This window comes from Arthrobacter sp. Y3225209, from assembly GCF_059090685.1.
The window spans coordinates 1-57,450 of the sequence record NZ_JBNHFW010000009.1 but is presented as its reverse complement, the minus strand read 5'-3'; the positions used below and the strand labels follow the sequence as shown (position 1 = coordinate 57,450).

At 66.5% G+C, this 57,450-nt stretch carries 53 protein-coding genes and 1 pseudogene (1 of these 54 only partly in view); 42 read left to right on the top strand and 12 right to left on the bottom strand.

What is annotated here, in order from left to right:
* The 4 genes in view from AC5RVB_RS07145 to AC5RVB_RS07130 are tightly spaced (at most 32 nt apart) and all read right to left on the bottom strand, a layout consistent with a single transcriptional unit that may run on beyond the window.
* Positions 1–928, bottom strand: the 5' portion of a protein-coding gene (locus AC5RVB_RS07145; RefSeq protein WP_494142335.1) for a sodium/solute symporter. The gene continues 584 nt to the left of window position 1, outside the view; the window shows 928 of its 1,512 coding nt (coding positions 1–928); the start codon lies at positions 926–928; the stop codon falls past the left edge of the window.
* Positions 929–960: 32 nt separating this feature from the next.
* Positions 961–1,350 carry a DUF485 domain-containing protein gene (locus AC5RVB_RS07140; RefSeq protein WP_494142314.1) on the bottom strand — a complete coding sequence of 130 codons (390 nt, stop codon included), beginning with the start codon at positions 1,348–1,350 and terminating at the stop codon, positions 961–963.
* Entirely contained in the window at positions 1,347–2,087 is a 741-nt protein-coding gene (locus AC5RVB_RS07135) for a LytR/AlgR family response regulator transcription factor (protein ID WP_227904375.1), read from the bottom strand. The genes AC5RVB_RS07140 and AC5RVB_RS07135 overlap by 4 nt, the downstream gene beginning before the upstream one ends.
* 10 nt (positions 2,088–2,097) lie before the next feature.
* Positions 2,098–3,309: a sensor histidine kinase gene (locus tag AC5RVB_RS07130; protein ID WP_227904376.1), complete on the bottom strand. Its 1,212-nt coding sequence runs from the start codon at positions 3,307–3,309 to the stop codon at positions 2,098–2,100.
* Between the two features lie 210 nt (positions 3,310–3,519).
* Between AC5RVB_RS07130 and AC5RVB_RS07125 the strand changes: the two genes are divergently transcribed.
* The 6 genes from AC5RVB_RS07125 (at position 3,520) to AC5RVB_RS07100 (ending at position 12,694) form a co-directional block, all read left to right on the top strand.
* Positions 3,520–3,891 (top strand): DUF485 domain-containing protein, encoded by a 372-nt coding sequence (locus AC5RVB_RS07125; protein WP_227904377.1) that lies wholly within the window; start codon positions 3,520–3,522, stop codon positions 3,889–3,891.
* Positions 3,892–3,956: 65 nt separating this feature from the next.
* A complete protein-coding gene (locus tag AC5RVB_RS07120) occupies positions 3,957–5,513 on the top strand; it encodes a monocarboxylic acid transporter (protein WP_231710030.1) in 1,557 nt (518 codons plus the stop codon).
* Positions 5,514–5,775: 262 nt separating this feature from the next.
* On the top strand, positions 5,776–6,057 hold the full coding sequence (locus tag AC5RVB_RS07115) for a pyrophosphorylase (protein WP_146363391.1): 282 nt from the start codon (positions 5,776–5,778) through the stop codon (positions 6,055–6,057).
* Positions 6,058–6,305: 248 nt separating this feature from the next.
* Complete coding sequence (locus tag AC5RVB_RS07110; RefSeq protein WP_494142313.1) at positions 6,306–11,825, top strand: DUF6531 domain-containing protein; 5,520 nt, start codon at positions 6,306–6,308, stop codon at positions 11,823–11,825.
* Positions 11,822–12,235 (top strand): hypothetical protein, encoded by a 414-nt coding sequence (locus tag AC5RVB_RS07105; protein WP_494142312.1) that lies wholly within the window; start codon positions 11,822–11,824, stop codon positions 12,233–12,235. Before AC5RVB_RS07110 ends, AC5RVB_RS07105 begins: the two co-directional genes overlap by 4 nt.
* A gap of 39 nt (positions 12,236–12,274) precedes the next feature.
* Complete coding sequence (locus AC5RVB_RS07100) at positions 12,275–12,694, top strand: hypothetical protein (RefSeq protein ID WP_494142311.1); 420 nt, start codon at positions 12,275–12,277, stop codon at positions 12,692–12,694.
* Between the two features lie 68 nt (positions 12,695–12,762).
* On the opposite strand, the gene AC5RVB_RS07095 is transcribed toward AC5RVB_RS07100, so the two are convergent.
* Positions 12,763–13,230, bottom strand: coding sequence for an Lrp/AsnC family transcriptional regulator (locus tag AC5RVB_RS07095; RefSeq protein ID WP_227904382.1), 468 nt, complete (start codon positions 13,228–13,230; stop codon positions 12,763–12,765).
* A gap of 182 nt (positions 13,231–13,412) precedes the next feature.
* On the opposite strand from AC5RVB_RS07095, the gene pdhA reads away from it, so the two are divergent.
* Genes pdhA through AC5RVB_RS07080 form a run of 3 tightly spaced genes read left to right on the top strand, consistent with a single transcriptional unit; the run spans position 13,413 to position 16,986 of the window.
* Positions 13,413–14,540, top strand: coding sequence for a pyruvate dehydrogenase (acetyl-transferring) E1 component subunit alpha (gene pdhA, locus AC5RVB_RS07090; RefSeq protein WP_494142334.1), 1,128 nt, complete (start codon positions 13,413–13,415; stop codon positions 14,538–14,540).
* The gene (locus AC5RVB_RS07085; RefSeq protein WP_227928980.1) at positions 14,537–15,562 is read left to right on the top strand and encodes an alpha-ketoacid dehydrogenase subunit beta; all 1,026 of its coding nucleotides are present in this window, start codon (positions 14,537–14,539) and stop codon (positions 15,560–15,562) included. The genes pdhA and AC5RVB_RS07085 overlap by 4 nt, the downstream gene beginning before the upstream one ends.
* The gene (locus AC5RVB_RS07080; RefSeq protein ID WP_494142310.1) at positions 15,562–16,986 is read left to right on the top strand and encodes a dihydrolipoamide acetyltransferase family protein; all 1,425 of its coding nucleotides are present in this window, start codon (positions 15,562–15,564) and stop codon (positions 16,984–16,986) included. The genes AC5RVB_RS07085 and AC5RVB_RS07080 overlap by 1 nt, the downstream gene beginning before the upstream one ends.
* An 87-nt stretch (positions 16,987–17,073) precedes the next feature.
* Here AC5RVB_RS07080 and AC5RVB_RS07075 read toward each other — a convergent pair whose 3' ends face one another.
* Together AC5RVB_RS07075 and AC5RVB_RS07070 are read right to left on the bottom strand one after the other, a co-directional pair.
* Complete coding sequence (locus tag AC5RVB_RS07075) at positions 17,074–17,541, bottom strand: GNAT family N-acetyltransferase (protein ID WP_494142309.1); 468 nt, start codon at positions 17,539–17,541, stop codon at positions 17,074–17,076.
* 72 nt (positions 17,542–17,613) lie between these two features.
* The gene (locus AC5RVB_RS07070) at positions 17,614–18,243 is read right to left on the bottom strand and encodes a TetR/AcrR family transcriptional regulator (protein WP_231709982.1); all 630 of its coding nucleotides are present in this window, start codon (positions 18,241–18,243) and stop codon (positions 17,614–17,616) included.
* Between the two features lie 142 nt (positions 18,244–18,385).
* Between AC5RVB_RS07070 and AC5RVB_RS07065 the strand changes: the two genes are divergently transcribed.
* From AC5RVB_RS07065 to AC5RVB_RS06985, 17 genes are all read left to right on the top strand, one after another.
* Complete coding sequence (locus AC5RVB_RS07065; RefSeq protein ID WP_227904386.1) at positions 18,386–19,990, top strand: carboxyl transferase domain-containing protein; 1,605 nt, start codon at positions 18,386–18,388, stop codon at positions 19,988–19,990.
* Positions 19,991–19,995: 5 nt separating this feature from the next.
* Positions 19,996–22,137: an acetyl/propionyl/methylcrotonyl-CoA carboxylase subunit alpha gene (locus AC5RVB_RS07060; RefSeq protein WP_494142308.1), complete on the top strand. Its 2,142-nt coding sequence runs from the start codon at positions 19,996–19,998 to the stop codon at positions 22,135–22,137.
* Positions 22,124–23,287: an acyl-CoA dehydrogenase family protein gene (locus AC5RVB_RS07055; protein ID WP_227904388.1), complete on the top strand. Its 1,164-nt coding sequence runs from the start codon at positions 22,124–22,126 to the stop codon at positions 23,285–23,287. The genes AC5RVB_RS07060 and AC5RVB_RS07055 overlap by 14 nt, the downstream gene beginning before the upstream one ends.
* A gap of 28 nt (positions 23,288–23,315) precedes the next feature.
* A complete protein-coding gene (locus AC5RVB_RS07050) occupies positions 23,316–24,083 on the top strand; it encodes a CoA transferase subunit A (protein ID WP_494142307.1) in 768 nt (255 codons plus the stop codon).
* A 1-nt stretch (position 24,084) separates the two neighbouring features.
* Entirely contained in the window at positions 24,085–24,726 is a 642-nt protein-coding gene (locus AC5RVB_RS07045) for a CoA transferase subunit B (protein ID WP_290245348.1), read from the top strand.
* Positions 24,716–25,264: a MaoC family dehydratase gene (locus AC5RVB_RS07040; RefSeq protein WP_227904391.1), complete on the top strand. Its 549-nt coding sequence runs from the start codon at positions 24,716–24,718 to the stop codon at positions 25,262–25,264. Before AC5RVB_RS07045 ends, AC5RVB_RS07040 begins: the two co-directional genes overlap by 11 nt.
* 76 nt (positions 25,265–25,340) lie before the next feature.
* The gene (locus AC5RVB_RS07035) at positions 25,341–26,153 is read left to right on the top strand and encodes an HpcH/HpaI aldolase/citrate lyase family protein (protein WP_227904392.1); all 813 of its coding nucleotides are present in this window, start codon (positions 25,341–25,343) and stop codon (positions 26,151–26,153) included.
* A 51-nt stretch (positions 26,154–26,204) separates the two neighbouring features.
* Positions 26,205–26,882, top strand: coding sequence for an SDR family oxidoreductase (locus AC5RVB_RS07030; protein WP_494142306.1), 678 nt, complete (start codon positions 26,205–26,207; stop codon positions 26,880–26,882).
* 80 nt (positions 26,883–26,962) lie between these two features.
* Complete coding sequence (gene dxr, locus AC5RVB_RS07025) at positions 26,963–28,243, top strand: 1-deoxy-D-xylulose-5-phosphate reductoisomerase (RefSeq protein WP_494142305.1); 1,281 nt, start codon at positions 26,963–26,965, stop codon at positions 28,241–28,243.
* Between the two features lie 60 nt (positions 28,244–28,303).
* The gene (locus AC5RVB_RS07020; protein WP_494142304.1) at positions 28,304–29,653 is read left to right on the top strand and encodes a M50 family metallopeptidase; all 1,350 of its coding nucleotides are present in this window, start codon (positions 28,304–28,306) and stop codon (positions 29,651–29,653) included.
* A 511-nt stretch (positions 29,654–30,164) separates the two neighbouring features.
* Complete coding sequence (locus tag AC5RVB_RS07015) at positions 30,165–30,827, top strand: MarR family transcriptional regulator (protein ID WP_227928989.1); 663 nt, start codon at positions 30,165–30,167, stop codon at positions 30,825–30,827.
* On the top strand, positions 30,824–31,183 hold the full coding sequence (locus AC5RVB_RS07010) for a hypothetical protein (protein WP_227904397.1): 360 nt from the start codon (positions 30,824–30,826) through the stop codon (positions 31,181–31,183). The genes AC5RVB_RS07015 and AC5RVB_RS07010 overlap by 4 nt, the downstream gene beginning before the upstream one ends.
* 36 nt (positions 31,184–31,219) lie before the next feature.
* Positions 31,220–31,510, top strand: a complete 291-nt coding sequence (locus AC5RVB_RS07005; protein WP_227904398.1) for a YciI family protein — start codon at positions 31,220–31,222, stop codon at positions 31,508–31,510.
* 137 nt (positions 31,511–31,647) lie between these two features.
* Positions 31,648–32,814, top strand: coding sequence for a flavodoxin-dependent (E)-4-hydroxy-3-methylbut-2-enyl-diphosphate synthase (gene ispG / locus AC5RVB_RS07000; RefSeq protein WP_227904399.1), 1,167 nt, complete (start codon positions 31,648–31,650; stop codon positions 32,812–32,814).
* Entirely contained in the window at positions 32,789–33,679 is an 891-nt protein-coding gene (locus tag AC5RVB_RS06995) for a GNAT family N-acetyltransferase (RefSeq protein ID WP_341482041.1), read from the top strand. Before ispG ends, AC5RVB_RS06995 begins: the two co-directional genes overlap by 26 nt.
* A gap of 157 nt (positions 33,680–33,836) precedes the next feature.
* The gene (locus AC5RVB_RS06990) at positions 33,837–35,636 is read left to right on the top strand and encodes a proline--tRNA ligase (protein WP_290245342.1); all 1,800 of its coding nucleotides are present in this window, start codon (positions 33,837–33,839) and stop codon (positions 35,634–35,636) included.
* Between the two features lie 6 nt (positions 35,637–35,642).
* Positions 35,643–36,440 carry a sulfite exporter TauE/SafE family protein gene (locus tag AC5RVB_RS06985; protein ID WP_494142303.1) on the top strand — a complete coding sequence of 266 codons (798 nt, stop codon included), beginning with the start codon at positions 35,643–35,645 and terminating at the stop codon, positions 36,438–36,440.
* A 44-nt stretch (positions 36,441–36,484) separates the two neighbouring features.
* Here AC5RVB_RS06985 and AC5RVB_RS06980 read toward each other — a convergent pair whose 3' ends face one another.
* The gene (locus AC5RVB_RS06980; RefSeq protein ID WP_494142302.1) at positions 36,485–37,474 is read right to left on the bottom strand and encodes an aminoglycoside phosphotransferase family protein; all 990 of its coding nucleotides are present in this window, start codon (positions 37,472–37,474) and stop codon (positions 36,485–36,487) included.
* A gap of 30 nt (positions 37,475–37,504) precedes the next feature.
* Positions 37,505–38,698, bottom strand: coding sequence for a DUF4439 domain-containing protein (locus AC5RVB_RS06975; protein ID WP_494142301.1), 1,194 nt, complete (start codon positions 38,696–38,698; stop codon positions 37,505–37,507).
* Positions 38,699–38,803: 105 nt separating this feature from the next.
* On the opposite strand from AC5RVB_RS06975, the gene rimP reads away from it, so the two are divergent.
* From rimP to rbfA, 5 genes are all read left to right on the top strand, one after another.
* A complete protein-coding gene (gene rimP, locus AC5RVB_RS06970; protein ID WP_423724618.1) occupies positions 38,804–39,427 on the top strand; it encodes a ribosome maturation factor RimP in 624 nt (207 codons plus the stop codon).
* Positions 39,428–40,399, top strand: a complete 972-nt coding sequence (gene nusA / locus AC5RVB_RS06965) for a transcription termination factor NusA (RefSeq protein WP_290245339.1) — start codon at positions 39,428–39,430, stop codon at positions 40,397–40,399.
* 49 nt (positions 40,400–40,448) lie between these two features.
* A complete protein-coding gene (locus tag AC5RVB_RS06960) occupies positions 40,449–40,850 on the top strand; it encodes a YlxR family protein (protein WP_227904406.1) in 402 nt (133 codons plus the stop codon).
* A gap of 132 nt (positions 40,851–40,982) precedes the next feature.
* Positions 40,983–43,901: a translation initiation factor IF-2 gene (infB, locus tag AC5RVB_RS06955; protein ID WP_494142300.1), complete on the top strand. Its 2,919-nt coding sequence runs from the start codon at positions 40,983–40,985 to the stop codon at positions 43,899–43,901.
* A 144-nt stretch (positions 43,902–44,045) separates the two neighbouring features.
* Entirely contained in the window at positions 44,046–44,519 is a 474-nt protein-coding gene (rbfA, locus tag AC5RVB_RS06950; RefSeq protein ID WP_227904408.1) for a 30S ribosome-binding factor RbfA, read from the top strand.
* Positions 44,520–44,599: 80 nt separating this feature from the next.
* On the opposite strand, the gene AC5RVB_RS06945 is transcribed toward rbfA, so the two are convergent.
* Positions 44,600–45,784 (bottom strand): pyridoxal phosphate-dependent aminotransferase, encoded by a 1,185-nt coding sequence (locus tag AC5RVB_RS06945; RefSeq protein ID WP_494142299.1) that lies wholly within the window; start codon positions 45,782–45,784, stop codon positions 44,600–44,602.
* Between the two features lie 74 nt (positions 45,785–45,858).
* Between AC5RVB_RS06945 and truB the strand changes: the two genes are divergently transcribed.
* The 8 genes from truB (at position 45,859) to AC5RVB_RS06905 (ending at position 53,850) form a co-directional block, all read left to right on the top strand.
* The gene (truB, locus tag AC5RVB_RS06940; protein ID WP_494142298.1) at positions 45,859–46,767 is read left to right on the top strand and encodes a tRNA pseudouridine(55) synthase TruB; all 909 of its coding nucleotides are present in this window, start codon (positions 45,859–45,861) and stop codon (positions 46,765–46,767) included.
* Positions 46,768–47,142 carry a hypothetical protein gene (locus AC5RVB_RS06935; RefSeq protein ID WP_227904411.1) on the top strand — a complete coding sequence of 125 codons (375 nt, stop codon included), beginning with the start codon at positions 46,768–46,770 and terminating at the stop codon, positions 47,140–47,142.
* Entirely contained in the window at positions 47,139–47,597 is a 459-nt protein-coding gene (locus AC5RVB_RS06930; protein ID WP_494142297.1) for a hypothetical protein, read from the top strand. The genes AC5RVB_RS06935 and AC5RVB_RS06930 overlap by 4 nt, the downstream gene beginning before the upstream one ends.
* Before the next feature lie 84 nt (positions 47,598–47,681).
* Entirely contained in the window at positions 47,682–48,386 is a 705-nt protein-coding gene (locus tag AC5RVB_RS06925; RefSeq protein WP_227904413.1) for a DUF4345 domain-containing protein, read from the top strand.
* Positions 48,387–48,487: 101 nt separating this feature from the next.
* Positions 48,488–49,471, top strand: a complete 984-nt coding sequence (locus tag AC5RVB_RS06920) for a bifunctional riboflavin kinase/FAD synthetase (protein ID WP_494142296.1) — start codon at positions 48,488–48,490, stop codon at positions 49,469–49,471.
* Positions 49,472–49,604: 133 nt separating this feature from the next.
* The gene (rpsO, locus tag AC5RVB_RS06915; RefSeq protein WP_227904415.1) at positions 49,605–49,874 is read left to right on the top strand and encodes a 30S ribosomal protein S15; all 270 of its coding nucleotides are present in this window, start codon (positions 49,605–49,607) and stop codon (positions 49,872–49,874) included.
* A gap of 352 nt (positions 49,875–50,226) precedes the next feature.
* Entirely contained in the window at positions 50,227–52,452 is a 2,226-nt protein-coding gene (locus AC5RVB_RS06910; protein ID WP_227904416.1) for a polyribonucleotide nucleotidyltransferase, read from the top strand.
* Positions 52,453–53,850 (top strand): M16 family metallopeptidase, encoded by a 1,398-nt coding sequence (locus AC5RVB_RS06905; protein WP_423723769.1) that lies wholly within the window; start codon positions 52,453–52,455, stop codon positions 53,848–53,850.
* 72 nt (positions 53,851–53,922) lie between these two features.
* Here the strand turns inward: AC5RVB_RS06905 and AC5RVB_RS06900 are convergent, their stop codons facing one another.
* A complete protein-coding gene (locus tag AC5RVB_RS06900) occupies positions 53,923–54,183 on the bottom strand; it encodes a MoaD/ThiS family protein (RefSeq protein WP_227904417.1) in 261 nt (86 codons plus the stop codon).
* A complete protein-coding gene (gene moaA / locus AC5RVB_RS06895) occupies positions 54,184–55,338 on the bottom strand; it encodes a GTP 3',8-cyclase MoaA (protein WP_494142295.1) in 1,155 nt (384 codons plus the stop codon).
* Positions 55,339–55,376: 38 nt separating this feature from the next.
* Between moaA and modA the strand changes: the two genes are divergently transcribed.
* From modA to AC5RVB_RS06880, 3 genes and pseudogenes are all read left to right on the top strand, one after another.
* Positions 55,377–56,150: a molybdate ABC transporter substrate-binding protein gene (gene modA, locus AC5RVB_RS06890; RefSeq protein ID WP_494142294.1), complete on the top strand. Its 774-nt coding sequence runs from the start codon at positions 55,377–55,379 to the stop codon at positions 56,148–56,150.
* Positions 56,150–57,028 (top strand): molybdate ABC transporter permease subunit, encoded by an 879-nt coding sequence (modB, locus tag AC5RVB_RS06885; RefSeq protein ID WP_227929004.1) that lies wholly within the window; start codon positions 56,150–56,152, stop codon positions 57,026–57,028. Before modA ends, modB begins: the two co-directional genes overlap by 1 nt.
* Positions 57,029–57,104: 76 nt before the next feature.
* Positions 57,105–57,450: pseudogene (locus AC5RVB_RS06880) on the top strand (molybdopterin-dependent oxidoreductase); the annotation flags it as partial.

The window sequence follows — 57,450 nt, the reverse complement described above, 5'->3', positions numbered from 1 at the left end:
ACACGCGCCCGGGAAGCAGCAGCACCGTGGCATCCGTGTTTCCGTCGGCTGCCAGGTCCGGTGCATAAATCCGGCCCAGAACCCCGTACGTGATGGGGAAAATGTAAAACAGGGACAGCAGTCCGAGCACAATCAGTGTGGTCCGCCGGGCCGAGGCGCCGTCCGGATTCGTGTAGAACCGCACCAGCACATGCGGCAGGCCCAAGGTGCCGCAGAGCAGGGCAATGCTGAGGGAGATGTTGCGGTAGAGCGGTGCATGGGTGTGCGGGTCCAGGGCTTCGGCCAGGAGCTGCGCTCCGCCCGGACCGGGCGGACCGTCACCGGCCAGGCGGAAAAGGATGAACAGCACGGGAACGCCGATGGCCACCAGTTTCAGCCAGTATTGGAACGCCTGCACAAACGTAATGGACCGCATCCCGCCGGTCACCACGCTGAGGCAGACGACGCCGGTTACCACCAGGCAGCCGATCCAGGCCGGCAGGCCGGTGGTGATGCGCATGGTCAAAGCGGCACCGTGCATCTGGGGGACGATGTACAGCCAGCCGACGGCGATCACCAGGAGGCTGGTGAGCCGCCGGACAGGAAGGGATTCGAGCCGGGCGTGGGCAAAGTCCGGCACGGTGTAGGCGCCCGAACGCCGCAGCGGTGCGGCCACAAACAGCAGCAGCATCAGATAGCCGCCGGTATAGCCGATCGGGAACCAGAGGGCATCCACACCGGAGGCAACGATGAGCCCGGCGACGCCGAGGAAACTTGCGGCAGAAAGGTATTCCCCGCCGATAGCCGAGGCATTCCACCACGGCTTAACCGTGCGTGAGGCGACGTAGAAGTCGCTGGTGGTCCGGGAAATACGCAGGCCGTAGAACCCGATCAGCAGGGTGGCGGCAGCCACGAAAGCCAGGGCGGCATAACCGATGCCCGGACTCATGCCGGGGTCCAAGGAAAGATCCACGCCGGCGCCTACCGTCCGTCCACCAGATCGCGGTACCGGTTTTCGTTGCGCTGGGCACTGAGGACGTAGAGCATCCCGCAGCCGATCACCAGCGGGTACACCCCCACACCCAGAAGGATCCACGGTGCAGGAACCCCGAATATGCTCAGGTCCGCAATCACGGGAAGGAAGGCCAGCAGTACCGGGACGCTGAGCAGGATCAGGAGAAACCCGCCGCCGACCACCAGTGCCAGCCGCAGCTGGCTGCGGATCAGGGAGCCGATCACGAGCTCTCCAACCTCGGACTGTTCATCCAGCTCCCGCGACACCGGGAACGGGGCCGCTCCGCCGGAGATGCCGGTGGCTGTCACCCGGACGCGGCGCGGTGCCCGCGCTGCGGGGGCCTCGCCGTTCTTCATGATGTGGGCCGGACCCGTCCGGCCTCCAGGGTGTTGCGGACAGCGGGCAGGTGGCGCCGGCTGACCGGCAGATCAACGTCGCCCAGACGCACGCTGGCCCGGCCGGCGGTCAGCCGCACCTGGCGCAGATGGTTCCTGGCCACCAGATAGGACCGGTGGATGCGCACGAAACCTGCCTCGGCCCACTGCTCTTCCAGATCCGCCAGCGGCACCCGGATGAGGTAGGAGGCCTCGGCGGTGTGCAGCCGGGCGTAGTCACCCTGCGCCTGAACGTAGCGGATGTCCGCGCGGGGAATGATTTTCGTCGTCGCTCCCTGCACCACGGTGACGACGTCGGCGTCCGCGGCATCGCTCTCGGCACCCAACTCGCAGATCCGGCGCACCGACTCCGAGAGGCGCTCCGGACGCACCGGTTTGAGCAGATAGTCCAAGGCGGCAAGGTCGAAGGCGCGCAGCGCCTGGTCCTCGTCCGCGGTCACGAACACCACGGCCGGCGGACGTTCCCGGCGCGCCAGGGCCTTGGCGATGTCCAGGCCGGAGAGCGCAGGCATGTGGATGTCCAGGAACACGGCGTCGACGTCGCGTGACTCGATCTCCTGCAGGGCCTGGGCTCCGCTGCCGGCCCGGTGCACGGTACCGATCCGTGCGTCCAGGCCGAGCAGGTAGGCAAGTTCCTCAACGGCGGGCGCTTCGTCGTCGGCCACCACAACGGTCAGGGGGCGGGCAGGTTTACGCATGTGAGACAGATTACGCGTTTGTTGGCCGGTTCTCCGGCTGCGACTTGGGCACCCGCATGGTGATCAGGGTTCCGGCACCCGGCGCGGTGTCGATCACCAGACCGTGCGAGTCCCCGTACACCTGGCGCAGCCGCACGTCCACGTTGCGCAGTCCCACGTGGTCGCCCTCGGCATGTCCGGCCAGGACAGACCGGAGATAACCGGGGTCCATGCCAACGCCGTTGTCCTCGATGGTGATCACCGCTTCGGCCCCGGCATCCACGGCGGCAATGGTGATCCGGCCCTGTCCGTCCTTTGCCTCCAGGCCGTGGCGGACGGAATTTTCCACCAGCGGCTGCAGGGATAGGAACGGGATAACGGTCGGCAGCACTTCGGGGGCAATCTGCAGGCTGACCTTCAGCCGTTCCCCGAAACGGGCCCGCTCCAGCAGCAGGTACCGGTCCACCGACTGCAGTTCCTCGGCGATGGTGGTGAAGTTGCCGTGCCGGCGGAAGGAGTAACGGGTGAAGTCGGCAAACTCGACGACCAGCTCCCGGGCACGTGCCGGATCGGTGTTGATGTAGGAAGCAATCGCGTTCAGCGAGTTGTAAATAAAATGCGGACTGATCTGGGCCCGCAGCGCCCGGACCTCGGCCTCCATCAGCTGGGCGCGGGAGGTGTCCAGCTCCGCCAGCTCCACCTGGGTGGCAAGCCATCCGGCCACTTCGTTTGCGGCACGGACCAGCCCGGCCCGCACCGTCGGCGCGAAAACGGCCACGGTGCCCACCGTCTGCCCGTTGACCGGGAGCGGGGCCACCAGCAGTTCCCGTCCGGAGTGCTCCAGCCCCAGCGCCCGGAGCGCAGCGCCGCGGAACACCCGGGTGCGGCCGGACTCCAGGACCAGTGCCGCCGCTGACTGCAGCCTCTCCCGCCGTACGGCCGTGTCCGGCACGGTGCCCTCCCAGGCGAGCACCGTGGAGGCATCGGTGATCACCAGGGTGTCGCAGTCCAGCAGGTCGCGCAGGTGCCGGCTGGCCTTGCGCGCCCCGGCCGGCGTCAGGCCGGCGCGCAGGTGCGCCGAGGCCAGGGACGCGGTATGCAGCGTGGCATAGGTGGCCCGTTCGGCGTCGGAACCCAGATCCCGCTGCGAGCGGGTCAGCCGGAAGCCGAGCGCGCCCACCACCGCGATGGTCAGGACCGCAATGGCGCAGACCAGGGCAATATCAACGGCGGGACTGAGCATGGCACCACCCTAGCCTCACACCGGAGCGGGAACCGGCGGGGATGCCGTTCACCGCACGGAACTGACCGTTCACCGACGCTGCGGGGCGTCGGGCGGACACGGCCGCCGGGGTATAGGAAAGTGATGAGCGTCACAGCTTGCACGGCGTCGTGTCCTGACCTTTTCGAGGTGGGCGCAGCGCGCAGGGCGGGCCCCAACAGAGGAGGAACAATGGCTGAAGAGCAGCCGGTTTCACACGCTGCGCACCCTGACCAGGTGGACTTCCGGGAAGTTCAGAGCTCACCCGAGTTCCAGGAACTACGCAAGCGCCAGCGCAGCTTTATTTTCCCCATGGCCGTGGTTTTCCTGGTCTGGTACTTCGCATACGTCCTGCTGGCCGACTACGCGCATGACTTCATGTCCACTCCGGTGATTGGCAACATCAACATCGGACTGATTCTGGGTCTCCTGCAGTTTGTCAGCACCTTTGGCATCACCATGTGGTACGTCAGTTACGCCAACCGCCGGTTGGACCCCATATCCGCGGAGATCCGCGCCGAACTTGAGGCCAAGGGCGTCAGCCGTCCGGAGGAGAACAAGTGAACACTGTGCAGATAGCTGCAGCCGACATTACGGCCGACTCCATCAAGGACACCGGCCTGCTGAACATGATTATCTTCGGCCTGTTCGTGGCCGTGACCCTGGTAGTGGTGCTGCGGGCCAGCCGCAACAATAAAACCGCCGCTGACTACTACGCCGCCGGCCGCTCGTTCACCGGACCGCAGAACGGCACGGCCATTGCCGGGGACTACCTCTCCGCGGCGTCCTTCCTCGGCATTGTCGGCGCCATTGCCATCAACGGCTATGACGGCTTCCTCTACTCCATCGGCTTCCTCGTCGCCTGGCTGGTAGCCCTGCTGCTGGTCGCTGAAATGCTGCGCAACACCGGCAAGTTCACCATGGCCGATGTGCTCTCCTTCCGCCTCAAGCAGCGTCCGGTCCGCATTGCCGCGGCCATCACCACCCTGGCGGTCTGCTTCTTCTACCTCCTGGCACAGATGGCCGGTGCCGGCGGACTGGTGTCCCTGCTCATGGGTATCGACGGCAAGGTGGGCCAGTCACTGGTGATCACCGTCGTCGGCGGCCTGATGATCATTTACGTACTGATCGGCGGCATGAAGGGCACCACCTGGGTGCAGATCATCAAGGCCTGCCTGCTGATTGCCGGCGCCGCCATCATGACCGTCTGGGTCCTGGCACTGCACGGCTTCAACCTCTCCGAACTGCTGGGTGCTGCCGTGGAAACCTCCGGTAATGCCGCCATCCTGGATCCGGGACTGCAGTACGGCAAGTCTGAAACCTCCAAGCTCGACTTCGTCTCCCTGGGCCTGGCGCTGGTGCTGGGCACTGCGGCACTGCCACACGTGCTGATGCGCTTCTACACCGTCCCCACGGCCAAGGAAGCCCGCCGGTCCGTGGTCTGGGCCATCTGGCTGATCGGCCTGTTCTACCTCTTCACCCTGGTGCTGGGCTACGGTGCAGCAGCACTTATCGGCGCAGACGCGATCAAGTCGGCTCCCGGCGGGGTGAACTCGGCAGCCCCGCTGCTGGCCTTCGCCCTCGGCGGGCCGGTACTCCTGGGCCTGATCTCCGCCGTCGCCTTCGCCACCATCCTTGCGGTGGTGGCCGGCCTGACCATCACCGCAGCGGCGTCCTTCGCCCATGACATCTACGCCAGCGTGATCCGCAAGGACCAGGTCGACGCCGACGGTGAAGTCAAGGTGGCCCGCACCACGGTGGTGGTGATCGGCATCGTCTCCATCCTCGGCGGCATCGGCGCACAGGGACAGAACGTGGCCTTCCTGGTGGCTCTGGCCTTCGCCGTTGCAGCCAGCGCGAACCTGCCGACCATCATCTATTCGCTGTACTGGCGGAAATTCTCCACCCAGGGCGCGGTCTGGAGCATGTACGGCGGCCTTGGCTCGGCGATCCTGCTCATCGCTTTCTCGCCCGTAGTCTCGGGTGCCGAAACCTCGATGATTGCCGGGGCGGACTTCGCCTGGTTCCCGCTGAACAACCCGGGTCTGGTATCCATCCCGCTGGCCTTCTTCCTGGGCTGGCTGGGCACTGTCCTGGATAAGAACACCGAATCCGCCACCAAGCAGGCGGAAATGGAAGTGCGTTCGCTCACCGGTGTCGGCGCTGAAAAGGCGGTTGACCACTAAGGCAGCTGCCCCAGGCATAAAGGCAGGGCCCGCTTCGGCGGGTCCTGCCTTTTGTGTGCCGCTTAAAAGCATGCACCGGTAAAACCGGCGAAAGGTGCACGCAAAAAACGGGAATCAGCGTCCCGTATTGGTATTGTGTGTGTCTGTTACCACTGTCTTCATCGCCCCGTTGCCCGAAAGGTTAGCGGAATCCGTGTCAACGGAAATGTTCAGCGGATTTCATCGGGCGGCGGAGCCATTGTCTCTAGAGGGGGAAATCCATATGTCACGCGTGTTGTCCACCGAGCAGGCGAAGTCTGCCATCAACCAGGTGCAGTCCATCATCAACGGCGGGTTCACCGACCAGATTCAGGCGCTGGACGCGCAGGGCAAGATCCTGTCAGACCCGAACGTATGGGACGGCCCGCTGGCCGCCCAGTTCCGCGGTTCAACGTGGCCGGAAACCAAGGCAGCGCTGGATAAGGCCCGCCAGGAGCTCGAAGAGCTGCGTACGCAGCTGCAGAAGATTTCGCAGGACATCTTCTCCGCAGGCGGCGGCGCGTAAGCGAGCCGTTCCCGTCCGCGTTGTAAGGGCCGGATAGCTGTTCCGCTGCCGCGGACGGCTATCCGGCCGGCACGCGCTTTGGACCGGCCGGGCAATCCATTCGCCCCGGCTGTTCGGCCGGTGGTCGCTTCCGGCCGGTTTTGACCGGTTTTCCCTTGACGTTCCGGCGCCGGTGTTTCGTCCCCGCAGGTACGCCCAAGGTTGTTTGATTCTTCTTTTCCAGTTCTTGCAGTGGGGGACCCTGATTTATGTCTGAGTCTAAGTTTGTCGAAGTTCCGTTGTTGCCCGAGGATGCGCAGGGACGGTTTGTCTACTCCGTAGCTGAAGAGATGAAGCAGGCATTTGAGAACGCGGCGGCACGCCTCGAGGGGCAGGCCGGCTCCCGGGCATCATTCGTGTCCACCGGTATCGAGGATTTCAAGGGCGCGTTCGCGGACATCTTCCAGGAGAACGCCGCTACTGCAGCCGTTGACGCGGCGAACCTGGCAACGGCCCTTCGCACTGTGGCCAAATATGCCGGGCAGATGATTCCGCTGGCACGCGAAGAAGATGCCAGGCGCAGGGAAAACAATGAATGGGTGTGGCGGCACAACAACCGCAGCTGGCTGGAGGAAGTCGGAGACTGGATCTGGGGCGAGGGGGAGCGGCCCAACCAGGAACGGGGACCGGCCCCGACGTTCGCACCCGCCACCGCGGTCACCGGCAGCCGGAGAACCCCGCCGTCCGGGAACGCCGGAGGTAACGGAGGCGGGACGTCCTCGGCGCGGCCGTCGAACCTGCGCAGTTTCGCGGTGGGTGCCAGGGGACTGGACGCTGAGCTGGTCGGTGCTCCCGGCAGCCTGGAAAGCCACCTGTCCACGTTTGCTGCCCAGTGCAACTGGGGCACCATCGAGGCCTCGGGGGTCCTGAGGGCCTACCGTGCGTACCTGACCGCCAACGAAAACGACGCCCGATGGGCCATCACAGTGGCGGATGCCTTTGCCGCAGCCGGAGGAGACGGGAACGTTTCCACCCTTTCGGATGCAGCTCTTGCCGCAGCCCTGGCCGCAGCCGGTGTGGACACCAGCCGGAGCGCCCTCGCCATCGACCCGCCGACCGCGGCCGGGGCCATCCCTACCACCGGTTACGCCAATGACCCGGTGAACACGGCCACGGGTAACTTCATTGAACCGGAAACGGACCTGGCCTTCGCCGGCAGGGCTTCCAGCCTGGCGCTGACCCGGATGTATAACTCTCTGCCTTCGGGCCTGGAATCTCCCGGCGTGTTCGGCCCGGGGTGGGCGTCCGTCCTGGACCAGCACCTGGTGCTGTCGGATGAGGGCTGCCGCTGGGTCCTGGCTGACGGCCGTGCCGTGGACTTTCCCCGCGAAGGCGAGGGCTGGGGCCGCGCCGTGGGAGAGAACTTCTGGGTTGCCCGCGAACCGGCAACCACTACGCCCCTGACGGACCTGGCCCTGCCCGAGGGCAGTACCGAACTGCTGGTGGTGCGCGACAACCAGGGCGCCTGGTGGGCCTACAGCATTACCGGCGTGTGGCTTGGCGCCGGCGCCGGTCCGGGCCGCACCATCTCCGTCCACCACGAATCTGCAGCCGACGGCGCCAACGACGCCGGTGCCTCCGCCCGGGTGTCCAGGCTTGCCCACGCCTGCGGCCGTTTCCTCGACGTGGACTACAGCGACGGCCGCGCCGCCGTCGTACGGACCTCAGACGGCCGGCGGGTGGAGTACGGCTACGACGACGCCGGCCGTCTCGTCACCGTCACTACGGAAACCGGCACCCGGACGTACCGGTGGAACGAGGCCGGCCTGATTGACGCGGTGTACTCCGCTGCCGGCGTGCTCGAAGCGGAGAACACCTACGACGAGCAGGGCCGGGTGATCCTGCAGCTGACCCAGCATGGCCGCCGCACCCGCTTCGCGTACCTGCCCGGACGGGTCACGGTTGTCTCGGATGAGGACGGCACACGCTCCAACTCCTGGATCGCCGATAGCAAGGGCCGGCTGGTCGGGGTGCTGGACTCCCACGATCAGCGCCAGTCCATGGCCTATGACCGGCATGGCAATCTGGTCTCCCTGACCGAACGCGACGGATCCGTCACCGTCCACGCCTATGACCTGCGCGGCCGCCGCATCCGTACCGTGACGCCCGAGGGTGCGGACCTGACCTACGGGTGGGACGAGCAGGACCGGATCACCACACTGGTCACCGAATCAGGGTCCGTCGTTACCTATGAATATGCCGATGACCTTTCCCGGGATCCGTCGGTGATCCTCGATCCGCTGGGCGGTCGGACCGAGCTGACCTGGGACCGGGGGCTGCTGACCCGGGTGACCGACCCGGCCGGGGTAACCGTCGAGTTCGACTACGACAACTACGGCGACCTGATTGCCACCCGCAACGCAGTCGGGGACACGGCAAGGGTCCTCCGCGACGCAGCCGGCCGCCCGGTGGCAGCCATTACCCCCTCGGGTGCTGCCACCCGCTTCACGTACAACGCTGTCGGGCTGCTCATCCGGCGCGAAGAAGCCGACGGTGCAGTCTGGTCCTTTGAGCATGATGCCGCCGGACGGATCACGGCGTCCATCGCCCCCGACGGGGGCCGGACGGAACTGGAATACGCGGCCAATGGGGAACTGGTCCGCACCATCGACCCCCTGGGCCGGGCCATTGAGCGGGAGTTTGACGAACTGGGCAACGTCACCGCAGCCATCCTGCCCGACGGTGCCCGCTGGGGTTTCACCCATGACACCCTCTCCCGGCTCACCGGGATCATCGATCCGGCCGGGCACGACTGGATCCGGGAGTACGACAGGATCGGCAACCTCACCGCCGTCGTCGACCCCACCGGCGTCCGCTCAGAGGCGAGTACGGACCGGAAAACGGGCACGGCCACCCTCGCCAACGCGTTCTCCACCTCCACTTACAGCTTCGATGAGTACGGGCGACCCGTCCGGGCCGAAGCTCCCGACGGCTCCGCTGAGCTGATCACCTATGACGCGGCCGGGAACCCGGTGGAGCTCGTGGACGGGGAAGGCGGGCTGACCCTGCTGGGACGGGACGTCTCCGGAAAAATCACCTCCATAACCTCGCCGTCCGGGGCCGTGACCCGGTATGAGTACGACATTTGCGGACGGCCCTGGAAGACCGTCGATCCGCTGGGCGCGGTCACCGAACTGGTCTACGACGCCGACCAGCGGGTGGCAGCCCGGATTCTGCCCACCGGTGAAGCCGAAATGTTCGAGTACGACGCCGCCGGCCGCCTGGCATTACGCGTCACGCCCGGAAACGGTGCAGCCCGCTACGGCTACGACAAGGCCGGCCGGCTGAATTTCTCCCAGGACTCCTGGTACGGCACACGCCGGTTCAAATACAACACCGCCGGAGAGCTCATCGAGTCGGTCAACGGCCTGGGCGGACGGACCCGGTTCGAGTACGACCTCCGGGGGCGCCTGGTGCGGATCACCGACCCGCTGGGCGGCGTCACCGAACGTACGTACACGGAGACCGACAGCATCGCCTCGGTCCGCGACCCGCTCGGCCGGGTCACAACGTCAACCTATGATCCGGCCGGCCGGCAGCTTTCCCACACCGACCCGGACGGGAACACCACCAGCTGGTCCTATGACCGTTCCGGACAGCAGGTCACTACCTCCTACAACGGGAAGCAGCTCGCCCGCATCGAACGTGACCGGTTGTCCCGTCGGGTGGTCATCGCGGACTCAACGGCCGGGAACGGGCTCACCGTGGAGCACGAACTTGGTTTCAACCGCCGCGGCCAGCTGACCTCCCGCACCCGCGGCGCCCAGGGGCTCTCCTGGAACTACGACGCCGACGGGCACCGAATGTCCTTCACCGACACCTCCGGTACCACCACCACTTACGTCCGGGACGCCGTCGGCCGCGTGAAGACCGTGCACAACCCCCGTCTGGGGGAGGCAGCGTTCACCTATGATCCGGCAGGCCGGCTGGTTGCCGCCACAGCCGGTGCCCTGGTGCAGGAATGGCAATACCGCAACGGGTACCCTGCCGAACACAGCCGCACCGATCGGACGGATGACGGCGCGCCCGACACCACGCTGATCGGCCGGGACGGGGACGGGCGGATCACCGGCCTGACCCGTGCCGGAGCAGTGACCCGCTACGCCTATGACAACGCCGGCCAGCTGGCAGCTGCCGCCACCACCCGCGGTGAGGGAACAGGGGCCTCCGTCCGTGCGCTGGTCTCGGAATGGCAGTACGACGCCGGCGGCCGCCTGGTCCGGGAGATGACTCCGGCCGGGCCGCGGACGTATACCTATGACGTTGCCGGGGAACTGACCTCCGTCACGGAGCCGGACGGGTCAAGGACTGAATATGTCTATGACGGGCTCGGCCGCCGGTCCCGGCTGCTCGGTCCGGACGGGTCCTGGACCGAATACTCCTGGAGTCCCACCGGTTTCCTCCAAGCGGCAGTGGAACGGGATCGCGACGGTAACGAAACGTCCCGGCACGAGCTCTGGGTGGACGCGCTGGGCGAGCTGGCTGCCGTCGACGGGTGCCAGGCGTGGTGGGACACCGCGAACCCGGTCCCCACCTTGGCCGGGATCGACGGCGAGCAGGTGCTGAACCTGCCCGGCGGCATCACGGGTGTCGGAGAGGCATGGACCGCGGCGGGCTGGCGGACGGCACGTCCGACGGACCACGCCGATCCGTGGGCGGTGCTCGGAAGTCCGGTGCTCCCCGAAGCGGGTGGAACCGCCGGCGCAGCCGGTGTTGCTCCCGGACTGGCAGGGGTACTCTCCGCAGGGATCCGGCTGACCGGCAACGGCGGCCTGGACATAGCGGGCCTGGAGTGGCTGGGTGCCCGGGCCTATGACCCGGCTACGCGCGGTTTCCTGTCCACGGATCCGCTCGCTCCGGTCCTGGGCGCGGGCTGGGACGGCAACCCGTATTCCTATGCCGGCAACAATCCGCTCAACACCACTGATCCGACGGGCCTGCGTCCGCTCACCGACGAGGATCTGAAGGCCTACGACGCCGCGAACGGCGGTGCGCTGGCAGCGGCGTGGGACTTCGTGAAGGAGAACAAGGACTACCTGATCGGCGGTGCCATGGTGGTTGTCGGCGGTGCCCTGATGCTCAGCGGGGTCGGCGGCCCGGCGGGCCTCGCCCTCGTAGCTGCCGGTGCCGACACCATCATCCAAAAGGCAACTACGGGTTCAGTGAACTGGGGCCAGGTGGCAGTGTCCGGGGCCGTCGGCTGGATAGCCGGTCCCATCGCCGGCAAGGCCGGCCACGCCGTCGTCGCGGGTCTGAGCCGCGCAGCGGCAACCCAGGCGGGCAAGGCTGCCATCACCAACGGAGCATTCGGCGGGGCTGCCAGCACCGGCATGTATTTTATGACGACACCCAAGGAAGACTGGTCGTGGCAGGGTGCCGGAGGTGCTCTTGCCGGTGGTGTGGTGACAGGCATGATAAGTCCGCAGGCGGGTTATCTCGCCCCCCTATCCGGCCGATTTTCCACGCTGGTCCAATACGGTGTGGGCGGGCTTGGGGCCGTGGGGGGCGGCTTGGTCGACAACGCCATCGCCGGAGACCCGTACACCGGGGTCGAGATGGCCTTCGATGCCATCGGCGGCGGCTTGCTCACGCACTTTCCGGGGGCTTCCGCGCTGAGTCCGAAGCCGGGTTGGCTGGACCACACGTTTGCGGCCTACGGAGGAAGTCACGCATCAGTTATTGTTGGTGGAATGAAATTTGCAGTTGACGAAGTGGCAGACCTTTGGTGATTAACGGCAAGGAACCGGACCAAAAGAATGATGAACCGCCGAGCCATTTGACCCCTCAGGATCTTGTGCTGGGCAGGAAGGCCAGTAGGTATCTTGACCTGCTGTGTCTGGCCGCCATAGCGGTTTGTGCGGGGATAGCTGTCTTCGTGGCATTCAGCGTTCCGCTCGGGACACGCATGCCTTACAGCGGGCAGTTCAGCCGGAACGGTATTCCCTGGCCCGTCGCTTTGGGGGCAACGCTGCTAGTCCTCTTTGGGCTCTGGCGGTCCGGTAAGAAACCGGACGCGCACCATATGGGAAAGAAAGCGCGTGTTGGTGTGTACACCCTCGGAAGCGCAATGGTTGCCGGCTGCGTTATTGGCCAGTGGGTGATGGCCCGGTCGATACTGATTGAAGGCGGAGCATTCTAACAACGCATGGGATCGACATAGATGTAGGTGGGGCCAGCGGTGAAAATTGAGGATTTCCGGGGACGCAGGCCTGAGGACCCAGCCAGAGAACTGACCGAAGAGGATCTCCTGTTGGGGAAGAAAACGGTCAGGGTCATTGAAATCATGTGTTTGGCTGCCATTGCGGTCTGCGCAGGTATTGCGGTTTTTGTTTTTGCGAGCGTCCCCTTGGATACCAAATTGCCGTATAACGGGCAGTTCGGCAGGAACGGAATTCCCATGCCCATCGCGATGCTTGCCGTCTTCCTGGTCCTCACGGGCCTGTGGAGGGCAACGAAAAAGCCGGATGCATACCACCTGAGCAAGGGCGCCCGTGTGAGGGTACCGATCCTCGGAGCCGTGCTCATGCTCGCTTTCGTCGGGGCGCAGTGGGCCATGGCGCATGCAATCCTCGTTGAAGGCGGCGCCCTCCCGGCATAGCCGGTGGGTGGCTGGTAAAAGCGCAGGCAATTCCCCGGATGAGCGCCGGGCCAGGGGCTTCCGCGCGATTAGCGCCGGGATCCGGGCTGCAGCAGGGGAGTGGCCCGCAGCGGGATCAGCTCACCCATGGCCAGATTGGTGTCGCAGCGCTGCACGCCGTCCACCGCCAGTATCTGCTTGTTGATCCGGAACAGGTCCTCCGCATCGGCAGCCACCACCCGCAGCAGGATGTCCGCATCCCCGGTAAGCCCGTGCGCCTCGGTCACTTCAGGAACTTCCGCCAGATCCGCGGTAATCCGGGCCAGCGCCGGCTGATGGACATGCACGTGGACAAACGCCATCAGCGGATATCCCAACGCCGCCGGGTTGATCCGGCGTTCGAACGGCAGGAACGCCCCCTTGCGCTCCAGCCCTGCCAACCGGGCCTGCACAGTGTTGCGGGAGAGGCCAAGCACAGCAGCCAACGCCACCGCTGTGCGTTGGGGATCTTCTGCCAGCGCCAGAAGCAGGCGGCGGTCGGTGGCGTCAAGGAGCATAGTGCGCAACGCTAGCACGCCCCTTGACCGCTTTATAGGGCAGGATGCTCGGTCTTTCGGGAAATGGTTGTGCCACCTGCCGGGTGTGAGTAGGGTCACATTACCCGGGCAATGGAGCCCGGGATCAGTTCGGCCCCGCCAACCCTGGGGCCCAACCCGGAAGGATACGAATCCAAGTGTCCCTGCATACCCCGGTGCGGCACCCGGAAAACTCCGGCAGTTCCCCCACCGACCCCTATGTCCAGCTTGTTACACCGGACGGCATCCGCGTCCCCGATCCGATCTATGACCGCTGGGTCGACGATATTGACGGCACCCGGCTCCGCGAGCTCTACCTCGACATGGCGGTCATCCGGCGCATCGATACCGAAGCCACCGCCCTGCAGCGCCAGGGTGAGCTGGGCCTGTGGCCGCCGCTGCTCGGGCAGGAAGCGTCGCAGATCGGCTCGGCCCGGGCCCTGCGCCCCTCGGACTTTGTGTTCTCCAGCTACCGCGAAAACGGAGTGGCGTACTGCCGCGGCGTGGGCATGGAGGATCTCATGCGCGTCTGGCGCGGCAACGCCGCCGCCGGCTGGGACCCGTATGCAGTGAACATGGCCCCCACCCAGGTGATCATCGGGGCCCAGGCCCTGCACGCCGCGGGGTTTGCCATGGGCATCACCCGTGACGGCACCGACGACGCCGCCATCAGCTACTTCGGTGACGGTGCCACCAGCCAGGGCGACGTCAACGAAGCCATGGTCTTCGCCGCGAGCTACAGCTCGCCGGTCATTTTCTTCTGCACGAACAACCAGTGGGCCATCTCCGAACCGGTGACCCTGCAGGCACAGGTGCCTATTGCCAACCGTGCCCCCGGATTTGGGATTCCCTCCACCCGGGTAGACGGCAATGACGTCCTGGCCGTCATGGCCGCCACCCGGGAGGCGCTGGAACGTGCGCGCTCCGGACACGGCCCGACCTTCATCGAGGCCGTCACCTACCGGATGGGCCCGCACACCACGGCCGATGACCCCACCCGGTACCGGGACGCAGCCGAGCTGGACGACTGGAAGGCCAAGGACCCGCTGACCCGGATCGAGGCGCTGCTGACGCAGATGGGACTGTTCGGCGCTGACTTCACCGCCGACGTCGCCGCCAAAACGGATGCCGCAGCGGCAGAGCTTCGGGCGGCCTGCCTGGGCATGCCTGACCCGGTGCCTGCCGATGTCTTCGCCCACGTCTATTCCGAGCCCAACTCCTGGCTGGACCGCCAGCAGGAGCAATACTCGCGCTACCTCAACGGTTTCGCGCCAGAGGAGAACCGCGCATGACCACCATGACTTTCGGCAAAGCCATCACAGCGGGTCTCCGGCGCGCGATGGAGAAGGACCCCAAGGTCCTGGTGATGGGCGAAGACGTCGGCAAGCTCGGCGGCGTTTTCCGGATTACCGACGGACTGCAGCAGGATTTCGGGCCCCAGCGCGTAGTGGACACCCCGCTGGCCGAATCCGGCATCATGGGTACCGCCGTCGGACTTGCCTTCCGCGGCTACCGTCCCGTGGTGGAGATTCAGTTCGACGGGTTCATCTATCCGGCCTTTGACCAGATTGTGTCCCAGGTAGCAAAAATGCACTACCGCACCAGGGGCGCCGTCTCACTGCCGCTGACCATCCGGGTGCCCTTCGGCGGCGGCATCGGTTCCCCGGAGCACCACTCGGAATCCCCGGAGGCGTACTTCACCCACACTTCCGGGCTGCGTGTGATCAGTGTGTCCAACCCGCAGGATGCCTACACGATGATCCAGCAGGCCATCGCCTCCAATGACCCGGTGCTCTATTTCGAGCCGAAGCGCCGCTACCACGTCAAGGGAGAAGTGGACCTGGAAGCGGAACCGGAGCTGCCCATGGGCTCGGCCCGGGTACTGACCGCCGGTACCGACGTCACCCTGGTGACCTACGGACCGCTGGTACCCACCGCGCGCGATGCGGCCGTGGCTGCCTCCGACGAGGGTGTGTCAGTGGAGGTCATCGACCTGCGCTCGCTGGCGCCCATCGACTTCGACACAGTGGAGGCCTCCGTACGGAAGACCGGCCGCCTGGTGATCACCCATGAAGCCGCGCAGTCCGGCGGCCTGGGTGCAGAGATTGCCGCCAGCATCACCGAGCGCTGCTTCAACTACCTCGAGCATGCGCCCGTGCGGGTCACCGGCTTCGACATCCCCTATCCGCCGGCCCGGCTCGAATCCCACCATCTGCCGGATCTGGACCGGATCCTGGACGGGGTGGACTGTGTGCTGGACCGGCCCAGCTCCCTCTCCGCCCCCATCCTCAGCGCTGTGCCGGCGGTGGGCTGATGCTGCGCGAATTCCGCCTCCCGGATCTGGGGGAGGGGCTCACCGAGTCCGAAATCGTGAACTGGTATGTCGCCGTGGGGGACAGCGTGCAGCTGAACCAGGTGATCGCCGACGTGGAGACAGCCAAGGCAGTGGTCGAACTGCCCTCGCCGTACGCGGGTGTGGTGGCACGGCTGCACGAGCAGCCCGGGACCGTAGTGGAGGTGGGGTCACCGATAGTCTCCTTCGAAGTGCCCGCCGGAGACACTCCCGGGGATACGGACCCTGCGCCGGCAGGTGGAGCCCCCGCCAAGCGGGAGCCGAACCTGGTGGGCTATGGCGCCCTGCCCGACGCGGCCGGACGCCCGGCCCGGCGCCGGCGGTCGGTTCCGGTAGCGGCGACATCCGTACAGGTGGCGGCATCCGTGGCGCCGGCTGACCCCGTGGCGCCGGCGGCAGTTGATACGCCGAAGGACGAACCGGCTCCCGCGCCGGTGTCCTTCCCGGCCGCGGCACCCGCCGGGCCGGCTGACCCCGTGCAGGAACGTCCCCGCTCCACCCCGCCGGTCCGCAAGCTGGCCCGGGATCTCTCCGTGGACCTCACCCTGGTGCGCGGAACGGGGCCAGACGGGCTGGTGGTGCGGGCCGACGTCGTGCGCGCCGCCTCACCGGCAGCCACACCCGACGCCGCTCCCGCCGCCGGAGTGGAGACGGTACCGGCGCCCGTGCAGGCCGTGGAGCCGGGCCGGGAGGAACGGATACCGGTCTCAGGTATCCGCAAGCACACCGCCGCGGCCATGGTGGCCAGTGCCTTCACGGCCCCGCACGCAACGGTTTTCCTGACCGTGGATGTCACTCCCAGCATGGAACTGCTGGCACGGCTCCGTAAGCAACCTGCCTTCGACGGGGTCAAGCTGTCCCCGCTGACCCTTGCAGCCAAGGCCGTCTGCCTGGGATTGAAGCGTTTCCCGGCGCTGAACTCGCGGTGGGATGAGCCGGCCCGGGAGATCATCCGCTACAACTACGTCAACCTGGGTATTGCTGCCGCCACACCGCGGGGGCTGATGGTTCCCAACATCAAGGACGCGCACGCGCTTAGCCTGCACGGGCTCGCCTCAGCGGTGATGGAACTGGCGCAAACGGCACGGGAGGGGAGGACAACGCCGGCCGCGCTGACCGGCGGAACCATCTCGATCTCCAACGTGGGGGTGTTTGGCGTGGATGCCGGAACCCCGATCCTGAATCCCGGCGAAGCCGCGATTTTGGCACTCGGCGCTGTCCGGCGGCAGCCGTGGGAGTACAACGGAGACATCGCGCTGCGGCAGGTCATGACGCTGAGCCTCTCCTTCGACCACCGGCTGGTGGACGGGGAACAGGGTGCAGGGTTCCTCAGTGAAGTGGGCGCGGTGCTGGCCGAACCGGCGCTGGCGCTGGCCATGATGTAACCCGCCGGCACGGCAAAGACGAAAGGGCCCGTTCCTGTGCGGAACGGGCCCTTTCGTTTTGCGGGCACCTGCCCGGGAACTTAGGAACTAGTTCAGTTCGAGCTCGAGTTCGCGGACCACGGTGCCGCGGGCATTCGCGAAACCGCGGGTCTCACCGATAACCGTGAAGCCGTACTTTTCCAGAATGCGGATGGAGCTGACATTGTCCGCCACGGCGCGGGCACGGACCGGGCGCTCGGTGAACTCCTCAAGGAACAAACCGACGGCGGCCGTGGTGATGCCCTGGCCCCACCGCGCCTTGTCGATCCAATAGCTGATCTCGGGAACGTCACCGTCCCGGTAGGCCAGGATGCTGCCCACTACCTCGCCGTCGGACACGATGGTCCGTACGGTGATGCTCTCGTCATTGAGGATGCTCTGCCAGTGGTGGTCAAAGACCCCGCGGTCCGCCGGGTTCTTGGCGGTGAAAGCCGCCATATGGTTGGCGCTGGGGTCCAGCTGGTGGGAGAAAAACTCCTCCAGGTCGGCGGGAACTACGGCACGAAGCTCGATCACAGCAGGTCTTTCTGCTCGGGGGATTTGTTGTCAGCCTACAAGGAGATGTGCCCGGGGAGGGCGCAAGGAAAACTACTTGGCGTTCAGGGCCGCCCACGCCATCTTATCGAGGAGCGAGCGCAGCTTCGCCGTCTCGCGGGCACCGGTGCGCCCGTGGACGGTGTGGGAGGTGGAGTTGATCAGTCCGAACACGCCTTGCGCACGGTGGCGCAGCAACGGCAGGTCCGAACCGGGGTGCAGGGCTGAGAGTGCGTCCACCCACACTTCCACGTACTGGCGCTGCAGGGAACGCACCGTCCGTTCATCATCTTCGGGCAGGCTGCCAAGATCCCGGTCCTGGACCCGGATGACATCCGCCTGGCGGAGTGCAAAGTCCACCTGGAACTCCACCAGCCCGCGGAGGGCGATCTCCGGCGTCGCTGATTCGGCGACCACCGCCTTGCCGCCTTCGAGCAGGTCCCGGCTGACCCCCACCAGCAGGGCGGACAGCACGGCGGGTTTGCCGCTGAAGTGCCGGTACACGGCGGGGCCGCTGACACCGGCTGCGGCGCCCAGTTCCTCAATGGATACGCCGTTGTAGCCGCGCTCCGCAAAGAGGGAAGCAGCCGCATCAAGCATGGCGGCCCGTCGTGAGGCCTTGGCCAGGCTGCGCCCCGTCACGCGGGGCACCTCCTTTTCTGCGTCATTCTTCGCTGCGTCCATTCCCACCCTTCCGATTGGAGCGCACATTTCTTTCCATTCTGGTGGACAGACCAGTTAATAACCAATAACCTAACTTGGGTTAGGGGTTATTAACTTAGGCTTGAGGCCCGGTTGACCCTCGCAACTCGGCAGAAAGACGTCAATGGAGACACTGAAATCCGGGCTCGACACGGCAGGCAGCGGGTTCGCCAAAAACGCCGCTGCACAGCAGGAACTGGCGGCGGAACTGCGCTCGCGGCTGGCAGCGGCAGCGCTGGGCGGACCCGAGCGTTCCAGGGAACGGCATACCGGCCGCGGCAAGCTGCTGCCCCGGGACCGCGTGACCCGGCTGCTGGACCCCGGCAGCCCCTTCCTGGAAATCGCTCCGCTGGCCGCCGAAGACATGTACGACGGCGAGTGCCCCGGTGCCGGGCTGATCGCCGGTATCGGCCGGGTCTCCGGCCGGCAGGTGATGGTGCTCTCCAATGACGCCACGGTCAAGGGCGGCACCTATTACCCGATGACCGTCAAAAAACACCTCCGCGCACAGGAAATTGCGCTGGAGAACCGGCTTCCCTGCATCTATCTTGTGGACTCCGGCGGGGCATTCCTGCCCCGGCAGGACGAGGTTTTCCCGGACCGGGAACATTTCGGCAGGATTTTCTTCAATCAGGCACAGATGTCCGCGCGGAAAATTCCGCAGATTGCGGCTGTGCTGGGGTCCTGCACGGCAGGCGGCGCCTACGTTCCGGCCATGAGCGACGAAACCGTTATTGTGCGCAACCAGGGCACGATCTTCCTGGGCGGGCCTCCGCTGGTCAAGGCAGCCATCGGCGAGATTGTGACGGCAGAGGAGCTGGGCGGCGGCGAGGTGCATTCGCGCACCAGCGGCGTCACCGACCACCTGGCCGAAAACGATGCCCATGCCCTGGAGATCGTCCGCAGCATTGTGGAAACCTTCCCGCAGCAGCGGCCCGCGGAGGATCTTATTGAGACGCGGCCGCCGGCCGAAGATCCGGCCGGGATCTACGGGGCGGTCCCCACCGACCTGCAGACCCCCTACGACGTCCGTGAGCTGATTGCCCGCCTGGTGGATGCCAGCGAGTTCCACGAATTCAAAAAGGAATACGGCACCACACTGGTCACCGGATTCGCCCGGCTGCACGGCCACCGGATCGGCATTGTGGCTAACAACGGCGTGCTGTTCAGTGAATCAGCGCTCAAAGGTGCCCACTTCATCGAGCTCTGCGACCAGCGCGGCATTCCCCTGGTGTTCCTGCAGAATATTTCCGGCTTTATGGTCGGGCGGGATTACGAGGCAGGCGGCATCGCAAAAAACGGCGCCAAAATGGTCACCGCCGTGGCCACGGCCCGGGTGCCGAAGCTGACAGTGGTGGTGGGGGGCTCCTTCGGGGCCGGCAACTATTCCATGTGCGGGCGGGCCTACTCGCCGCGCTTTATGTGGATGTGGCCCGCTGCCCGCATATCCGTAATGGGCGGGGCACAGGCTTCCTCGGTCCTCGCCACGGTCAAACGCGACCAGCTCGAGGCCCGGGGTGAGGACTGGCCCGTGGAGGAAGAGGAAGCCTTCAAGGCCCCCATCCGGGACACCTACGAAACACAGGGGAGCCCGTATTACTCCACTGCGCGTCTTTGGGACGACGGCATTATCGATCCGCTCGACACCCGCACCGTCCTAGGCCTGGCACTTGATGTCTGTGCCAACGCCCCGCTGCCGGAGACCTCCTTCGGCCTGTTCCGGATGTGAGCCCCATGAGACCTCTAGAGAATCCGCTCTTTGACACCGTGCTGGTGGCCAATCGCGGCGAAATTGCCTGCCGCGTGATCCGCACCCTCCGGCAGCTGGGCATCCGCTCCGTTGCGGTCTACAGCGACGACGACGCCGGTGCCCGCCACGTCCGAGAGGCAGACACGGCGGTCCGGCTGGGCCCGGCGCCCGCACGGCAAAGCTACCTGTCCGTGGACGCCGTGCTGGCCGCCTGCCGCAGCACCGGGGCGCAGGCCGTGCACCCCGGCTACGGGTTCCTCAGTGAAAACGCCGACTTTGCCCGGGCATTGGAGGACGCCGGCATCACCTTCATCGGCCCGGGAGTCCACTCCCTGGACCTGATGGGGGACAAGATCCGGGCCAAGAACCACGTCCAGGCGCACGGGGTTCCGGTGGTCCCCGGCATCGCCGAGCCGGGCCTGGATGACGCCCGGCTGCTGGCAGCCGCAGCCGACGTCGGATATCCGATTCTGATCAAACCCTCCGCAGGTGGTGGCGGCAAGGGCATGCAGGCGGTCGAGCATCCGGAAGACCTGCCGGCGGGCCTGCAGACCGCCCGCCGGGTGGCCGCCTCCGCCTTCGGCGACGACACCCTGTTCCTGGAGCGTCTCGTCTCCTCGCCCCGGCACATCGAAGTGCAGGTCCTTGCGGATACGCACGGCAACGTTATCCACCTGGGCGAGCGGGAATGCTCGCTGCAGCGCCGGCACCAGAAGGTCATCGAGGAAGCTCCCTCGGTGCTGCTGGATGCCGCCACCCGGGAACGCATCGGCCAGGCTGCCTGCGACGCGGCCCGTTCCGTGGACTACACCGGAGCCGGGACCGTGGAATTCCTGGTCTCGGACGCGTCTCCGGACGAGTTCTTTTTTATGGAAATGAATACCCGGCTGCAGGTGGAGCACCCGGTAACGGAAATGGTCACCGGGGTGGACCTGGTCGCGGAGCAGGTCAGGATTGCCGCCGGGCGCCCACTGTCACTGAAGCAGGAGGACGTAGTCCTCACCGGGCACGCCGTGGAGGCCCGCATCTACGCAGAGGATCCGGCCCGGGACTTCCTGCCGACGTCGGGCTCCGTGCAGTGGCTCAGCGAACCCTTCGGCGAGGGCATCCGGGTGGATTCCTCCCTGCTGCCCGGACTGGCGGTGTCCTCCAGCTATGACCCGATGCTGGCGAAGGTCATCGCCTGGGGACCGGACCGTGCCGCCGCGCTTGCGCGCCTGGACTCGGCCCTGGCCGGCACCGCCGTCCTGGGCATCGGCACCAATGTTGAGTACCTGCGGCTGCTGCTGGCGGACCCTGACGTGCGGGCCGGACGGCTGGACACCACGCTGATCCAGCGCCGCCTGCCCGGGCTCCGCTTCCGTACGGCGCAGGACCCGGAACTGGCGGCGGCCGCACTGCTGCACCTGCACTCCCTGGCCGGCTCTGCCTCACCGTGGCAGCGGGCCGACGGATGGCGGGTGGGTGGAGCGGTTGAACTTCCACTGACCTTCGCCGCACCGTCTCCGGAGGGCACGGACGTGGAGGTGGGCGTCACCGGAACTGCGGCACAGGCCCGCATCCGGATCGCCGGCGGCCCGGTACGCAGCGCCGCGCTGCTGGACGCGCCGGGGACACCGACCGCCCGTCCCCTCGCACCGGGCAGCCGGGTGCAGCTGAGCCTGGACGGTGTGCTGCACACCTTCACGGTCGCGGCTGAACCTGGCTCCGGGGCGCTCTGGCTTGCCGGCGACGCAGACACCGGACCGTTCACGGTCCGCCTGCGGGTTCGCTCGCGCCGCGAACAGCTGGACCGCCAGCTCGCGGAGGCAGGACGGGAAGCCGGGACAGCGGACCCGGTGGTGCGCTCGCCGATGCCCGGCACCGTGGTGGCCGTCGCCGTGGCAGACGGCACCCGGGTGAGCGCCGGGGACCCGCTGCTGAGCGTGGAGGCCATGAAGATGGAACACCAGCTGCGCGCTCCGGTGGACGGGGTTGTCAGCATCAGCCTCGCTCCGGGGGACCTGGTCAAGGCGGACCAGGTCCTGGCCACCCTCACACCCGAGCCGGTTCCCGCCGGCGACGAACCCAGTACAGGTCCTGCCACGGCCGTAACCCCCGAAGGAGCAGACAATGCCCGACTTTGAACTCAGCGAGGAATATCAGGACCTTTCCGACACGGTGCGTGATTTCGCCGATGAGGTCATAGCTCCCGTCTCCGCCCAGCACGACGCCGAGCACAGCTTCCCCTACAAGGTGGTGGCCCAGATGGGCGAGATGGGCCTGTTCGGGCTTCCCTTCCCGGAGGAGTACGGCGGCATGGACGGCGACTACTTCGCTCTGGCGCTCGCGCTGGAGCAGATTGCCCGGGTGGACCAGTCGGTTGCCATCACCCTGGAAGCCGGAGTGTCGCTCGGCGCGATGCCCATCTACCGCTTCGGCAACGAGGAGCAGAAGCAGCAGTGGCTGCCCCTGCTGGCCAGCGGAGAGGCCCTAGCCGGCTTCGGACTGACCGAACGTGAAGCCGGGTCCGACGCAGGGGGGACCAAAACCACCGCCCGGCTGGAGAACGGTGAATGGGTGATCAACGGCAGCAAGGAGTTCATTACCAACTCCGGCACCGACATCACCCGGCTGGTCACCGTCACCGCCGTCACGGATACGGTGACGGAAGCGGACGGTACCTTCCGGAAAAAGATCTCCACCATCCTGGTGCCCACCGACACCCCCGGCTTCACCGCTGAAAAGCCGTACAACAAGGTGGGCTGGAATGCCTCGGACACCCACCCGCTGACCCTCACCGACGTCCGGGTCCCCGAAGCGAACCTGCTCGGAGCTCCGGGCCGCGGATTCGCCAATTTCCTGCAGATCCTCGATGAAGGCCGCATTGCCATTGCCGCGCTGGCCACCGGCGCCGCCCAGGGCTGCGTTGAGGAATCCCTGAAATACGCCAAGGAACGCTCCGCTTTCGGGGCGCCCATCGGCACCTATCAGTCCATCTCCTTCAAGATCGCCCGGATGCAGTCCCGTGCCCACACTGCCCGGCTGGCCTACTATGACGCCGCCGCCCGGATGCTGGCCGGCAAGCCGTTCAAGACCCAGGCCGCCATGGCGAAGATGATCGCCGGCGAAGCGGCCATGGACAATGCCCGCGATGCCACCCAGATTTTCGGCGGCTACGGCTTTATGAATGACTTCCCGGTGGCCCGGCATTACCGGGATTCGAAGATCCTGGAAATCGGCGAAGGAACTACTGAGGTGCAGCTGATGCTGATTGCCCGCAGTATGGGCCTGTGAGGATGAGGAACAAGGAAGGGAACAGGGCATGATCGACAAGGTGTACCCAAGCGCGGCAGCAGCCGTGGCGGACATTCCCGACGGGGCTTCCCTCGCCGTGGGCGGCTTCGGCCTGTGCGGCATCCCGGTGGCGCTGATCGACGCACTGCACCTCCAGGGCACCATGGACCTGGAGACCGTGAGCAACAACTGCGGCGTGGATGACTGGGGCCTGGGCCGGCTGCTCGCAGACCACCGCATCCGCCGTACCGTCAGTTCCTATGTGGGGGAGAACAAGGAGTTCGCCCGCCAGTTCCTCTCCGGGGAGCTTGAAGTGGTCCTCACGCCCCAGGGCACGCTGGCGGAGAAGCTGCGCGCCGGGGGCGCGGGTATTCCGGCGTTCTATACGCCCGCCGGAGTGGGTACGCAGGTTTCCGAAGGCGGCCTGCCGCAGAAGTACGACGCCGAGGGCCTCGTGGCGCTCGCCTCGGAACCAAAGGAGGTGCGCAGCTTCAACGGGGCGGACTATGTGCTGGAGGAATCCCTGACCCCGGACTTCGCCCTGGTGCATGCCGCCAAGGGGGACCGGCACGGGAACCTGGTCTTCCACGCCACGGCCATGAACTTCAACCCGCTCTGCGCCACCGCAGGCCGGATCACCATTGCCGAGGTGGAGGAACTGGTGGAACCCGGAGAGCTGGATCCGGAGCACGTTCACGTCCCGGGGATCTTTGTCCAGCGCGTGGTGCTGGCCCCGGACGTGGAGAAGCGCATTGAGAAGCGCACCGTGAGCACCCCGAACAACAAGGAGGCCTGAGATGGCACTGAGCAGGCATGAACTGGCCGCCCGGGTGGCGCGGGAGCTGCACGACGGCGAATACGTCAACCTGGGAATCGGCATGCCCACCCTGATCCCCAACTACATCCCCGACGGCGTCGAGGTGGTGCTGCACTCCGAAAACGGCATCCTCGGCGTCGGCCCCTATCCCTCCGAGGAGGCCCTGGACCCGGACCTGATCAACGCCGGCAAGGAAACAGTCACCGTCAACCGCGGTGCCTCCTTCTTCGATTCGGGTGCCTCCTTCGGCATGGTGCGCGGCGGCCACGTGGATGTGGCTGTGCTCGGAGCCATGGAAGTGGCCGCCAACGGGGACCTGGCCAACTGGATGGTTCCGGGCAAGATGGTCAAGGGCATGGGCGGGGCCATGGACCTGGTCTTCGGCGCCAAGCGGGTGATCGTGATGATGGAACACATGGACCGGTCCGGCCGGCCCAAGATCGTGTCCGAGTGCTCCCTGCCCCTGACCGGGAAGGGGTGCGTTGACCTGATCGTCACGGACCTGGCCGTCATCGAGGTGGGGCCGGAAGGGCTGGTCCTGCGCGAGACCGCCCCGGGCGTCAGCGTTCAGGACGTGCTGGCCGCCACCGGAGCGCCGCTGGAGGTCAGTCATGGCCTCTGAGCAGACCGCGCGGAACGGCAGCGGCCTCGGGACCCAGCCGAAGGTGGTCATCCAGCGGGGGCTGTTCCTGGACGAGCTCGAGGCGGGTACGGTCTATCAGCACCGGCCGGGCCGCACAGTCACCGAGGCGGACAACGTCCTGTTCACCACGCTGACCATGAACACCCAGGGCCTGCATCTGGACGCCGCCTTCAGTGCCACGGCGCCGTTTGGGCAGCGGCTGGTGAACTCCATGCTGACGCTCTCCACCATTGTGGGACAGTCCGTGGGCCAGCTGACCCAGGGCACCCTGGTGGCCCAGCTGGGCATGACGGACATCAGGTTCCCGCATCCGCTGTTCCACGGCGACACCTTGTACGGCGAAACCCTCGTGGCCGGTACCCGCCTTTCCGCCTCCCGGCCCGGGCAGGGGATCGCGGAGTTCGAGCACACCGGGCGGAACCAGGACGGTGAGGTGGTGGCAACCTTCCGCCGAACGGCACTGATGTGGACCTCCGAGGGTTTTGCCGCGCAGGAACAGGCCGCCGGACCGCGATAGGTTGTAAAAGCACGGCCGTGACAGGAGTAACTGCTGTGGAAGAAACCGGTAACCGGAGTATCAAGGAGTTCAGCCAATGACGACCTTCCCCATGGGACCCGCACTGCTTTTCTGCCCGGGGGACCGCCCGGAACGTTTCGGCAAAGCCGCCGAGCGGGCCGACGCCGTCATCGTGGACCTGGAGGACGCCGTGGCGCCGCGGGACAAGGACGCCGCCCGGAAGAACCTGCTGGCTGCGGATCTGAACCCGGCAACCACCATCGTGAGGGTCAACCCGCTGGGTACCGAGGACTTCGCCAAGGACCTTGCCGTCCTGCAGGAAACCCCGTACCGCACCGTCATGCTGGCCAAGGCAGAGGATGCCGCTGCCGTGGCCGAGGCGCTCGCAGGCTTCACCGTGGTGGCACTGCTGGAAACCGCCCTCGGCGTTGTGCGGGCGGCTGAGATCGCTGCCGCGGAGAACGTGGCGGCGCTGATGTGGGGTGCGGAGGATTTGCTGGCCTCCCTCGGCGGGGAGTCCAGCCGCCGGGAGGACGGTTCCTACCGCAGCGTTGCCGTCCAGGCCCGGTCCACCGTGCTGCTGGCCGCCGGGGCCTTCGGTAAGGGTGCCATTGACTCGATCTACGGAAACATCCCGGACGTGGAAGGGCTGGAACTGGAGGCCAGGGACGCCGTCGCCTCGGGCTTCGCTGCCAAGGCCTGCATCCACCCGGGACAGGTCGCGGCAGTACGAGCCGCCTATGCTCCGGACCCCGCGGACGTGACCTACGCCGAACAGGTCCTCGCCGAAGCCAAAAACCACGGCGGAGTCTTTAACTTCCGCGGGAACATGATCGACGGGCCGCTGCTGAAGCAGGCCGAGCAGACACTGCGCCGTGCCCGCCCATAGCGCGCCGCCCGGCGTAGGGAATCATCCGCGGACGGGAGCCGTTGAGTTGTCATGCGCATAGTCATAGCCGGAGCCCACGGAAGAATCGCCCGCGAACTGGGCCGCCTGCTGGCCGCAGACGGCCACGATGTTGCCGGCCTGATCCGCAATCCGGAGCAGGCAGCTGACCTGGAACACGACCACGTTGCCCCGGTTGTCCTGGATCTGGAAAACAGCACCCTGGAGGACCTGGTGCAGGTGCTGACCGGTGCTGACGCCGCAGTGTTTGCCGCCGGTGCGGGCCCCGGCAGCGGCGCCGCCCGCAAGGACAGTGTGGACCGTGCAGCTGCCGTGCTGCTGGCTGAAGCCGCGGAGCAGGCCGGTGCCGGCCGTTTCCTTCAGGTGTCCTCCGCCGGACTCGATGCCGTCCGGGACGGCAGGCGCCCGGAGGAGCTGGAGGAGGTGATGTATGCGTATCTGGTGGCCAAGCTGGCCGCCGAGGAAGACCTGATGGCACGCAGCCAGCTCGACTGGACCATTGTGCGCCCCGGCATTCTCACCAATGACGCAGGGGAGGGGCTGGTAGAGCTGGCACCGGAGGTGCCGTACGCATCGATCCCGCGCCACGACGTCGCCGCCGTCCTGGCGGAACTGCTGCGCACCGGTGCCGGCGTTCACCAGGCACTGGGCCTGGTCACCGGCACCACTCCCATCCCTGACGCCGTGCAGGCACTGCAGCCCGGCAGATAGGGAAAGGACCCCGGCAAGCGGCTCGGCGGCCCGGGACCCGGTATCCCGCCCCGGCCGGCCCGCTGGGGGATACTGGAAGCATGCAGCAGACGCCCAGCACCGCATCCAGCACCACATCCAGCCCGGCACCGGCCAGCACGGCCTATGACTACGTGCTTGACCACCGGCCGGCGCCGGACGGCGGAGCTCCCCGGCGGGTGGTGCTGCTCGGGTCCACCGGCTCCATCGGCACGCAGGCCATCGACGTCGCAGACGGTGCACCGGAGCGGTTCCGCATTGTGGCCCTGGCCGCCGGCGGATCCAACCTCGACCTGCTGGCCCGCCAGGCCGTACATACCCGGGCCGAAGCCGTCGGCTGCGCCGCCATCGACCTGCCCACGCTGCGCCGGCATATCAGCGAGGCCGCTGCAGCCGCCGGCGTCACCGGCTATGACCCGGACCTTTTTGTCGGCGAGTCCGCGGCCACCGCTGTTGCCGCCTGGCCCGCAGCCGACGTCGTCCTGAACGGCATCACCGGCTCCATCGGCCTGGAGCCGACGCTGGCTGCCCTGGCCGCGGGCCACCTGCTGGCCCTGGCCAATAAGGAGTCCCTGATTGTGGGCGGTGAGCTGGTGAAGCGGGCGGCGGCTCCCGGGCAGCTTGTCCCGGTGGACTCCGAGCATTCAGCCCTCGCCCAGGCGCTTCGCTCGGGCACCTATGCGGAGGTGGACCGGCTGGTGGTCACGGCGTCGGGCGGACCCTTCCGGGGACTGAAGCGCAGCGACCTGGCCCATGTCACCCCGGAACAGGCGTTGGCCCATCCCACCTGGAAAATGGGCCGGATGGTGACCACCAACTCGGCCACCATGGTGAACAAGGCACTCGAGGTTATCGAAGCGCATCTGCTCTTCGACATCCCGCTGGAACGGATCGACGTTGTGGTCCATCCGCAGTCGATAGTGCACTCCATGGTCCAGTTCGTGGACGGATCCACCCTTGCCCAGGCATCCCCGCCGGATATGCGGCTGCCGATTGCCCTGGGCATGGGCTGGCCGCACCGCGTGCCCGGCGCTGCCACGCCGTGTGACTGGACCAAAGCCGCTCAGTGGACGTTCGAGCCGCTGGACGAGGAAGCATTCCCCGCCGTCGCCCTGGCCAAACGCGCCGCCGCAGCAGGCGGAACCGGCATGGCGGTCTACAACGCGGCGAACGAGGAAGCCGTGGACGCTTTCCACGACGGACTCATCGGATTCACAGACATAGTTGATACGATCGCCGCCGTGCTGGAAGAGTCCCCGGACTCCGGGCCGCTTACCCTGGAGTCGCTGCTGGCAGCGGAGACGTGGGCACGCGGCGCTGCACGGGCGCGTTGTGGAAGATAGCGACCCTGCGACCTCCCGGCACGCGTTGGAACCAGGTGCAGTTCAAATGAAGGAAGCCCGTTGACCATTCTGCTTTTCATCCTCGGCGTACTCTTCGTGGCGGTGGGCATCGCCGTGTCCATCGCCCTGCACGAGGTAGGACACCTGCTGCCGGCCAAGGCCTTCAAGGTGCGCGTTACGCAGTACATGATCGGCTTCGGGCCCACCGTTTTCTCCCGCACCCGGGGAGAAACCGAATACGGCGTCAAGGCACTGCCGCTGGGCGGCTACGTCTCCATGGTCGGGATGTTCCCGCCCAACAAGGAAGCCGCCGAGGACGGCACCGTGCGTAAATCCAGCACCGGAATGTTCCAGCAGCTGGCCACCGAGGCACGCCAGGCCGAAACGGATCGGCTGGTGGAAGGCGATGAGAACCGGGTCTTCTACAAACTGCCGATCTACAAACGCATCATCATTATGCTTGGCGGGCCGCTGATGAACCTGCTGATCGGCGTCGTGCTCTTTGCGGTGCTGCTGATGGGCTTTGGCACCGCGCAGACCACCACCACCCTGGCCTCCGTGAACCAGTGCGTGATTTCCGCCGAGCAGCAGGCCGCCACCGGGCAGACCGAGTGCACGGCCGAGGACCCTGCAGCCCCGGCTTACGAGGCCGGCCTCCTCCCGGGGGACACCATCACGGTGTTCGACGGCAGGGAAGTCACGTCCTGGGATGAACTCTCATCCTGGATCCGTGACGCCGCCGGGCGGAGCGTCCCGCTCACCTACGTCCGCGACGGTGAGGAACGGCAGACCAGCATTACCCCGCTGCTCACGGAGCGGCCGGTGGTGGGCGAGGACGGCACCGCGCAGACGGACGAGGACGGCAAGTACCTCACGCAGGAGGTCGGGTTCATCGGCGTGGGTGCTGAACAGGCACTTGTAAACCAGCCTGCCAGCGCAGTGCTGCCGGCGGTGGGGGAGAACCTGGTCAACATCGGCGGCGTGGTGATCAACCTTCCGCAGCGGCTGGTGGATGTGGCGCAGGCCGCCTTCTCCTCGGAGGAGCGGGACCCGAACGGGCCCATGAGCGTGGTGGGCGTGGGACGCATCGCCGGCGAAATCTCCTCGCAGGACGTCATTCCGGTGGAATCCCGGGTGGCGACACTGATCGGGCTGGTGGGCAGCGTGAACCTGGCGCTGTTTGTGTTCAACCTGATTCCGCTGCTGCCCCTGGACGGCGGCCACGTAGCGGGAGCACTCTGGGAAGGCCTGCGCCGGCGTGTCGCCAAGCTCTTCCACCGGCCGGATCCGGGGCCCTTCGATATGGCCAAGATGCTGCCCGTGACCTACGCCGTGGCCGTGCTCCTGATGGGTATGGGGGCACTGCTGATCTATGCGGACATTGTGAAGCCGGTGAGCCTGTTCAACTAGGTGCGTTGGCCGCTTTTCGGCCCGGTCCGCTTCGGTGCCCGCAACGGCGGCAACGATATCCCTTGCTCGCAGAGTTCGCCGGGATATTAAAGCCGCCTAACCCGGGTGCCTGAGCGGTCCTGTGGGCCTGCTGATAGCGGTGGTGTTCGCTGCCGTCGTGCTATGCCGGCCCGGGTACGAGTGGGACCCGAAAGCGTGCAGATCCGGCCGAGCGCCGTGCTGGTGTCCTGCACCTGCAGGGAACCGGACCGGCCCCTGGCATGCCTGGCCGGGCAGGGAGTACCCACAGGGTAGTCCCCGTCTGCAGGGATCGACCTTGGCGCACAGCGTCCCACTGACTGGGGCTGGAGAGCACGAGCGGGAACTCAAGGGCCACAGCAGCCCCACTGCGTGGGAAGCTGTGTCCGCCTTCCGCCGCCGGGTCCGTCCCCCGATGCACAACCTTTGGTTGCAATTGCGAATGAACCCGTAAGAGGTTGCAATTTGAATTACATACGCTTACGGTTGCAAAATGTTTGTCCTCACGATTGATCAGCGCAACAGCCAGGGAAGCGGAGACCGCGTCCCGGATCTTTTGGCTGCCTTGGCGGACCTGCCCATGGTGCTGGGTTTCGAGCGGTCGGTGGGAGATGAGATCCAAGGTATATGCGGCAGCGCTGAAACCGCCGTCGACGCCACATTGCAGGTCCTGCGGTACGGGAACTGGTACGTGGGAATCGGCGTGGGCGCGGTCCACGAACCCTTGCCGCACAGTCCCCGTGAGGCGGGTGGCCCGGCCTTGGTTGCCGCCCGGCGCGCCGTCGACCGGGCCAAGAAAACGGGGGACCGGCCAGCGGTCGCGGTGGAAGGTTCGCCCGGCGCTCCGGAGGCGGAAGCGGTGCTGGTTCTCCTGGGCAGGCTGGTAACCGGGCGCACCGAGGCTGAATGGCGGATCCTGCAACACGTCGAGCCCGGCAAATGGGGAGCTCAGACCGCGGCCGCCCGTATGCTCGGCATCAGCTCCCAGGCGGTGAGCAAGGCGGTAGCGCGCTCCGGCTGGCAGGAGGAATGGGCCGCCCGGCCGGCTGCCGCCGTCCTCCTGCAGCGCGCGGAGGAGCTCGCTGCAGCCCCTGCTGAGAGTTCGGCCGCGGGGCCGACAGGAGACGGAACGGATACGAAGGTGGACAGGCAGTGACTTTCCTGTGGGTGGTACTCGCACTGCTGGCCGCAGCAGTGCTCGGCTGGCCGGTGACTGCCGGCGTGCTCCGGCTTGCCCGCGACGTCGGCAACCCGCCGCCCCCGCCCCCCGCCGTCCTTCGCGGCGGGCTGGCCATCGGCATGCTGGAACGGCTGGCCGTAGCCGCTGCCGTCCTGGCCGACGAACCGGTGGCCATCGCCTACGTCGTGGCGGTCAAGGGTCTGGGGCGCTATGCGGAGCTGAAGGAAACCCCCGCCGCGGCCGAGCGCTTCATTATCGGCACACTGACCTCCATGCTCTGGGCTGCGGCTGTAGCAGTGCCCGTCCGGCTCTTTCTGCTGCAGGCCGCCTGACCGGCACCGGCCCGGGCATCCCTTAGGCTTGTGGCTATGAGTATTTTTGCAGTTGAGTATGTCTACGACGCCGATTCCTCCGAACTGCGGAACGAGCACCGTCCCGCCCACCGCGAGTGGCTGCAGCGGCTGGCAGACGAAGGCCGCGTACTCTCCGCCGGCGCATTCGAAGACGGCGCCGGTGCGCTGCTGCTGGTGGCAGCTGCAGATGAAGCAGGCCTGCATGAGCTGCTGAAGGAAGATCCGTTTGCCAGCGTGGGAGCCATTTCCGGCATGAAGACCACCGCGTGGAAGCCGGCGATCGGCGCCTTTGCCGATCACGCCTAAACGGGCCGCTAAGCCCTGAGTGATATTCGCCCCTGCACCGCCGTCCCGGTCCGGGCCGGGGTGATAATAGGAAGGGCGCGTTTTTCAACGCGCGTTTCACAGCCAAATACCTGCCGTTTCGGCACATGGAGGACGTTTTGACCTCGGTCAACCTTGGAATGCCAGCTGCACCGCCGCCCACTCTCGCGCCGCGACGCAAAACCCGTCAGATCAAAGTGGGATCGGTAGGAGTTGGCTCGGACTCGCCCATCAGCGTCCAGTCCATGACCACCACCCCCACAACGGACATCAACGCCACGCTGCAGCAGATTGCCGAACTCACGGCATCCGGCTGCGACATTGTCCGGGTGGCCTGCCCGAGCGCCGACGACGCCGCCGCGCTGCCGATCATCGCGAAGAAGTCGCAGATTCCGGTCATTGCGGATATCCACTTCCAGCCGAAGTACGTTTATGCGGCGATCGAAGCCGGCTGCGCCGGTGTCCGCGTGAACCCGGGCAATATCCGCAAGTTCGATGACCAGGTCAAGCAGATCGCCAAAGAGGCCAAGGATGCAGGCGTGTCCATCCGCATCGGCGTCAACGCCGGTTCGCTGGACCCGCGCCTGCTGGCCAAGTACGGCAAGGCCACGCCCGAGGCACTGGTGGAATCCGCCGTCTGGGAAGCGTCCCTGTTCGAGGAACACGACTTCCACGACTTCAAGATTTCGGTCAAGCACAATGACCCGGTGGTCATGGTCCGCGCCTACGAGCTGCTCGCTGAACGCGGCGACTGGCCCCTGCACCTGGGCGTCACGGAAGCCGGCCCCGCCTTCCAGGGCACCATCAAATCCGCCACCGCTTTCGGCGCACTGCTCTCCAAGGGCATCGGGGACACCATCCGCGTGTCCCTCTCCGCTCCGCCGGTGGAGGAGATCAAGGTGGGCAACCAGATTCTGCAGTCGCTGAACCTGCGCCCCCGCAAGCTGGAAATCGTGTCCTGCCCCTCCTGCGGCCGTGCCCAGGTGGACGTGTACACCCTCGCCGAAGAGGTCACCGCCGGCCTCGAAGGGATGACCATCCCGCTGCGCGTCGCCGTGATGGGCTGCGTAGTAAACGGACCGGGTGAGGCACGCGAAGCCGATCTGGGTGTAGCCTCCGGTAACGGCAAGGGACAGATTTTCGTCAAGGGCGAGGTCATCAAGACCGTCCCCGAAGACCAGATTGTGGAAACCCTTATCGAAGAAGCGATGAGGATCGCGGAAGAGATGGGGGAAACCGAAGGTGAGGATGCTGGGACGGGTGGCCCCATGGTTACCGTCAGCTAAGCCGACGAGCGATATCCGCAGCGCCGCCTCCAGTGCGGCGCTGCGGATCCTGCGCGACGAAGACACCGTTGCGTTGTGGGACCTGGCCGCCGCCGACCCGGTGGCCAATATTTTTATGCTCTCCCATTTGGAGACCGCCCGAACCGCAGCACCCACGGCTGCCGGCGGGAAGGTTGTCGGCGTGTTCGACGCCGGCACCCTGATCGGTGCCTGCTGGTTCGGCGTCAATGTGGTGCCTGTGGGCCTGGATGCCGAGACCGGACCCGAAGTAGGACGCTACCTTGCCCGGTCGAGGAACCGCTTCTCATCCATCTTCGGTCCCGCCGAGGCCGTCCTCTCGATCTGGTCCGAGCTGCGGCATTCCTCCGCAGAGCCCTTTGACGTGCGTCCGGACCAGCCGCTGCTGCAGATGACCAGGGCCTCCGATATTCCGCCGGCTCCGGGCCTGCGTCCGGCCCGCCCCGCCGAACTCGACGTCCTGCTTCCCGCCTGCACCGCCATGTTCGAGGAAGAAGTGGGCTACTCGCCGGTCTCGAACGGGGACAGGCACTACCGCCAGCGGGTGAAAGGCCTTATCGAGCGCAGCCAGTCCCTGCTGGACCTCGACGCCGCCGGGCACGTGGTTTTCAAAGCCGAACTGGGCACGGTATCCAGCCAGGCAGTGCAGGTGCAGGGCGTCTGGATGAACCCCGAATACCGCGGACAGGGCCTGAGCCGTTCCTACATGTCGGCAGTGGTGTCCGCAGCCCTCGACGTAGCCCCGGTCACCAGCCTCTACGTGAACTCCTACAACACACCCGCCCGCGCCACCTACGAGGCCGTCGGGTTTGAGCAGGTCGGGACGTTCGCCACCATCCTCTTCTGATCCCCGTTTCTGAAGCCCGTTCCTGAAGTCCGCCGCAGCCGGCCGGCGCTGTGTCGTTATCCTCACCTGTCCGGCCCCGGCAGCGGCACGCGCTAGATTAGTAGGGAATACATCCCCTGAAGATGCAGCCGTACAGCTGCAGAAACGGATTCCTCGCGTGGTCCTTCGACTCTCCACCCTTTTCCTGCGCACCCTGCGCGAAGACCCGGCCGACGCCGACGTCGCCAGCCACCGGCTCCTGGTCCGGGCCGGCTACATCCGCCGCGCTGCTCCGGGCATCTATTCCTGGCTCCCGCTGGGCCTGCGCGTGCTGGGCAAGGTCGAGACCATCATCCGCGAGGAAATGGCAGCGATCGGCGCCCAGGAAGTCCACTTCCCGGCCCTGCTGCCGCGCGAACCCTATGAAGCGACCAACCGGTGGACGGAATACGGCGACAACCTGTTCCGGCTGCAGGACCGCAAGGGCGCCGACTACCTGCTGGCCCCCACGCATGAGGAAATGTTCGCGCTGCTGGTCAAGGACCTGTACAGCTCCTACAAGGACCTGCCCGTCTCCCTGTTCCAGATCCAGAACAAGTACCGCGACGAAGCGCGCCCCCGCGCCGGCCTGCTCCGCGGCCGCGAATTCATCATGAAGGACTCCTACTCCTTCGACATTGACGACGAAGGCCTGGAAGCCAGCTACCAGGCGCACCGCGGCGCCTACCTGCGCATTTTCGAGCGCCTGGGCCTGGAGATCGTGGTAGTCTCCGCCGTCTCCGGCGCCATGGGCGGATCCAAGAGCGAGGAATTCCTGCACCCGACCCCGGTGGGTGAGGACACGTATGTCCGTTCCGCCGGCGGTTATGCTGCCAACGTGGAAGCGGTCACCACCGTTGTTCCGGCCGACATCGATTACGCCGGGGCGCCCGAAGCGAAGGTGGTGGACACCCCGGACACCCCCACCATCGAGACCCTCGTGGCGGACGTCAACGCCCGCTTCCCGCGCGCGGAGGGGGAGTGGACCGCTGCTGACACCCTCAAGAACGTGGTCCTGGCCGTGACCCTGCCGACCGGCGAACGCCGCGTCGTCGTCGTCGGCGTGCCCGGTGACCGTGCAGTGGACCTCAAGCGCATCGAAGCGAACATTGCCGCGCACGTGGAGATCGGCGGCGAGCTGGACGTCGAGGCAGCCACCGACGAAGACATCAGGAAGCACCCCGGCCTGGTCAAGGGCTACATCGGCCCGGGCCTGTCTGTGGAAGAGCCGGTGCTGGGCACCGAGTCCGCCACGGGCCTGCTCTACCTGGTGGATCCGCGCGTGGTCTCCGGCACCAGCTGGATCACCGGTGCCAACCAGCCCGGTAAGCACGTCATCGGCCTGGTGGCCGGCCGCGACTTCACCTGGGACGGCGTCATCGAGGCCGTGGAGGTCCGCGAAGGCGACGAAGCCCCGGACGGATCCGGAGCCCTTGAAGCTGCCCGCGGTATCGAGATGGGCCACATCTTCCAGCTCGGCCGCAAGTACGCCGAGGCCCTGGGCCTGAAGGTCCTGGACAAGAACGGCAAGCTGGTGACCGTCACCATGGGCTCCTACGGCGTGGGTGTTACCCGTGCCGTGGCCGCGCTGGCCGAGTCCAACCATGATGAGAAGGGCATTATCTGGCCCCGTTCCGTGGCTCCGGCGGACGTCCACGTGGTGGCCACCGGCCGCGGCGAGGAGATCTTCACTGCTGCTGCAGAGCTCTCCGAAGCGCTGGAGGCCGCCGGGCTGGAGGTTATCTACGATGACCGTCCCAAGGTCTCCCCGGGCGTGAAGTTCGGTGATGCCGAGCTCATCGGCGTTCCGACCATCCTGGTGGTTGGCCGCGGACTGGCTGACGGCGTGGTGGAGATCAAGGACCGCGCCACCGGTGTTGCCGAGAACGTGCCGGTGGCCGAAGCGGTGGAGTACGTGCGCCGCGCCGCCGCGCAGTAGCCTCGGGTGGTTTCCGGTCTCGAGGAAGTCACGCTTGCCACCATCGCGCTAGTGCTGGTGGCAGGCCTGGCCGCCGGCTGGGTTGATGCCGTAGTAGGCGGGGGAGGGCTGATCCAGCTCCCGGCCCTGCTGCTGGTACCGGGCATCAGTCCGGTCCAGGCGCTGGCGACAAACAAAATGGGGTCAGTGTTCGGCACCACCACCAGTGCGGTGACGTTCTACCGGCGCGCCCATCCGGACCTGCGGACAGCACTGCCCATGGCCGGCGTTGCCCTCGCCGGAAGCATGGGCGGCGCCGTGGTGGCGGCGTCGCTGCCGTCATCGGTCTTCAAGCCGATCATTGTGGCGGCTTTGGTGGCCGTAGCCATCTTCACCGCGACCAAGCCCACCGTGGGCGAACTGACGAAGCTCCGGCATTCCGGCCGCCGCCACTATGCGACGGCTGCCGGGATCGGGCTGGTGATTGGCTTTTACGACGGCATGATCGGGCCGGGCACCGGCTCCTTCCTGATCATTGCCATGGTTGCCCTGCTGGGCTACAACTTCCTCGCAGCCAGCGCCAAGGCCAAGATCGTCAACATGGCCACCAACATCGGAGCGCTGGCATTTTTCCTGCCGCACGGCTCCGTGCTGTGGGGCTTGGGACTGGTGCTTGGCCTGGCCAACATGGTGGGCGGCTACATTGGCGCCCGCATGGCAGTGACGCAGGGCAGCAGGTTCATCCGCGTGGTTTTCCTGGTGGTGGTGGGCGCGCTGATCATCAAGCTCGGCCACGACGTGTGGGCGGAGAACTTCGGCGGGTGAGCCCGGTCTACCGTCCGGCCGGGCAACAGCCCGGCCGGACCCGCCTACGCCGCCGGCAGGTCCCGAACCGCCGGAAGGCCCGGATGGCGGCGGCCGGATAACGCCGAGGCCACCCACACGGAACGGGCGGCATCTGCCCTCAATCCGAGCCGGACATACTCGAGGGCGTTGGCGACCTCGCGCAGGATGCTCCAGTCCACCGCCGCACTGCGGTCCAGTCCGGCGGCTGCACAGAGCCCTTCCAGCCGCGCCAGCAGGGCATCTTCGGGCGCCTCCGGGTCAAGATCCTGCAGACGGTTCCACAACATAGGCGCCACCGCATACTCCGGCTCGCCGAACACCGCCTGCGGGTCAATGGCGGCATAATCCCCGCCGGCACCCGGCCTGGCCAGCACATTGGCGTAGTGCAGGTCCGCATGCACCAGCACATCGCCGGCGGAGCGCCTGCCCACGGCACCGCGGGTCTGGCACACCTCAAGGGCGGCCTCCAGCAGCCAGCGCTCAAAGGGCCGGTCCAGGGCGTCCCAGTCGGCCGGCAGTTCATCGGACAGCTGCTCGGCCCGTTCAGCCAGTGACGGAATGGCGGCCCACTGCGGCGACTCGGTTTCCGACAGGCTCAGCACCCGCACCAGCGAACCCCAAATGCGCACCGCCTCAGGCAGATCCACATCCAGCAGCGTCCGCTCCGGGTTCAGGCGTTCGAGCACCAGGCAGGTCCCCGCAGCGTCCTGGTCCAACAGCCGGACGGCGCCGCGGCCGTTCCACAGCTGCAGGGCAGCAGCCTCCGTCGCCGCCTCCGGATGCGGAAACGGGAGTTTGAGGACAGCCGGACTGCCGGCCGTGGAGAGTACGGGAAGCACCAGGGCGCCGTGGCCGTGCCACGCCTGCCCGCCGGCGGCTGGATCCGGCACCAGCCGGAAGGCGGCCAGCCCCGCCTCTACGCGGTCCGGCAGCTCCTGAAGCCACGTGCGCCCGGCCCTGCTTCCGAGATAACGCCGGCGCAGGGCATCAGGTACGACGACGGCCGGTGCCATATGCGCCTCCTGGCAGTTGGGGACGGGAAATCAGTTCCACGGCAGATCATCGGGCACTGCCGCCAGGCCCGGGGCGGCCGGAACGGCTTCCGCATCACGGTACAGGTCCGTGGAGACAGTGCCCAGCCGCGAGATGGCCCAGCCACGCAGCGCGCCCTCGGACAACGCCACCAGGTCAGCGTAGACGGAGGGCAGACGCTCTTCCAGCAGCGGCAGGGAACCTGCGGGATCCTGCAGGAAATCCCCGTCCAGGCGATAGGCTGCCACCGGCGCGACCACGGGCAGGCAGACATCGGCCAGGAAGGGTACCGCAGCCGTCCCGCCCGCTTCATGGGCCTGGGCCAGCCGGCGCCATTCCGCGCCGTATTCACCCGCCTGCGGGTCCTGTGCCAGCGCCACCTCATAGGCGTAGGCGGTGCCCAGTTCCGCATCGATGACCGCGTTCAGCGCTGCCGCGGCGTCGACCTTCTCCGGTGCCGCCGCAACGGTGCCGGACCCGGCTTGGTCCGGACAGTCCTTCCCGGAACTGTCGGATCCGTTCAACGCCTTCGAAGCAGCAGTCCCTGCGCTGGCCGGCGCGGCGGACGTCCCGGTGAGGCCGGCATCCGGGCCTGCCTCGGGGACATCGAGGGCGTATAGGTCCGCCGTCCGCTCAGCCAGGACCTGCTGGGCTGTCCCGGTGGAGGCAAGCAGGCGTGCGGTGCCGGCATCGGCCCGCCAGGCCGAATGCAGGCTGGTCCGGGCCGACGCTGCGAGCTGACGGAGATAGCGTTCGGCGGCCTGTGTTTCCGCGTCCGGAGAATCCACTGCCTGGCGTCCCGCCGCCGGTTCGGAGGCGGCCCCGGAGGGAAACAGGGGTTCCTCGGTACTGGACCGGTGTCCGCTGCCCGTATCCCTGCCCGGACCGGCCAGCAGAGCGGCCTGTTCCCGCAGTACGTTCACCTGCCCTTCCAGCTCTGCCGCGGTGCGGCCGGACGCGCCCTCCGCCAGCACCCGGGCTTCAGCGGCCAGGCTGCGGGCCGAGGCGCGGGCCTCGGTGAGCGCGGTCTCCGAGAAGGTGCGGGGAGCATCCCGCGCGCCCGGGGTCCCGGCCACCATGCCGAAGCTGAGGATCACGGCCGTCAATGCGATAAACAACACAGCGCGGGCCAGGACGGCACCCGCCCGGGACCGGGTACGGGTGTGCCCCGGCTGGTTCACGGGGCGTTCGGCAGGCTTTTTCACAACACCTGATGATGTCACGAAGCCGCTCCGGTCTGCATCGATGCCTAACCGGTCGCGGAAAGTCGGTAGTCTAGGTATTACAACAACATCTAGTGGGAGGCAGCTATGGCGGTTCGGCCCAACCCCAAAAAAGACACGTCATCGGATTATCGGAAGAATGCGATGCGTGCGGAAGTAGCCGCAGAGACGCAGCGGCTCAAGACTTACCTGGCTCCCACGGTTCAGATGCAGGGCCTTTTCCTCGAAGACATCGAAATCAAGATGGCCGGTGCCCACCGCACGGTCCATGTTGTGGTGGATCTTCCGGAGGACCAGTCAGGCGGCGTGAGCCTGGACGCGATTTCCGTAGCGGCGCAGGCCGTTTCAGACGCGATGGACAATGACCCCCACGACGACGGCCGGCCCTACAGCCTTGAGGTTTCGTCCCCCGGGGTCTCCCGGCCCCTGACCGAGCCGCGGCACTGGCGCCGGAATGTCGGACGCATGGTCTCGGTCTCCGCAAGCCGCGGGGACGACATGATGGGCCGCATAGTTTCCGTCGATGACGACGGCGTGACGTTGATACCGGAAATCCCGGTCAAGAAAGGGATGAAGGCCAAGCAGGGGGACCCGGTCCACCTGCCGTTTGCCAACATCCGCAAGGGGCGCGTTGAAGTTGAATTCGCCCACCTTGAAGACGACCCGGCAGGCGAGGACGCCCCGGATGAAACCACAGCTGAGGAGGCCTAGATGGATATAGATATGAGTGCACTGAGGCTGCTGGAACGCGAACGGGAGATTCCCCTGGATCTGCTCATTCCGACCATTGAGCAGGCTCTGCTGGTTGCCTACCACAAGACCACCGGCGCGCAGGACACTGCACGCGCGGAACTGGACCGCAAGACCGGCCACGTGACCATTTGGGCCACGGAGGTCGACGACGACGGTGCTGCCGTGGGGGAGTTTGATGACACCCCGGCCGGGTTTGGCCGCATTGCCGCCAGCACCGCCCGCCAGATCATCCTGCAGCGCCTGCGCGATGTAGAGGATGACAACATCCTCGGCGAGTTCAAGGGCCGCGAAGGGGAGCTGGTCTCAGGCCAGATCCAGCAGGGCAACAACCCGCACATGATCCAGGTCAACCTCGGATCGGTGGAGGCGCTCCTGCCGCCGCCGGAGCAGGTGCCGGGGGAGAAGTACACCCACGGTTCCCGCCTGCGTGCCTTTGTCGTGGATGTGCGCCGCGGCTTCAAGGGCCCGTCCATCACGCTCTCCCGCTCCCACCCGGGACTGGTACGCAAGCTGTTTGAACTGGAAGTTCCGGAGATCGCAGACGGCAGCGTGGAAATTGTGGCCCTGGCCCGTGAAGCCGGACACCGCACGAAGATTGCCGTCAAGGCAAACGTCCCCGGCATCAACGCCAAGGGTGCGTGCATCGGTGAGATGGGTTCGCGTGTGCGTGCCGTTATGAACGAGCTGCACGACGAGAAGATCGACATTGTCGACTTCAGCGAGGATCCGGCGACGTTTATTGCCAACTCGCTCTCGCCGTCGCGCGTTAACTCGGTGACCATCACGGACGAGGACATGCGTGCGGCGCGTGTGGTGGTCCCCGACTACCAGCTGTCTCTGGCCATCGGCAAGGAAGGCCAGAACGCACGTTTGGCCGCCAAGCTGACCGGATGGCGGATCGACATCGTTTCCGACGCCAAGGCCTCCTAGGCCGGCAGTGCCGGAAGCCGATGCGGCGCCGGGCAGGAAAGGCGCTAGAATGTATAAGGCCGGATCACTTTCCGCCGCTCAGGCACCGGCAGCCGCTTCGGCCGCTGCCCCGGAAACCGAGCAGCGCCGGCGCCCGCATGTTCCGCAGCGAACATGCATCGGGTGCAGGAAAAAAAGTGATCAGGCTGTTCTGCTGCGGCTGGCGCGTGTCAGCATGGAAGGCGTTTACGCCGTCCGTGTCGATGAACGTCGCCGCGTGTCTGGCAGGGGTGCCTGGTTGCATCCCGACCCAGCATGCCTGCGACTGGCAGTGAAACGATCGGCATTTCCCCGGGCCTTCAAGGGCCCGGCGGGAATAACGGACGTTGAACGGTGGTTCAAGGCCCTTGAGAACGTTCCGACCGGGAACGGCCTCGAAACCGTCCAACCTGAAAGCGGGTCAGAAATCTGATGGAAACCCGATGAGTACCCAGCGATGAGTGCTTTGTTGTGCTCTGTGATGGGCCCCGCTGTAACTGCAGTGGAAGCCCGCAGCAAATAGACGGTTCGTACCTGGCTCGGTGCGGACCGAGACAGGAGAAATGTGGCCAAGGTCCGCGTACACGAGCTTGCTAAAGAGCTCGGCATTACCTCAAAGGATGCAGTTGCAAAACTGCAGGAACTGGGCGAATTCGTCCGTTCCGCTTCCTCCACCATTGAGGCCCCGGTAGTAAAGAAACTTCGAGGCGCCTTCCCGGCGTCTGACAACAAGGCCGCCGCATCACCGGCGACCGATGCCAAGCCTGCCGCCGGCGATTCCACGCCGCGTCCGGCAGCATCTTCATCTCCCAAGCCCGGCAAGCCGGCTCCGGCAGCACCCGCTCCGGCAGCACCGGCCGCCGAGCAGGCAGCCGCTCCGGCAGCCCCTGCACCCGCAGCTCCGGCTCCGGCAGCACCCGCTCCCGCAGCGCCTGCCGCTGAAACGGCTGCACCGGCCGCACCCGCACCGGCTACGGAAACCCCGGCACCGGCAGCCGAGGCTGAGAAGCCCGCCTCGCAGGCACCCCGTCCCGGAAGCACACCGCGTCCCGGCGCCGGTGGTCCCCGTCCGGGCAACAACCCGTTTGCCACCTCCCAGGGAATGCCCCGGCCACGCGGCCGGGGTGAAGGCGAACGTGGAACCGGCGCACCGCGTCCGGGCAACAACCCGTTTGCCACCTCCCAGGGCATGCCGCGTCCGGGTGGACGCCGTGACGAGACCGAACGCCCGGGTACGCCCGGTGCCGCAGGCCCGCGTCCCGCTGCCGGTGCAGGTGGACCCCGTCCCGGTGCGCCGCGTCCGGGTGCACCGCGTCCCGGCGCACCCCGTCCGGGTGCACCGCGTCCGGGTGGCGCACCCCGTCCGGCCGGTGCCGGCGGAAACCGGCCTACGCCGGGCATGATGCCCAACCGCACCGAGCGTCCGGCAGCCCCGGGCCGTCCGGGTGCCGGTGGCGGACCCCGCCGCGGACCGGGCGGAGCCCCGGGTACCGGTGGCGGCGCACCCGTTGGCGGCGGCTTCGGCAAGGGCGGCCGCGGACGCGGCGGCACTGCCGGTGCTTTCGGCAAGGGCGGCGCAGGCCGTGGCAAGCAGCGCAAGTCGAAGCGGGCAAAGCGGCAGGAACTGGAGCAGATGTCAGCTCCGTCGCTGGGTGGCGTTTCGGTACCCCGCGGCGACGGCAACACTGTTGTCCGTCTGCGCCGCGGTGCGTCCATCACGGACTTCGCCGACAAGATTGAGGCAAACCCGGCTGCACTGGTGACCGTGCTCTTCCACCTCGGTGAAATGGCAACGGCCACCCAGTCCCTGGACGAGGAGACCTTCGGTGTCCTCGGCGAGGAGCTGGGCTACAAGATCCAGGTTGTTTCCCCCGAAGACGAAGAGCGCGAACTGCTGAGCAGCTTCGACATTGACTTCGAGGCCGAGCTGGAAGCCGAAGGCGACGACGAGCTTGAAGCACGTCCTCCGGTAGTCACCGTTATGGGTCACGTTGACCACGGTAAGACCCGCCTGCTGGACGCCATCCGCAACTCCAACGTTGTTGAGGGCGAACACGGCGGCATTACCCAGCACATCGGCGCCTACCAGATCGATTTCGATCACGAGGGCACCGAACGCGCCATCACCTTCATTGATACCCCGGGCCACGAGGCGTTCACCGCCATGCGTGCCCGTGGTGCCAAGGTCACCGACATCGCGGTCCTGGTTGTCGCAGCCGACGACGGCGTTATGCCGCAGACGGTGGAAGCACTGAACCACGCACAGGCAGCCAACGTGCCGATTGTGGTGGCAGTGAACAAGATCGATAAGGAAGGCGCCAACCCGGAGAAAGTCCGCGGCCAGCTGACCGAATACGGCCTGGTTCCCGAAGAATACGGTGGCGACACCATGTTCGTTGAGGTCTCTGCCCGCCAGAACCTGAACATCGACGCCCTGCTCGAGGCCGTTCTGCTGACCGCAGATGCTGCCCTGGACATGCGCGCCAACCCGGATAAGGATGCCCGCGGCATCGCGATCGAAGCGAACCTGGATAAGGGACGCGGCGCGGTGGCAACCGTGCTGGTCCAGTCCGGCACGCTGAAGGTCGGCGACACGATCGTGGCAGGCACGGCCCACGGCCGCGTCCGTGCCATGTTCGACGAGAACGGCGACAACGTCACCGAGGCAGGGCCTTCACGCCCGGTCCAGGTGCTCGGCCTGTCCAACGTTCCCCGTGCAGGCGACACCTTCTTCGTTACCGACGACGAGCGGACCGCCCGCCAGATCGCTGAAAAGCGTGAGGCAGCGGACCGCAACGCCGCCCTGGCCAAGCGCCGCAAGCGCATCAGCCTTGAAGACTTCGACAAGGCAGTGGCCGAGGGCAAGGTTGACACCCTCAACCTCATCCTCAAGGGTGACGTCTCCGGTGCCGTTGAAGCCCTGGAAGACTCGCTGCTCAAGATCGACGTCGGCGAAGGCGTGCAGCTGCGCGTCATCCACCGCGGCGTTGGTGCCATCACGCAGAACGACGTCAACCTGGCGACCGTGGACAACGCGATCATCATCGGCTTCAACGTCAAGCCGGCTGAGCGTGTTGCCGACCTGGCCGAGCGCGAAGGCGTGGACATGCGCTTCTACTCGGTCATCTACGCAGCCATCGATGACATTGAGCTCGCCCTCAAGGGCATGCTCAAGCCCGAGTACGAGGAAGTCCAGCTCGGCACCGCCGAGGTCCGCGAAGTCTTCCGTTCCTCCAAGTTCGGAAACATCGCCGGCTCGATCGTCCGCTCCGGTGTCATCCGCCGCAACGCCAAGGCGCGGGTTACCCGCGACGGCAAGCTCATCGGTGAGAACCTCACCGTGGACTCGCTCAAGCGCTTCAAGGATGACGCCACCGAGGTCCGGACGGACTTCGAATGTGGTATCGGTCTTGGCTCGTTCAACGACCTGCGCGAAGGTGACATCATCGAAACCTTCGAAATGCGCGAAAAGCCGCGCGTCTAACAACCGTGGCCGGGGCCGCCGGGAAACCGGCGGCCCCGTACCGGCCGGTTTTCCGGCCGTGGTGCGGCCCACCGCAAACGCACACAACGCCCGGCCTTCGCCGGCGCCGTTGTGTGCCCGATTGTTCTCAGGTAAGGAGAGGTAATGGCAGATCCAGCACGCGCTGCGAAACTCGCTGACCGAATCAAGGTAGTAGTTGCCCAGGCGCTCGAACGGCGGGTCAAGGATCCCCGGCTGGGCTTCGTCACCATCACCGATGCCCGGGTCACCAATGATCTGCAGCATGCCACGTTGTACTACACCGTTTTTGGCGATGAAGCACAGCAGGCTGACACGAAGGCCGCCCTGGAATCGGCGCGCGGAATCCTGCGTGCGGAGGTGGGCAAGAACATCACTGTCCGGCTGACGCCTACGCTCGAATTCGTGGCTGACGAGATTCCGGTCAACGCCGGGCACCTCGAGGAGCTCATCCGTGCGGCGAAGGAACGCGACGCCGAACTGGCGGCGCTGAAGGAAGGCGCCACGTACGCAGGCGACGCCGACCCGTACCGCAAGGATGAGGAAGACTTCGACGAGGATCTCGAGTCCGACGCTTCGGTGGACACCGAGTCAAAGTAGTTCCTGATGTCCCCGGCCCGCCCAGGCGCCGGGCCCATAAGGGGTAGGAAACCGCTGACGGTTTCCTACCCCTTATGGCGTTAAGCCGCTGAGCGTTTCCGCACCGGCTGCGGCAGCGCCGGGCGCCCGGGGAGCCGGCCGAGCCCTTCGAGCAGTTCGGCCCGGTCCCCGCACAGCGCAATCCGGATCCAGCCTTCACCGATTGAGCCGAAGGCCGTCCCCGGTGCCACCGCCACTCCCTGCCGGTCCAGGAAACGCAGTGTCCAGTCCCGTACGTTTCCACCGGATACATGGGATACATCAGCCCAGAGGTAAAAAGCCCCCTCGGCCTGCAGATAATTGATTCCCTTTTCATCCAGCACCGTGCAGGCTGCGTCCCGGTTGGCGCGGTAGTGCGCGGACGCCTCCTCTACATAGTCCTGCGGGCCGGTAAGGGCAGCCAGCGCCGCGTACTGGGACGGGGAGGCGACGCAGGAGACGATGGATTCCATAACGGTGTTCAGGACCGTCTCCATTCCGGCCGGAAGCACCAGGGCACCGATGCGCAGGCCGGTCAGACCGTACGTCTTGGACAGCGTCAGGGAAGTGATCACGCGTTCCCCGTCCACGCCGTCGAAAGCCAGCGGACTCACGTGCGGCACGTCGAAGGTGAATGCCTCGTAGCATTCGTCGGAAATGATCCACAGATCGTGCCGCCGGGCCAGATCAACCAGGTCCCGCGTCAGGTCGGCACTGAACACGGCGCCCAGGGGGTTGGAGGGGGAGTTGAGCAGGAGCACCCTCGTGCGCGGCGTCAAAAGCGCTTCAATGTCCTCGATGCGGGGCTGGAACCCGTGTTCGGGGTAGAGCGGATATTCCACGGGGACCGCGTGCAGCAGTGCGGCGGTCATGGCGAAGGTGGGATACCCCGGGTTGGGGACCAGGATCTCGTCCCCGGCGTCCAGCAGCACGCTCATGGCCAGATGCAGTCCCTGCTGGGCCCCGGAGGTGATGAAGACCCTGCCCGGGTCAACCTCCCGGCCAATGCCGGCACCTGTACGCTGCGCGAACGCCTGCCGCAGCGGCGCAATGCCGGCGTTGGGGGTGTATCCCGTTTCGTCGCGGTCCAGCGTGGCCCGCGCGGCATCCAGAATATGGCCCGGGGTAGGAAACCCCGGCTCGCCGATACTCAGCACAATGGAGTCCGGCCGGGCCCACGCCGCCTGGGTGATCTCCCGGATCTGGTTCGCCGGGACGCTTCGGACGTGAGGTGCAAGCTGTGCCATAGTCGAATGCTATCGCCGCTGCCCGAAAGCGTGCGTGCCCCGGAGGCAGTGCGTCGCAACATATACTGAAAGGCGTGAATTCAGGGCAGGTCCGTTCAGGACTGATTATTGTGGACAAGCCGCAGGGATGGACGAGCCACGATGTGGTCGGACGCCTGCGGAGGCTCGCCGGTACGCGGAAGGTCGGACACGCCGGCACCCTGGACCCGATGGCCACCGGAGTGCTGGTGGTCGGGATCAACAAGGCCACGCGCCTGCTGACCTATATAGTCGGCACCACCAAGACCTACGAGGCCACTATCCGGCTGGGTCAGTCCACGGTGACCGATGATGCCGAGGGGGACATCACTGCCGAAACCATTGCCGCAGCGGTGACCGATGAGGACATTCGGGCTGCCGTGCAGAACCTGACCGGCGACATTGAGCAGGTGCCCAGCAGCGTCAGCGCCATCAAGGTCAACGGTGAACGCTCCTACGCCAAGGTACGTGCCGGCGGCGAGGTTAACCTGCCGGCCAGGCCGGTCACCGTCTCGAGGTTCGAAATCCATGACATCCGCCGGGAGAAGGGCGGCAAGCTGCGCGACGTCGATGTGACCGTGGAATGCTCCTCCGGCACCTACATCCGGGCCCTGGCCCGGGACCTGGGCGCGGAGCTGGGCGTCGGCGGGCACCTGACGGCACTGCGGCGCACCCGGGTGGGCCCGTTCGGCATCGAAGCGGCCTCCACGCTGGAGCAGCTGGCCGAAGAGCTGCGGGTCACGGACCTCGACGACGCCGCCGCGGACCTGTTCCCGGTCCGGCACCTCAGCGCCGCGGAGGCGGATGACCTCTCCCACGGCCGCCGGATCAGTGCCACCGGAAGCGGCGTGCCGGCACCGGTTGCCGCCATGGACCCGCAGGGCCACGTGGTGGGCCTGCTGGAAGACAAGGGTGACCATGCCAAGGCCCTGCTGGTGTTCGCCCCCGGAAACGAGAAAGCATAGATGGCCGTGGATCCGCTTTTTATTATTGGTTCCCTGGTCTGCCTGGTGTCGGTGGTGCTGTGCATCGGCGCGGCCATCCTGAAGCAGGGCCCGAATGACCTGACCATTCTCTCCGCGGCAGCCGTGGAACTGTTCCTGCTGGTCTATGGCGTTGTTTCGCTGGTCCGGCTTGCCGGCGGGCAGGGGATTGCCGGGGAGGCGTGGGAGTTCTGGGGCTACCTGCTGACGGCCATGGTTATTCCCGTGGGCGCAGTCTGGTGGTCACTGATGGACCGCAGCCGCTGGAGCAACATAGTGCTCTCGGCTGTGGGGGTCACCGTATTTGTCATGCTGTTCCGCATGGAGCAGATCTGGGATGGAGTAAACCTGCTATGAACCGCAACACCGGATCCCGGAAGATCACCGGACTCCCCGACGGGGAGAACCCGGAGCCCGCAGCACGCAACGCCGGGCCGGGACGCCTGCTGGTTGCCGTGTATGCGATTTTCGCGCTGGCTGCCAGTGCACGGGCCGCCTTCCAGATCGCTACCAAGTTTGACCATGCCCCGCTGGCCTACCTGCTCTCGGCCTTCGCGGCAGCGGTCTACATTGTGGCGACGGTAGGCCTGGCCCGCTCCGGTCCCACCGCCTACAAGGTGTCGGTTGTTGCCGTAGGGGTGGAAATGGCGGGCGTGCTCGCCGTCGGATTCCTGGGCCTGTTCGATCCCGCCGCGCTGCCGGACGATACCGTCTGGTCCGGGTTCGGCAGCGGGTACGGGTATGTTCCGCTGGTGCTTCCCGCAATCGGTCTCTGGTGGCTCTACCGGCACCGGAGCGACGCCCGGCAATAGGGATAAGCATGCTTACCTGATTGGTGCGGCGGCGTGAGACGATGGCAGGAACAAGCAGCAGTGCCGATTTCGTCAGGGGAAGCCATGAGCAACGCAGCGCCAACGCCCGGAGAAACGCCACGGGAAACACCCGGCCGTCAGACCCCGCAGGACGGCGGCAGGGGAGCCGCACGGCCGCAGTCCCGGGACGCGGTAGCCGCAGGCAGCCGCACGGGCTCGGAGCCGGGCGGAACCGCAGGCCAGGGGTCTGCGCCCGCCCGCCCCTCCAAGGGTGGCGGGCAAAGCCGTACACGCACCAAGGCAGCCAAGCCCTACAAAACCAGCGATGACTGGGGTGTGTTCCGGACGGTGGTCATCGGCGTCGGTGTCCTGGTGGCCGGGTTCGGTCTCTACAACCTGATTACCGGAACGGCCGGACTGCCGGACGGCAGCGGGGGAGAGGTCAACCCCACACTGGAAAGCCAGTTCCGGTTCTTCTCCGCCATGATGGTGGGTGTGGGCGCCGCATTTGTCGCCATTGCCGTGAAATTCCAGTGGGCCAACATGCTGTGGCTGGTCTGCCTGATGGTTTTCCTGGGCGGCATCGGCCGGGTACTGTCCTGGGCGTTCTCCGGCACACCGCACTTCACCTTCATTGTGCTCATGATCGTTGAACTCGCCTTCCCGCCGGCGCTGCTCGTCTGGCACCGATTCATAGCCAAGACCAGCGAACTGCGCCGCGAATACAGCGGGCAGGGAACCCCGGAAACCGGGGGCTCCGAGCCCGGAGCCGCCGGCGGTGCCCGCTGACCGGCATTGATCGGACATAATGGATAGGTCCCGGCGCGGCCAACGCCCCGGTGGCTGAACCGGCCGTTGGACCGGCACTGGAGAATTCTGAAGGAGCCTGTGTGTACTACTGGAATGACCTGGCGGAGGTACCGGCCGGCATTGGTCCGACAGTAATCACCATCGGAAACTTCGACGGCGTGCACCTGGGCCACCAGCATGTCCTGGCCCGGCTGGTGAAAGCTGCCCGTGAGCAGGACGCCGCGGCGGTAGCCATTTCCTTTGACCCGCACCCCGCCCAGGTCCACCGTCCGGACACGGCTCCGGAACTGATCATGGGCACAGTGGACCGGGTCCATGCGCTGGCGGACACCGGCCTGGACGGACTGCTGATGATGCACTACAGCCTCGACCTGGCCGCGCTCACTGCCGAAGAATTTGTCCGCACGGTCCTGGTGGACGCCCTGCACGTCAAAACCGTGGTCATAGGCCATGACGTCCGGTTCGGCCGGGGCAATGCCGGAGACCTGGAGACCATGCGCGAACTGGGCCGGGAACTCGGCTTTGGCGTGGAGGCCGTGGATGATTTCGGCGCGCTGCCGGACGGGCCGGAGACCGGCCGGCGCTGCTCCTCCACCTGGATCCGCGAAGCCCTCCGCGAAGGGGACGTCAGGACTGCCGCCCGCCTGCTGGGCCGCACGCACCGGATGCGCGGAGAAGTGGTGCACGGTGCAGCCCGCGGCCGGGAACTGGGTTTCCCCACAGCCAACCTTGCCACCGATGCCTCCGGGCTGATCCCGGCAGACGGGATTTACGCAGGCTGGCTGGTGGACGAGTCCGGGGCCCGCTGGCCCGCAGCTGTGTCCGTTGGATCCAACCCGACGTTTGAGGGCGTAAGCCGGCAGGTTGAAGCGCACGTTATCGACCGCCCCGCGGAGCAGGTTGAGGACTTTGATCTGTACGGCCAGCATGTAGTGGTGGAATTCGTGGAGCGGCTGCGCGGCATGGTGGCCTACACCGGACCGGAGGCCCTGGTGGAGCAGATGCGTCTGGACGTGGAACGCACCCGCAGCGTCCTTTCGACAGAAAGCGGCATGGCCGGGTAAACTGGATTCAAATTCGGCTGCGGTCCGTGGCGGCTGAATTTCTTTGTGTCTGAGGACGTGAGTCCGAGGAACACAAAGATTCCCGGCAGCGAAGTGCTGACTCGGGCCTCACGGCACAACTCTAGGAGTTACATTGGCACTCGATCCCGCCGTCAAGCAGGAGATCATTCGGGAATTCGCTCGGGCTGAAGGGGACACCGGTTCCCCCGAGGTTCAGGTTGCTGTGCTTTCACGGCGCATCCTCGACCTGACCGAGCACCTGAAGACCCACAAGCATGACCACCACACCCGCCGCGGCCTGATGGCCATGGTTGGTCGCCGTCGTCGTATGCTGACCTACCTGCGCGAGACCGACATCGCCCGCTACCGTGCGCTCATCGAGCGCCTCGGCCTGCGTCGATAGTCTTTGTGGAAGGCGGCACCTGTGCATCCGCACGGGGAGCCGCCTTTTGCGCAGGCAGGCATGGACACCGGGAAAGCCGGAAGCGCACCTGTCTGAATCGCGAACGGTCCCTGCAGTACAGCTGCGGGGACCCGCAAAGAAGTACCTAAGCAGTAAGCAGTACAGCAAAACACCATAGGAGTCAGCCAGCATCGCAGCATTCGCGGTCCTCGGTAGTGGTCTCCGGGAGATATCCGCCCGTGGACCTCGATCGAAGACCGGGTGTTGAACGTACGGCCCATGCCGTGCGGAAGGAAGTTTTGAAACGATGCTGGGTGCCTCCGCCCACAGAAGAAACGGAGGTGGCTCTCATATGGAGGGTCCCGAAATTCAGTTCTCAGAAGCCGTCATTGACAACGGCAAATACGGCAAGCGCGTCATCCGGTTCGAAACCGGCCGCCTTGCCCAGCAGGCAGCCGGCGCGGCAATGGTCTACATCGACGAAGACACCGCACTGCTCTCGGCTACGTCCGCCGGCAAGTCCCCGCGTGAAGGCTTTGACTTCTTCCCGCTGACCGTGGACGTCGAGGAGCGTATGTACGCTGCCGGCCGCATCCCGGGCTCGTTCTTCCGCCGCGAAGGCCGTCCGTCCACCGAAGCCATCCTGGCCTGCCGCCTGATGGACCGCCCGCTGCGCCCCGCCTTCGTCAAGGGCCTGCGCAACGAGGTCCAGGTAGTCGTCACCGTCCTGGCGATCAACCCCGACGTGCTCTACGACGTCGTCGCGATCAACGCTTCGTCCATGTCCACCCAGCTGAGCGGCCTGCCGTTCTCCGGCCCGATCGGCGGCGTCCGCGTTGCCCTGGTCGACGGCCAGTGGGTTGCCTTCCCGAAGCACTCCGAACTGGAGCGCGCCGTCTTCTCCATGGTGGTTGCCGGCCGCATTGCCGGTGACGACGTCGCCATCATGATGGTCGAGGCCGAAGCCACCGACAACGCCTGGAACCTCATCAAGGACGAGGGCGCCACCGCCCCGACCGAAGAGATCGTTGCTGAAGGCCTGGAAGCGGCGAAGCCGTTCATCAAGGTCCTGTGCGACGCCCAGTCGGACCTGGCAGCACGCGCCGCCAAGCCCACCGTCGAGTTCCCGATCTTCCTGGACTACCAGGATGACGTGTACGAGGCCGTTGAAGCCGCAGCCGCAGCCAAGCTGGCCCAGGTCTTCTCCATTGCCGACAAGCAGGAGCGCGACGCCGCAGCCGACGTCCTCAAGGACGAAGTCAAGGCCGAGCTGGCCGAGAAGTTCGAAGGCCGCGAAGGCGAAATCTCCGCTGCCTTCCGTTCCGTCACCAAGCAGGTTGTGCGCCAGCGCATCCTCAAGGAGCAGGTACGCATCGACGGCCGCGGCCTGACGGACATCCGCCAGCTCACCGCCGAGGTTGAGGTTCTGCCCCGCGTGCACGGCTCGGCAATCTTCGAGCGCGGCGAAACCCAGATCCTGGGCGTCACCACGCTGAACATGCTGAAGATGGAACAGCAGATCGACTCGCTGTCCCCGGTGACGCGCAAGCGCTACATGCACAACTACAACTTCCCGCCGTACTCCACCGGTGAGACCGGCCGCGTGGGTTCGCCCAAGCGCCGCGAAATCGGCCACGGTGCCCTCGCCGAGCGCGCCCTGGTTCCGGTGCTGCCTTCGCGTGAAGAGTTCCCGTACGCCATCCGCCAGGTCTCCGAAGCCCTGAGCTCCAACGGCTCCACCTCCATGGGTTCGGTCTGCGCCTCGACGCTGTCCATGCTCAATGCCGGTGTCCCGCTGCGCGCTCCGGTTGCCGGTATCGCCATGGGCCTGGTCTCCGACCAGGTTGACGGCGAAACCCGTTACGCCGCCCTGACCGACATCCTCGGCGCCGAAGATGCCTTCGGCGACATGGACTTCAAGGTTGCCGGTACCTCCGAGTTCGTCACGGCCATCCAGCTGGACACCAAGCTCGACGGTATCCCCGCCTCCGTGCTGGCAGCAGCGCTGAAGCAGGCCCGCGAAGCACGCCTGCACATCCTGGATGTTATGCAGGCCGCCATTGACGCTCCGGACGAACTCTCCGAGTTCGCTCCGCGCATCATCTCGGTGAAGATCCCCGTGGACAAGATCGGCGAGGTCATTGGCCCGAAGGGCAAGATGATCAACCAGATCCAGGAGGACACCGGCGCTGACATCTCCATCGAAGATGACGGCACCGTCCTCATCGGTGCAACCGACGGCGGCTCCGCCGAGGCTGCCCGCTCGGCGATCAACGCGATCGCCAACCCGCAGGTCCCCGAGATCGGCGAGCGTTACCTCGGTACGGTAGTGAAGACCACCACGTTCGGTGCCTTCGTCTCCCTGACCCCGGGCAAGGACGGCCTCCTGCACATCTCCGAGCTGCGTAAGCTCGCCGGTGGCAAGCGCGTGGACAACGTCGACGACGTTGTCTCCGTGGGCCAGAAGGTCCAGGTGGAAATCACCAAGATTGATGACCGCGGAAAGCTTTCTCTCTCCCCGGTGGTTGCCGATGACGCCGAAGGCGCCGAGGCAGCAGAAACCGAGTCTGCAGAGTAAATGCCGGACTTTTCCGATGGAAACCGTCCCGTGACTCCTTCTTCGAAGGAGCACGGGACGGTTGTCCAGCTTCCGCTGACCACCCTGCCCTCCGACCCGACCCTGGTGGTCGGCACTCCGGGAGGCGCCGTTGTGCGCCGATCGGTGCTGCCCGGCGGTGTCCGGGTCCTGACGGAGGAAATGCCGGGCCAGCGCAGCACGGCCATCGGATTCTGGGTTGGTGTCGGCTCGCGGGATGAAGCCGCGGGCCGGCACGGCTCCACACACTTCCTTGAACACCTGCTGTTCAAGGGCACCACCCGCCGTTCGGCGATGGACATCGCCTCAGCTTTTGACGAAGTTGGCGGCGAGTCCAACGCCGCGACTGCCAAGGAAAGCACCTGCTACTACGCACGCGTGCTGGACACTGATCTGCCCATGGCCATAGACGTAATTACCGACATGGTCACCTCCGCCGTCCTGGATCCCGAAGAGCTGGAGCAGGAACGCGACGTCATTCTTGAAGAGATCGCCATGGACAATGACGATCCGGCCGATCTCTGCCACGAAAAGTTCTCCGAGGCCGTGCTGGGGGATCACCCCCTGGGACGCCCCATCGGCGGCACCCCGGAAGCGATCCGCAGCGTCTCGCGCGAGGCCGTCCTGGACCACTACCGGCGTTATTACCGGCCGGACGAGCTGGTGATCACCGCTGCGGGCGGCCTGAACCATGACCAGGTCTGCGACCTCGTCCTGCAGGCACTCCGCACGGCCGGATGGGAACTGGACCCGGCCGCCACCCCCTCGCCGCGGCGCAACACCGAACCGGCGCAGATCTCGGGCACCGCAGGTGTGCACGTGTTCAACCGGCCGGTGGAGCAGGCCAACATTGTGATGGGCTGCCCATCCCTGACCGCCACCGATGACCGCCGCTTTGCCATGAGCGTGCTGAACACCATTCTGGGCGGTGGTATGTCATCCCGCCTGTTCCAGGAGATCCGCGAAAAGCGCGGCCTGGTGTATTCCACGTACTCCTTCTCGGCGTCGTACGCGGACGCCGGCTACTTCGGCATGTATGCCGGCTGCTCGCCCGCCAAGACCCGCCAGGTCATCGACCTGCTGGGCAGCGAGCTCGAACGGCTCGCTGCCGACGGCGTGGAGCCGGGCGAACTGGCCAAGGCACTGGGCCAGATTTCCGGTGGCATGGTGCTGGGCCTGGAGGACTCCGGCTCGCGGATGTCCCGGCTGGGCCGCGCCGAGCTGGTGAGCGGGGAGTTCATCGACATTGATGAGTCGCTGCGCCGGATCCAGTCCGTAACTGCTGAGCAGGTTCAGGCCCTGGCCGCCGAGCTGGCCGCTGCACCCCGGACCATCACCGTGGTGGGCCCGTTCGAGTCCGCGGCGGAACTGGGATTCTAACTCTCCTGCAGGAGGCACACCCGGAGCCAGGCGCTCCCGGGTGTGCCTTTTTTGTGTGGTGAAGCCGCCAGCCTAGCCGCCGGCGAAGGGCGGAAGGATATCCACGACGTCGTCAGGGCCGAGCAGGCGGGACCTGTCCCTTGCCGCCACTTCGTTGACCAAAAACGTGCTGCGCCCTATGACCGTCGAGAGGACCGGCGTTCCCTCCGGTGCGTCCGGGTGCAGAGCGGCCAGCTTCTCCAGCATCTGGTCCAGCTGCAGGGGTCCTTCGTTGAGGGTTTCTTCTTCTGTGCCGGCTGCCGCTTTCGCAGCGCCGAAGTATCGGATCAGCACCTAGCCGCCTATCGCGCTCATGGTTCGTTCGGGTTGTACATAATCCGCTGCCCCCAGCCCGGCATGGTCCATGCCGTGGGCCTTGGGCTTGCCCCACATGGCTTCCTGCCAGCGGCGCAGCACGGCGTCATCATCCGCGCCGCTGCGCAGCAGCGCCAGCAGATCGGTTTCCTCGTGGGAGAAGAGGCAGCTGCGCACCTTCCCTTCGGCGGTAACCCTGGTCCGCACACAGTCGGCGCAGAAGGGCTCCGTTACGGAGGCAATGATGCCCACGGTGCCGGCGACGATGTCCGGGGTTGCCCGCCGCCGCACTTCCCAGCGCTCGGCCGGGGCTCCGTTGCGCCGGCGAGGATCAGGGGTCAGTACAAAATCCCGCTCCAGCAGGGAACGCATTTCGGCGGCGGTGATCATCCCGTCCCGTGTCCAGCCGTGGTCTGCATCCAGGGGCATCTGCTCAATGAAGCGCAGTTCGAAGCCGCGGCTGACGGCCCATTCCAGCAGGTCCGGCGCCTCGGCGTCGTTGATTCCGCGCATCAGGACGGCATTGATTTTCACCAGGCCGAGTCCGACCCTCGCCGCCTCTTCCACGCCGCGCAGGACGCGGTCCAGGATCGGGCGGCGGGTGAGCTGGGCAAACGTGTCGGGATGCAGTGAGTCGAGGGAAACATTGATCCGGGTCAGGCCCGCGTCCTTGAGCGCCTGTGCCTTCTTATCCAGCCCCAGAGCGTTGGTGGTCAGTGAGATCGGCAGGTCCGGATGGTTGGCGCGGATCCCGGCCACAATCTCCACCAGGTCGGCACGCACCAACGGTTCGCCGCCGGTCAGGCGCAGCTCGCGCACCCCCAGGCGGTCCACGCCGATACGCACCAGACGGACAATCTCATCGCGGGAGAGGACCTTGTCCCGGGCCAGCCAGTCCAGCCCTTCGGCCGGCATGCAGTACGTGCAGCGCAGGTTGCATTTGTCCGTCAGGGACAGCCGCATATCAGTGGCGCGCCGCCCGTACCTGTCCAGCAGACCGTCCGCGGGGGAGAGCGCAGGCGATACGCCGTGCCCGGCGGCCGGCGGACTGTCTGGTGTACTGGTTTCTGCGGGATTGGATCCCGCAGGCAGGCGGGAAGGTCCAACGGCAGGCATTCCCAGCTGTATTCCCATCCCTCGAGGTTACGCCCTTTCACAGTTAGGCTCTATAAATGCGCTTTGTAATCCGGCCCCGCCGGACCATGGCCCTGTGTGCCGCGCTGATGCTGGCCACGACGGCCGCTGGCTGTGCCGGCTCCGGGGCCCGCCCGGGGGAGGGGCCCGGAGGGATCACGGTCTTTGCCGCGTCGTCGCTGACCGATGTGGTGGAGACCTTTGACGCTGCTTACGACGGCGGCGGACGGCTCCGCGTCAACGTGGGCTCCAGCAGTCAGCTGGTGGCCCAGATCCAGTCCGGCGCCAAAGCCGACGTCGTCATCACCGCCGATAACGAGGCACTGGAGCCAGTGCGCCCGGAGCTGGCCCGGGAGACCGTGTTGGCGACCAACCAGCTCGTACTGGCCCTGGCACCGGGCAACCCCGCTGGCGTCGCAGTGTTACGCGATGTGACGGCGGACGGCATCCGCACGGCGCTGTGCGCCCCGGCAGTTCCATGCGGCAGGGCAGCGGACCACGTGCTCGAAACCGCGGACCTGCCCCTGGCCGAACCGAGCCTGGAAGACAGCGTGCGGTCGGTGCTGACCAAGGTATCCAGCGGACAGGCGGACGCCGGGTTTGTCTACCGCACCGATGCGCTGGCCGCGGCGGACTCCGGCGTCACCTATCTCGCCCTTCCCGAGGCTCCGCCCAACCCGTATCCGGCAGCCCTGACATCCGTTGGCGCCGGCAACGATGCCGCGGCTGCCTTCTATGAATGGCTGCGCGGCCCGGAGGCGGCTGCCATCCTCGAAGAAGCCGGGTTTGTGCCCGCCGGGGACGGTGCCTGATGTCCCTGAAACCGCTGCGGGATGAACAGGTCCGTGACAGCATGCCCGGCCGTTCCGTCTCCGGGAAGAGTGCGCCGCTCAGCCGGGAGGCACGCGCCACCACTCCGGGCTGGCTGTGGATTCCCGCCTCAATGGCGCTGCTGCTGTGCGCCGGCCCCGTTGCGGCGCTTCTGCTCAACGTTCCGTGGACCTCGCTGCCCGAACTGCTGGGCTCCGGGGCGGCACGCACCGCGCTGGGGCTGTCCCTGGCCACGTCGCTGTGCTCCACGCTGATCTGCGTACTGCTGGGGCTGCCGCTTGCCGTCCTGTTCAGCAAGCTGCAGGGGCCCTGGATCCAGCTGATGCGGGGAGTGCTGCTGATACCGCTAGTGCTCTCACCGGTGGTCTCGGGCATAGCCCTGCTCTATTTCTGGGGACGGCAGGGGATTGCCGGCAAACTGCTGGGCGCCGCCGGGGTGGATGTGGGCTACTCGCCGGCCGCCGTCGTTATTGTCCAGGTATTCGTCTCGCTTCCGTTTTTTGTGGTGGCCTCGCTGAACAGCCTTTCAGCCGTGGACAAGGACATTGAGATGGCCGCTGCCACCTCCGGCGCCGGCCCCACTGCCATCCTCCGGCACATCACGCTGCCGCTGGCGCTGCCGGGGATTGTGGCCGGGGCGCTGCTGGCCTTCGCCCGGTCGCTGGGCGAATACGGTGCCACCATCACCTTTGCCGGCAGCATCGAGGGACGCACCCGGACGCTGCCCCTGCAGATAGAACTGAGCCTGAACTCCAACCAGCCGCAGGCGGCTCTGGGGATCTGCCTGATGCTAATTGCCCTGTACCTGCTGGTGCTGCTGCTCGCGCGGCTGGGCACCGGACGGCTGCTGCCGCGATGACCTTTACCGCCAGGAACGGCCTGCGTTCCACCGTGACGCCTCCGGGAATGCCGGCCTGCAAACGAATGGACCAGCCGTGAACCGAACCCGGCGGGGCGGGCCCACCCCGCGTCCCACCCCGCGGCACACCACGGGATGGGCCATCGCCGCAGGGCTGGTGGCCGCAGCGGTGGGGGTGGCTGCCGGTGAACTGCTGGCAGCGATCCTGAGCCCGTCCCTGTCACCGGTCTCCGCCGTCGGCTCCGTAGTGATTGATGCCGTTCCCGGTCCGGTGAAGGACGCCGCGATCGCCCTGTTCGGCACGGCCGACAAAGCCGCGCTCCTGACCGGCATGGCGCTGATTATTGCCCTCGCCGCCGTCGCCGCGGGATGGCTGGAGCTCCGCCGCCCGCCGGCCGGGTCGCTGATCCTCGGTGCCTTCG

What these genes read in the sequence shown, in the direction of transcription:
- AC5RVB_RS07130 (WP_227904376.1), bottom strand. Translation starts at nt 3,309, where the DNA reads ATGCTCAGTCCCGCCGTTGATATTGCCCTGGTCTGCGCCATTGCGGTC.
- AC5RVB_RS06960 (WP_227904406.1), top strand. Translation starts at nt 40,449, where the DNA reads ATGTATAAGGCCGGATCACTTTCCGCCGCTCAGGCACCGGCAGCCGCT.
- AC5RVB_RS07080 (WP_494142310.1), top strand. Translation starts at nt 15,562, where the DNA reads ATGCTGCGCGAATTCCGCCTCCCGGATCTGGGGGAGGGGCTCACCGAG.
- AC5RVB_RS07030 (WP_494142306.1), top strand. Translation starts at nt 26,205, where the DNA reads ATGCGCATAGTCATAGCCGGAGCCCACGGAAGAATCGCCCGCGAACTG.
- AC5RVB_RS07085 (WP_227928980.1), top strand. Translation starts at nt 14,537, where the DNA reads ATGACCACCATGACTTTCGGCAAAGCCATCACAGCGGGTCTCCGGCGC.
- AC5RVB_RS07135 (WP_227904375.1), bottom strand. Translation starts at nt 2,087, where the DNA reads ATGCGTAAACCTGCCCGCCCCCTGACCGTTGTGGTGGCCGACGACGAA.
- AC5RVB_RS06930 (WP_494142297.1), top strand. Translation starts at nt 47,139, where the DNA reads ATGAACCGCAACACCGGATCCCGGAAGATCACCGGACTCCCCGACGGG.
- AC5RVB_RS07060 (WP_494142308.1), top strand. Translation starts at nt 19,996, where the DNA reads ATGAGACCTCTAGAGAATCCGCTCTTTGACACCGTGCTGGTGGCCAAT.
- modA (WP_494142294.1), top strand. Translation starts at nt 55,377, where the DNA reads ATGCGCTTTGTAATCCGGCCCCGCCGGACCATGGCCCTGTGTGCCGCG.
- modB (WP_227929004.1), top strand. Translation starts at nt 56,150, where the DNA reads ATGTCCCTGAAACCGCTGCGGGATGAACAGGTCCGTGACAGCATGCCC.
- rbfA (WP_227904408.1), top strand. Translation starts at nt 44,046, where the DNA reads ATGGCAGATCCAGCACGCGCTGCGAAACTCGCTGACCGAATCAAGGTA.
- moaA (WP_494142295.1), bottom strand. Translation starts at nt 55,338, where the DNA reads ATGGGAATACAGCTGGGAATGCCTGCCGTTGGACCTTCCCGCCTGCCT.
- AC5RVB_RS07065 (WP_227904386.1), top strand. Translation starts at nt 18,386, where the DNA reads ATGGAGACACTGAAATCCGGGCTCGACACGGCAGGCAGCGGGTTCGCC.
- AC5RVB_RS07040 (WP_227904391.1), top strand. Translation starts at nt 24,716, where the DNA reads ATGGCCTCTGAGCAGACCGCGCGGAACGGCAGCGGCCTCGGGACCCAG.
- AC5RVB_RS07070 (WP_231709982.1), bottom strand. Translation starts at nt 18,243, where the DNA reads ATGGACGCAGCGAAGAATGACGCAGAAAAGGAGGTGCCCCGCGTGACG.
- AC5RVB_RS06925 (WP_227904413.1), top strand. Translation starts at nt 47,682, where the DNA reads ATGAGCAACGCAGCGCCAACGCCCGGAGAAACGCCACGGGAAACACCC.
- AC5RVB_RS06945 (WP_494142299.1), bottom strand. Translation starts at nt 45,784, where the DNA reads ATGGCACAGCTTGCACCTCACGTCCGAAGCGTCCCGGCGAACCAGATC.
- AC5RVB_RS07140 (WP_494142314.1), bottom strand. Translation starts at nt 1,350, where the DNA reads ATGAAGAACGGCGAGGCCCCCGCAGCGCGGGCACCGCGCCGCGTCCGG.
- AC5RVB_RS07095 (WP_227904382.1), bottom strand. Translation starts at nt 13,230, where the DNA reads ATGCTCCTTGACGCCACCGACCGCCGCCTGCTTCTGGCGCTGGCAGAA.
- AC5RVB_RS07120 (WP_231710030.1), top strand. Translation starts at nt 3,957, where the DNA reads ATGATTATCTTCGGCCTGTTCGTGGCCGTGACCCTGGTAGTGGTGCTG.
- AC5RVB_RS07050 (WP_494142307.1), top strand. Translation starts at nt 23,316, where the DNA reads ATGATCGACAAGGTGTACCCAAGCGCGGCAGCAGCCGTGGCGGACATT.
- nusA (WP_290245339.1), top strand. Translation starts at nt 39,428, where the DNA reads ATGGATATAGATATGAGTGCACTGAGGCTGCTGGAACGCGAACGGGAG.
- AC5RVB_RS06935 (WP_227904411.1), top strand. Translation starts at nt 46,768, where the DNA reads ATGGCCGTGGATCCGCTTTTTATTATTGGTTCCCTGGTCTGCCTGGTG.
- rimP (WP_423724618.1), top strand. Translation starts at nt 38,804, where the DNA reads ATGGCGGTTCGGCCCAACCCCAAAAAAGACACGTCATCGGATTATCGG.
- AC5RVB_RS07110 (WP_494142313.1), top strand. Translation starts at nt 6,306, where the DNA reads ATGTCTGAGTCTAAGTTTGTCGAAGTTCCGTTGTTGCCCGAGGATGCG.
- AC5RVB_RS07125 (WP_227904377.1), top strand. Translation starts at nt 3,520, where the DNA reads ATGGCTGAAGAGCAGCCGGTTTCACACGCTGCGCACCCTGACCAGGTG.
- AC5RVB_RS07055 (WP_227904388.1), top strand. Translation starts at nt 22,124, where the DNA reads ATGCCCGACTTTGAACTCAGCGAGGAATATCAGGACCTTTCCGACACG.
- AC5RVB_RS06980 (WP_494142302.1), bottom strand. Translation starts at nt 37,474, where the DNA reads ATGGCACCGGCCGTCGTCGTACCTGATGCCCTGCGCCGGCGTTATCTC.
- dxr (WP_494142305.1), top strand. Translation starts at nt 26,963, where the DNA reads ATGCAGCAGACGCCCAGCACCGCATCCAGCACCACATCCAGCCCGGCA.
- AC5RVB_RS06910 (WP_227904416.1), top strand. Translation starts at nt 50,227, where the DNA reads ATGGAGGGTCCCGAAATTCAGTTCTCAGAAGCCGTCATTGACAACGGC.
- AC5RVB_RS07115 (WP_146363391.1), top strand. Translation starts at nt 5,776, where the DNA reads ATGTCACGCGTGTTGTCCACCGAGCAGGCGAAGTCTGCCATCAACCAG.
- AC5RVB_RS07005 (WP_227904398.1), top strand. Translation starts at nt 31,220, where the DNA reads ATGAGTATTTTTGCAGTTGAGTATGTCTACGACGCCGATTCCTCCGAA.
- AC5RVB_RS07035 (WP_227904392.1), top strand. Translation starts at nt 25,341, where the DNA reads ATGACGACCTTCCCCATGGGACCCGCACTGCTTTTCTGCCCGGGGGAC.
- AC5RVB_RS07045 (WP_290245348.1), top strand. Translation starts at nt 24,085, where the DNA reads ATGGCACTGAGCAGGCATGAACTGGCCGCCCGGGTGGCGCGGGAGCTG.
- AC5RVB_RS07015 (WP_227928989.1), top strand. Translation starts at nt 30,165, where the DNA reads ATGTTTGTCCTCACGATTGATCAGCGCAACAGCCAGGGAAGCGGAGAC.
- AC5RVB_RS06905 (WP_423723769.1), top strand. Translation starts at nt 52,453, where the DNA reads ATGCCGGACTTTTCCGATGGAAACCGTCCCGTGACTCCTTCTTCGAAG.